General features: G+C 36.1%; 53 protein-coding genes and 1 tRNA gene (1 of these 54 running past the window's edge). 47 read left to right on the top strand and 7 right to left on the bottom strand.

Annotated features, from left to right (window positions below; genetic code table 11):
- The first annotated feature begins 263 nt into the window (after nucleotides 1-263).
- The 15 genes from nadC (at nucleotide 264) to WMO14_RS08750 (ending at nucleotide 18,729) form a co-directional block, all read left to right on the top strand.
- Nucleotides 264-1,121, top strand: a complete 858-nt coding sequence (nadC, locus tag WMO14_RS08680; protein WP_022502888.1) for a carboxylating nicotinate-nucleotide diphosphorylase — start codon at nucleotides 264-266, stop codon at nucleotides 1,119-1,121.
- Nucleotides 1,122-1,140: 19 nt separating this feature from the next.
- Nucleotides 1,141-1,689 carry a transcription repressor NadR gene (locus tag WMO14_RS08685; protein ID WP_022502887.1) on the top strand — a complete coding sequence of 183 codons (549 nt, stop codon included), beginning with the start codon at nucleotides 1,141-1,143 and terminating at the stop codon, nucleotides 1,687-1,689.
- Nucleotides 1,690-1,772: 83 nt separating this feature from the next.
- Nucleotides 1,773-2,597 (top strand): Cof-type HAD-IIB family hydrolase, encoded by an 825-nt coding sequence (locus tag WMO14_RS08690; RefSeq protein WP_055175542.1) that lies wholly within the window; start codon nucleotides 1,773-1,775, stop codon nucleotides 2,595-2,597.
- Between the two features lie 330 nt (nucleotides 2,598-2,927).
- Nucleotides 2,928-4,583 carry a glutamate--tRNA ligase gene (gene gltX, locus WMO14_RS08695; protein ID WP_349153682.1) on the top strand — a complete coding sequence of 552 codons (1,656 nt, stop codon included), beginning with the start codon at nucleotides 2,928-2,930 and terminating at the stop codon, nucleotides 4,581-4,583.
- 120 nt (nucleotides 4,584-4,703) lie between these two features.
- Nucleotides 4,704-5,186: a preQ(1) synthase gene (queF, locus tag WMO14_RS08700; protein WP_022502884.1), complete on the top strand. Its 483-nt coding sequence runs from the start codon at nucleotides 4,704-4,706 to the stop codon at nucleotides 5,184-5,186.
- Nucleotides 5,187-5,491: 305 nt separating this feature from the next.
- Nucleotides 5,492-7,627 (top strand): methyl-accepting chemotaxis protein, encoded by a 2,136-nt coding sequence (locus WMO14_RS08705; protein ID WP_349153683.1) that lies wholly within the window; start codon nucleotides 5,492-5,494, stop codon nucleotides 7,625-7,627.
- Between the two features lie 209 nt (nucleotides 7,628-7,836).
- Nucleotides 7,837-8,526: a PAQR family membrane homeostasis protein TrhA gene (trhA, locus tag WMO14_RS08710; RefSeq protein ID WP_349153684.1), complete on the top strand. Its 690-nt coding sequence runs from the start codon at nucleotides 7,837-7,839 to the stop codon at nucleotides 8,524-8,526.
- Nucleotides 8,527-8,655: 129 nt separating this feature from the next.
- Entirely contained in the window at nucleotides 8,656-9,417 is a 762-nt protein-coding gene (locus WMO14_RS08715) for a formate/nitrite transporter family protein (RefSeq protein ID WP_022502881.1), read from the top strand.
- A gap of 49 nt (nucleotides 9,418-9,466) precedes the next feature.
- Nucleotides 9,467-11,203: an ABC transporter ATP-binding protein gene (locus WMO14_RS08720; RefSeq protein WP_349153685.1), complete on the top strand. Its 1,737-nt coding sequence runs from the start codon at nucleotides 9,467-9,469 to the stop codon at nucleotides 11,201-11,203.
- 102 nt (nucleotides 11,204-11,305) lie between these two features.
- On the top strand, nucleotides 11,306-11,809 hold the full coding sequence (locus tag WMO14_RS08725) for an NUDIX hydrolase (protein WP_349153686.1): 504 nt from the start codon (nucleotides 11,306-11,308) through the stop codon (nucleotides 11,807-11,809).
- A 149-nt stretch (nucleotides 11,810-11,958) separates the two neighbouring features.
- Complete coding sequence (locus tag WMO14_RS08730; RefSeq protein WP_318255700.1) at nucleotides 11,959-13,689, top strand: ABC transporter ATP-binding protein; 1,731 nt, start codon at nucleotides 11,959-11,961, stop codon at nucleotides 13,687-13,689.
- A gap of 1 nt (nucleotide 13,690) precedes the next feature.
- The gene (locus WMO14_RS08735) at nucleotides 13,691-15,508 is read left to right on the top strand and encodes an ABC transporter ATP-binding protein (protein ID WP_349153687.1); all 1,818 of its coding nucleotides are present in this window, start codon (nucleotides 13,691-13,693) and stop codon (nucleotides 15,506-15,508) included.
- An 80-nt stretch (nucleotides 15,509-15,588) separates the two neighbouring features.
- Nucleotides 15,589-17,139: a cardiolipin synthase gene (gene cls, locus WMO14_RS08740; RefSeq protein ID WP_055306438.1), complete on the top strand. Its 1,551-nt coding sequence runs from the start codon at nucleotides 15,589-15,591 to the stop codon at nucleotides 17,137-17,139.
- Between the two features lie 125 nt (nucleotides 17,140-17,264).
- Entirely contained in the window at nucleotides 17,265-18,134 is an 870-nt protein-coding gene (locus WMO14_RS08745) for an NUDIX hydrolase (protein ID WP_022502875.1), read from the top strand.
- Nucleotides 18,135-18,165: 31 nt separating this feature from the next.
- A complete protein-coding gene (locus tag WMO14_RS08750; RefSeq protein ID WP_022502874.1) occupies nucleotides 18,166-18,729 on the top strand; it encodes a nitroreductase family protein in 564 nt (187 codons plus the stop codon).
- Between the two features lie 323 nt (nucleotides 18,730-19,052).
- On the opposite strand, the gene WMO14_RS08755 is transcribed toward WMO14_RS08750, so the two are convergent.
- Complete coding sequence (locus tag WMO14_RS08755; protein ID WP_022502873.1) at nucleotides 19,053-20,381, bottom strand: MATE family efflux transporter; 1,329 nt, start codon at nucleotides 20,379-20,381, stop codon at nucleotides 19,053-19,055.
- A 143-nt stretch (nucleotides 20,382-20,524) separates the two neighbouring features.
- On the opposite strand from WMO14_RS08755, the gene thiE reads away from it, so the two are divergent.
- The 11 genes from thiE (at nucleotide 20,525) to WMO14_RS08810 (ending at nucleotide 32,012) form a co-directional block, all read left to right on the top strand.
- The gene (gene thiE, locus WMO14_RS08760) at nucleotides 20,525-21,784 is read left to right on the top strand and encodes a thiamine phosphate synthase (RefSeq protein WP_022502872.1); all 1,260 of its coding nucleotides are present in this window, start codon (nucleotides 20,525-20,527) and stop codon (nucleotides 21,782-21,784) included.
- 22 nt (nucleotides 21,785-21,806) lie between these two features.
- Nucleotides 21,807-22,874: a tRNA 2-thiouridine(34) synthase MnmA gene (gene mnmA / locus WMO14_RS08765; protein ID WP_090139487.1), complete on the top strand. Its 1,068-nt coding sequence runs from the start codon at nucleotides 21,807-21,809 to the stop codon at nucleotides 22,872-22,874.
- Complete coding sequence (locus WMO14_RS08770) at nucleotides 22,874-23,023, top strand: hypothetical protein (RefSeq protein ID WP_022502870.1); 150 nt, start codon at nucleotides 22,874-22,876, stop codon at nucleotides 23,021-23,023. Before mnmA ends, WMO14_RS08770 begins: the two co-directional genes overlap by 1 nt.
- Before the next feature lie 112 nt (nucleotides 23,024-23,135).
- Nucleotides 23,136-24,323 carry a cysteine desulfurase NifS gene (gene nifS / locus WMO14_RS08775; RefSeq protein WP_022502869.1) on the top strand — a complete coding sequence of 396 codons (1,188 nt, stop codon included), beginning with the start codon at nucleotides 23,136-23,138 and terminating at the stop codon, nucleotides 24,321-24,323.
- 358 nt (nucleotides 24,324-24,681) lie between these two features.
- Nucleotides 24,682-25,047 carry a CidA/LrgA family protein gene (locus WMO14_RS08780; protein WP_022502868.1) on the top strand — a complete coding sequence of 122 codons (366 nt, stop codon included), beginning with the start codon at nucleotides 24,682-24,684 and terminating at the stop codon, nucleotides 25,045-25,047.
- Entirely contained in the window at nucleotides 25,040-25,732 is a 693-nt protein-coding gene (locus tag WMO14_RS08785; RefSeq protein WP_022502867.1) for an LrgB family protein, read from the top strand. The genes WMO14_RS08780 and WMO14_RS08785 overlap by 8 nt, the downstream gene beginning before the upstream one ends.
- A 99-nt stretch (nucleotides 25,733-25,831) precedes the next feature.
- Nucleotides 25,832-26,404 carry a cytidylate kinase-like family protein gene (locus tag WMO14_RS08790; RefSeq protein WP_090139489.1) on the top strand — a complete coding sequence of 191 codons (573 nt, stop codon included), beginning with the start codon at nucleotides 25,832-25,834 and terminating at the stop codon, nucleotides 26,402-26,404.
- A 176-nt stretch (nucleotides 26,405-26,580) separates the two neighbouring features.
- Nucleotides 26,581-28,173: a potassium/proton antiporter gene (locus WMO14_RS08795; RefSeq protein ID WP_022502865.1), complete on the top strand. Its 1,593-nt coding sequence runs from the start codon at nucleotides 26,581-26,583 to the stop codon at nucleotides 28,171-28,173.
- A gap of 24 nt (nucleotides 28,174-28,197) precedes the next feature.
- Nucleotides 28,198-28,869: a YoaK family protein gene (locus WMO14_RS08800; RefSeq protein WP_022502864.1), complete on the top strand. Its 672-nt coding sequence runs from the start codon at nucleotides 28,198-28,200 to the stop codon at nucleotides 28,867-28,869.
- Between the two features lie 10 nt (nucleotides 28,870-28,879).
- Nucleotides 28,880-30,709: an ATP-dependent helicase gene (locus WMO14_RS08805; RefSeq protein WP_349153688.1), complete on the top strand. Its 1,830-nt coding sequence runs from the start codon at nucleotides 28,880-28,882 to the stop codon at nucleotides 30,707-30,709.
- Between the two features lie 115 nt (nucleotides 30,710-30,824).
- On the top strand, nucleotides 30,825-32,012 hold the full coding sequence (locus tag WMO14_RS08810; protein WP_349153689.1) for an AI-2E family transporter: 1,188 nt from the start codon (nucleotides 30,825-30,827) through the stop codon (nucleotides 32,010-32,012).
- Nucleotides 32,013-32,180: 168 nt separating this feature from the next.
- Here WMO14_RS08810 and WMO14_RS08815 read toward each other — a convergent pair whose 3' ends face one another.
- A complete protein-coding gene (locus WMO14_RS08815) occupies nucleotides 32,181-33,125 on the bottom strand; it encodes an L-lactate dehydrogenase (RefSeq protein WP_349153690.1) in 945 nt (314 codons plus the stop codon).
- 315 nt (nucleotides 33,126-33,440) lie between these two features.
- On the opposite strand from WMO14_RS08815, the gene WMO14_RS08820 reads away from it, so the two are divergent.
- The 18 genes from WMO14_RS08820 to WMO14_RS08905 all read left to right on the top strand — a co-directional run bounded on the left by WMO14_RS08820 (nucleotide 33,441) and on the right by WMO14_RS08905 (nucleotide 52,148).
- A complete protein-coding gene (locus WMO14_RS08820; protein WP_055175498.1) occupies nucleotides 33,441-34,694 on the top strand; it encodes a GH25 family lysozyme in 1,254 nt (417 codons plus the stop codon).
- Nucleotides 34,695-34,816: 122 nt separating this feature from the next.
- On the top strand, nucleotides 34,817-35,815 hold the full coding sequence (locus tag WMO14_RS08825; RefSeq protein WP_022502860.1) for an ABC transporter substrate-binding protein: 999 nt from the start codon (nucleotides 34,817-34,819) through the stop codon (nucleotides 35,813-35,815).
- A gap of 20 nt (nucleotides 35,816-35,835) precedes the next feature.
- Nucleotides 35,836-37,233, top strand: a complete 1,398-nt coding sequence (gene cobA, locus WMO14_RS08830; RefSeq protein ID WP_022502859.1) for a uroporphyrinogen-III C-methyltransferase — start codon at nucleotides 35,836-35,838, stop codon at nucleotides 37,231-37,233.
- Nucleotides 37,234-37,492: 259 nt separating this feature from the next.
- On the top strand, nucleotides 37,493-38,467 hold the full coding sequence (locus WMO14_RS08835; protein WP_242854142.1) for a sulfate ABC transporter substrate-binding protein: 975 nt from the start codon (nucleotides 37,493-37,495) through the stop codon (nucleotides 38,465-38,467).
- Nucleotides 38,448-39,368, top strand: a complete 921-nt coding sequence (gene cysT / locus WMO14_RS08840) for a sulfate ABC transporter permease subunit CysT (RefSeq protein WP_082421596.1) — start codon at nucleotides 38,448-38,450, stop codon at nucleotides 39,366-39,368. Before WMO14_RS08835 ends, cysT begins: the two co-directional genes overlap by 20 nt.
- Before the next feature lie 18 nt (nucleotides 39,369-39,386).
- Nucleotides 39,387-40,256, top strand: coding sequence for a sulfate ABC transporter permease (locus WMO14_RS08845; protein ID WP_116443654.1), 870 nt, complete (start codon nucleotides 39,387-39,389; stop codon nucleotides 40,254-40,256).
- On the top strand, nucleotides 40,256-41,317 hold the full coding sequence (locus WMO14_RS08850) for an ABC transporter ATP-binding protein (protein WP_022502855.1): 1,062 nt from the start codon (nucleotides 40,256-40,258) through the stop codon (nucleotides 41,315-41,317). Before WMO14_RS08845 ends, WMO14_RS08850 begins: the two co-directional genes overlap by 1 nt.
- Before the next feature lie 118 nt (nucleotides 41,318-41,435).
- Nucleotides 41,436-43,157 carry an adenylyl-sulfate reductase subunit alpha gene (locus tag WMO14_RS08855; RefSeq protein ID WP_090139495.1) on the top strand — a complete coding sequence of 574 codons (1,722 nt, stop codon included), beginning with the start codon at nucleotides 41,436-41,438 and terminating at the stop codon, nucleotides 43,155-43,157.
- Nucleotides 43,141-43,455 (top strand): 4Fe-4S dicluster domain-containing protein, encoded by a 315-nt coding sequence (locus tag WMO14_RS08860; RefSeq protein WP_022502852.1) that lies wholly within the window; start codon nucleotides 43,141-43,143, stop codon nucleotides 43,453-43,455. The genes WMO14_RS08855 and WMO14_RS08860 overlap by 17 nt, the downstream gene beginning before the upstream one ends.
- A gap of 17 nt (nucleotides 43,456-43,472) precedes the next feature.
- Nucleotides 43,473-44,372 carry a sulfate adenylyltransferase subunit CysD gene (cysD, locus tag WMO14_RS08865; RefSeq protein ID WP_090139497.1) on the top strand — a complete coding sequence of 300 codons (900 nt, stop codon included), beginning with the start codon at nucleotides 43,473-43,475 and terminating at the stop codon, nucleotides 44,370-44,372.
- A 1-nt stretch (nucleotide 44,373) separates the two neighbouring features.
- On the top strand, nucleotides 44,374-46,089 hold the full coding sequence (locus tag WMO14_RS08870; RefSeq protein ID WP_349153736.1) for a sulfate adenylyltransferase subunit 1: 1,716 nt from the start codon (nucleotides 44,374-44,376) through the stop codon (nucleotides 46,087-46,089).
- A 428-nt stretch (nucleotides 46,090-46,517) separates the two neighbouring features.
- Nucleotides 46,518-47,240 carry a LytR/AlgR family response regulator transcription factor gene (locus WMO14_RS08875; protein WP_349153691.1) on the top strand — a complete coding sequence of 241 codons (723 nt, stop codon included), beginning with the start codon at nucleotides 46,518-46,520 and terminating at the stop codon, nucleotides 47,238-47,240.
- 120 nt (nucleotides 47,241-47,360) lie between these two features.
- A complete protein-coding gene (locus WMO14_RS08880) occupies nucleotides 47,361-48,683 on the top strand; it encodes a sensor histidine kinase (RefSeq protein WP_055306449.1) in 1,323 nt (440 codons plus the stop codon).
- 192 nt (nucleotides 48,684-48,875) lie between these two features.
- Nucleotides 48,876-49,019, top strand: coding sequence for a cyclic lactone autoinducer peptide (locus WMO14_RS08885; protein ID WP_022502847.1), 144 nt, complete (start codon nucleotides 48,876-48,878; stop codon nucleotides 49,017-49,019).
- Nucleotides 49,020-49,056: 37 nt separating this feature from the next.
- Entirely contained in the window at nucleotides 49,057-49,662 is a 606-nt protein-coding gene (locus WMO14_RS08890) for an accessory gene regulator ArgB-like protein (protein WP_055175483.1), read from the top strand.
- A 198-nt stretch (nucleotides 49,663-49,860) separates the two neighbouring features.
- Nucleotides 49,861-50,880, top strand: a complete 1,020-nt coding sequence (locus WMO14_RS08895) for a hypothetical protein (RefSeq protein WP_349153692.1) — start codon at nucleotides 49,861-49,863, stop codon at nucleotides 50,878-50,880.
- Between the two features lie 146 nt (nucleotides 50,881-51,026).
- Complete coding sequence (locus WMO14_RS08900) at nucleotides 51,027-51,515, top strand: HD domain-containing protein (RefSeq protein WP_055175887.1); 489 nt, start codon at nucleotides 51,027-51,029, stop codon at nucleotides 51,513-51,515.
- 174 nt (nucleotides 51,516-51,689) lie between these two features.
- Entirely contained in the window at nucleotides 51,690-52,148 is a 459-nt protein-coding gene (locus WMO14_RS08905; RefSeq protein WP_022502843.1) for a ferritin-like domain-containing protein, read from the top strand.
- 120 nt (nucleotides 52,149-52,268) lie between these two features.
- On the opposite strand, the gene WMO14_RS08910 is transcribed toward WMO14_RS08905, so the two are convergent.
- The 3 genes from WMO14_RS08910 to WMO14_RS08920 form a co-directional block, all read right to left on the bottom strand.
- Nucleotides 52,269-52,394, bottom strand: a complete 126-nt coding sequence (locus tag WMO14_RS08910; RefSeq protein ID WP_022502842.1) for a hypothetical protein — start codon at nucleotides 52,392-52,394, stop codon at nucleotides 52,269-52,271.
- Between the two features lie 125 nt (nucleotides 52,395-52,519).
- Nucleotides 52,520-52,663 (bottom strand): hypothetical protein, encoded by a 144-nt coding sequence (locus WMO14_RS08915; RefSeq protein ID WP_318255708.1) that lies wholly within the window; start codon nucleotides 52,661-52,663, stop codon nucleotides 52,520-52,522.
- 125 nt (nucleotides 52,664-52,788) lie between these two features.
- Nucleotides 52,789-53,196, bottom strand: a complete 408-nt coding sequence (locus tag WMO14_RS08920; RefSeq protein WP_090139507.1) for a hypothetical protein — start codon at nucleotides 53,194-53,196, stop codon at nucleotides 52,789-52,791.
- Nucleotides 53,197-53,420: 224 nt separating this feature from the next.
- Between WMO14_RS08920 and WMO14_RS08925 the strand changes: the two genes are divergently transcribed.
- Nucleotides 53,421-53,505: transfer RNA gene (locus WMO14_RS08925), tRNA-Leu, on the top strand.
- Between the two features lie 500 nt (nucleotides 53,506-54,005).
- Nucleotides 54,006-55,442, top strand: a complete 1,437-nt coding sequence (locus WMO14_RS08930; protein WP_349153693.1) for an InlB B-repeat-containing protein — start codon at nucleotides 54,006-54,008, stop codon at nucleotides 55,440-55,442.
- Here WMO14_RS08930 and WMO14_RS08935 read toward each other — a convergent pair whose 3' ends face one another.
- Together WMO14_RS08935 and WMO14_RS08940 are read right to left on the bottom strand one after the other, a co-directional pair.
- The gene (locus WMO14_RS08935) at nucleotides 55,443-56,201 is read right to left on the bottom strand and encodes an ABC transporter ATP-binding protein (RefSeq protein ID WP_022502838.1); all 759 of its coding nucleotides are present in this window, start codon (nucleotides 56,199-56,201) and stop codon (nucleotides 55,443-55,445) included.
- The gene (locus WMO14_RS08940) at nucleotides 56,194-57,222 is read right to left on the bottom strand and encodes a FecCD family ABC transporter permease (RefSeq protein ID WP_349153694.1); all 1,029 of its coding nucleotides are present in this window, start codon (nucleotides 57,220-57,222) and stop codon (nucleotides 56,194-56,196) included. Before WMO14_RS08940 ends, WMO14_RS08935 begins: the two co-directional genes overlap by 8 nt.
- A 183-nt stretch (nucleotides 57,223-57,405) precedes the next feature.
- Here WMO14_RS08940 and WMO14_RS08945 point away from each other — a divergent pair, with 183 nt between their 5' ends.
- Nucleotides 57,406-57,671 carry the 5' portion of an O-acetylhomoserine aminocarboxypropyltransferase/cysteine synthase family protein gene (locus WMO14_RS08945; protein WP_349153695.1) on the top strand. It continues 967 nt past the right edge of the window, so 266 of the gene's 1,233 nt are visible here — the first part of the coding sequence; the start codon lies at nucleotides 57,406-57,408; its stop codon lies off the right edge, out of view.

Below are 57,671 nucleotides of genomic sequence, written 5' to 3' on the forward strand. Positions count from 1 at the left end.
AAATATGGTATAATATGACTACTTCGTAGTCACTTAGAAGTTTCTTCGAAACTTCGGATGCGTGGAAAAGCAACGCAAAAATATGGTATAATATGACTACTTCGTAGTCACTTAGAAGTTTCTTCGAAACTTCGGATGCGTGGAAAAGCAACGCAGAAAATATGGTATAATATGACTACTTCGTAGTCACTTAGAAGTTTCTTCGAAACTTCGGATGCGCTGAAAAGCTGCGCAGAATTTATGATATAATCAGGAGAATAAATATGTTTGATAATGTTACTTTAAAATTAAATGCAGATCCATTAATAATCAGTGCGTTAAAGGAAGATATAACAAGTGAAGATGTGTCGACTAACAGTGTTATGCCAGAACCTAAGAAGGGCGAGGTACAGCTTATATGCAAGCAGGATGGAATCATATGCGGACTTCCGATATTTGCAAGGGTATTCACACTTCTTGATGAGAATACAGTTGTTGATTTAAAAGTAAAAGATGGAGATAAAGTTACTAAGGGAGAGCTTCTTGCAGTTGTAACAGGTGACATAAAAGTGTTATTATGTGGGGAGAGAACAGCACTTAATTACTTACAGAGAATGAGTGGAATTGCTACATATACTAATGAAGTTGCCCAGTGTCTTGAAGGAACAGGTATTAAGCTTCTGGATACAAGAAAGACAACACCTAATAATAGATTGTTTGAGAAGTATGCGGTGAGAGTCGGTGGCGGTAATAACCACAGATACAATCTTACAGATGGTGTGCTTCTTAAGGATAATCATATAGGAGCGGCTGGCGGAGTAGCTAAGGCTGTTAGAATGGCAAAGGAATATGCACCATTTGTAAGAAAAATAGAAATTGAGGTTGAGAATCTTGATATGGTCCGTGAGGCTGTTGAAGCCGGAGCAGATATAATTATGCTTGATAATATGTCACACGATACTATGAAAGAAGCTCTTAATATAATTGACGGTAGGGCAGAGGTTGAAATATCTGGTAATATTACCAAAGAGAACCTTGAAAAGTTATCAGGACTTTCTGTTGATTATGTATCAAGCGGAGCACTTACACATTCAGCACCGATTATGGATATATCATTAAAAAATCTTCACCCAATTGAATAGATGAAAATGGAGAGATAGTATGAACGGAGAACAAAGACGTGAAAAAATAATAGATATTCTTAATAGTAGTAGTAAGCCTGTTTCGGGAGTTGCACTTGCCAGTATGCTTAATGTGAGCAGACAGGTAATTGTTCAGGATATAGCACTTATAAGAGCTTCTGATAATGAAATATCATCAACTAACAGGGGATATGTTATCCGTAAGAAGAATGAACATACAAGAATATTTAAGGTCGTTCATACAGAAGCAGATGTAGAAGCAGAGCTTAACAGTATTGTTGATATGGGTGGCTGGGTTAAAGATGTGTTCGTATATCACAAAGTATACGGAGTTATTAAGGCAGATCTTAATCTGCACTCAAGGCGTGATATTAAAGATTATATGGCAGAGATTGGAAATGGAAAGTCTAATCTGTTAATGAATGTCACATCAGGGTATCATTATCATACAGTGATAGCACCTGATGAGGACACGTTGGACATTATTCAGGAGAAGCTTGACAAGCTTGGTTTTCTTGCAAGATTACAGGAGTATGAACCTGTTGATTTCTGGAGCAGTAAAGCGTAAAATGTGAATTAGATACTTATTGATGAGTATTATAAGTAACGCAGACTGTATAATGATTAAGGTTATGTGGTTATGGAGGATATATGGTTAAACTTATTGCACTGGATTTGGACAGAACAACACTTACATCGGACGGACACTTATCGGAGGCTAACAAAAGAGCTTTAAGCGGGGCAATTAAAAGAGGTGTCCATGTATGTATTGCCAGCGGCAGGGCATTTGATACTCTTCCAGAGGAAGTGCTTAATGTACAGGGAATAGAGTATGCAATAACAAGCAATGGTGCAAGTGTATACAGGATTGCAGATAGAAAATGTATTAAGTCATATATACTAAAACCACAGTCTGTTGATAATGTTCTGTCGGTATGTAAGCAGTACCCTGTTACTTATGAGGCATTTATAAGAGGGTGTGCATATGCGGCAAAGGAGTATATTGACAATCCTGTAAAGTACGGTGCAACAGAAAATGCGATACAATATGTGCGTTCCACAAGAATATTAAAAGAGGATATTATACAATTCATTAATGAGCATAGAAGTGAACTTGATTGTATGGATGTTGTCCTTGATGATGACATTTTAAAGCGTAAGATTATTGATGAACTTTATGAGTCTGACAAGGATATATATATTACAAGCTCAGTAAAACAGCTTATAGAAATATCATATAAAGATGCTGGAAAGAGGTCAGGAGTACAATATCTTGCAGGACTTCTTGGCATAGACAGGAAAGATATTGCGGCATTTGGCGATGCGGATAATGATATTGATATGATACAATTCGCAGGCTACGGTGTTGTTATGGGTAATGCAACAGAACATTTAAAGAGCATTGCTGATTATGTGACTAAAAGCAATGATGAAGATGGTGTGGCATATGCTATAGAGAATATATTGTTGAATTAAAAAAGTTATGCTGATTTATGTGAATATTTAAATGCCTGTATTTTAATATATCTGTCGAACTATATATATTATATATGCTATATATGATATATAGCATACAAAGTGTACATAGGAATATATTGTTATATGTCAATGACTATATTAAAAGTGTTGGTGATATGAAATTGATATATATATCAAACATAAGTTGATAAATATCATAAAAATGTGTAATATATAATATTGGCTGTGGCCGTAATGATATGTGAATGTATAAGCGCATTATAGCATTGTATATAATTATATAATACATAGAAGTTATATGAGAATATGCGCAGAAATGAGGATGAAATGGATAATCAGAAATTAGCAGATTTATTATTTCCGGAAGTAGTTAATACTCCTGAATATTATGAAGAGAAATTCCCATATAGAAAGCTTCCTAATAAGGCAGAAGTTACACGTATGGCACCAAGTCCAACAGGATTTATTCATCTGGGCAATCTCTATAGTGCACTTGCTGATGAGAGAATTGCACACAGAAATGGTGGTGTATTTTATCTTAGAATAGAAGATACAGATGAGAAAAGAAAAGTTGATGGTGCAGTAGAAACAATTATTAATGTATTAAGATATTTTGATATTGAATTTGATGAGGGTGCTGGCTTTGATGATACAGACCCAAGAAATGCTTATGGACCATATTTCCAGAGACAGAGAGTTGAAATATATCATACATATGCTAAGAGTCTTGTAGAAAGAGGACTTGCTTACCCATGCTTTTGTACAGAGGAAGAGCTTGATAAGGTAAGGGCAAAGCAGGAAGAAGATAAGGTTCTTACAGGTTATTATGGAGAATATGCGACTTGTCGCAACCTCTCTTATGAAGAGGTAGAAGCTAATATTAAGGCTGGCAAGCCATATGTATTAAGACTTCGTTCACAGGGAAGCCCTGATAAGGAGATTACATTTGTTGATGCAATCAAGGGAGAGATTAAGCTTCCAGAGAATATACACGACATTGTGCTTTTAAAGAAAGATGGTATTCCAACATACCATTTTGCACATGCAATTGATGACCATCTTATGAGAACAACTACAGTTGTAAGAGGTGGTGAGTGGCTTGCATCAGCTCCTATACATTATGAGTTATTCCATTTATTAGGCTTTAAGATGCCGGCTTACGCACATACAGCACATCTTATGAAGTTTGATGAGGAGACAGGAGGCAAGAGAAAGTTATCTAAGAGAAAAGACCCAGAGCTTTCACTTGATTATTATAGGAAGGACGGATACCATCCATATACAATGAAGGTATATCTTCTTACGCTTCTTAATTCTAACTTTGAAGAGTGGCACGAGAAGTTCCCGGACAAGGATATCAATGAGTTCCCATTCTCAGTAGAGAAGATGAACCAGTCAGGTGCACTCTTTGATAAGGATAAGCTTCATAATATATGTAAGAATGAATTATCTAAGCTTTCAGAAGAAGAACTTTACGATTTCCTTTATGACTGGGCTAAGGAGAATGAACCAGAAAATGTAGAGAAATGGTTCGGCGATAGAGAAAAGATGTTACAAATTCTCCGCCTTTATATGGGTGTCGGTGCTAAGAGAAGAAGAAAAGATTTAATGTATGCAAAGCAGATATTTGAACTTATCTCTTATTTCTTTGACGGTGAGTCAGCAGAGGAAATGGACGAATTCAAGCTTGATGAAGATATGGTAAGTAAGATACTAAAGAGTTATCTTGCAAAGTATGACCATAATGATGATAATTCAGTATGGTTTAACAAGCTTAAGGAGATAGCAGATGAGCACGGCTTTGCTTCAGATATGAAGGCTTACAAGGCTAATCCAGAGAATTTCAAGGGAAATGTATCTGATATAGCTGAAGCTGTAAGGATTGCAGTTACAGGACGTGCCAATACACCTGACCTTTGGACAATAGTTCATATTATGGGTGAGGAGCAGATGACAGAAAGAATTAAAAAGCATATTAAGTAATCCTATATAAGCAGATTAATAAACTGGGGAATTGATATACAAAAAGAATATTATACAAGTAGATTAATATACCAAAGAATTAATATGTGGACAGAACAATATGCAGGAATGGAGATTAATATGTCTAGAGAAGATGAAGGACTTAAGCAGTTAGGCAATAAGACGAAGTATAGTATGGATTATGCACCAGGAGTGCTTGAAACATTTGAGAACAAACATCCGGACAATGATTATTTTGTAAAGTTTAATTGTCCTGAGTTTACAAGTCTTTGTCCTATAACAGGCCAGCCTGATTTTGCAACAATATATATATCATATATTCCTGATAAGCTTATGGTTGAATCAAAGTCACTTAAATTATATCTGTTCAGTTTCAGAAATCATGGTGATTTCCATGAGGACTGTGTGAATATAATTATGAAGGATTTAATCAGGCTTATGCAGCCAAGATATATAGAAGTGTGGGGCAAGTTCACTCCACGAGGAGGAATATCAATTGACCCATATTGCAATTATGGCAAGGAAGGAACTGCATTTGAGGATATGGCAAAGCAGAGACTTTTATGGCACGATATGAATCCTGAAAAGGTTGATAACAGATGATGTAAAGCTGGAAGTATATGCTTAATATAGCGCAATTTTATTTAATTAATAAGTCTGCGTAATATTGGCATATACTTCCAGCTTGTTTCTTAATTATGTGTTTATTTCAAGTTTCAAGTTGCTTCAAAATGTATAAATTTGGGATTATTAACCTGCGATTTTAAAGATAATTTAACAATATTTAACAAATTTTAGTAAAACTTAATAAATGGATTGATATTGTAAATACATAGTGATAATATATATTTAAATATTTAAGATACGATCAATTGAATATTTAATGTGTAGAAGAACGGAGGAATAATATGAGCAAGGAACACACAGAGAAAAATGCTGCAGTCGAGGGGTTCAAAAATAAACAACTGACCTATAAGATTTCAGTAGCAGTGGGTATATTATTAGTTGCCTGCCTTACGGTTATGATTGCAATTAGTGCAACAATTGCAGCTAAGTTTATGAATAGTAGTATAAGTGGTGAGTTTGATGGAATTGCACAGCAGAATGGTGTATCAGTACAGGAGGTACTTGACAGAGCCTCAGATGTTGCTAATATTCTTCAGAATTATATTACGGAACGTTATGATGATTATGCTAAGACCGGATATACTGGAGAGACAGTTAAGAGTGAAGTATATGATGTACAGTTACAGAAGATGAACAAAGAGATTGAGCAGTTTATGATCAGCGTAGCCAATACATCTGTAACATCAAGTGAAAGCATTGCAGGTGTTGGTGTATTCTTTGAGCCTAATGCTTTTGACCCTGCTATTAAAGATTATACAATCTATGTAAGTGAATCAGATGCACAGAGTGGAAAGGTACAAAGCTATGGTGAGTATTCAAGCTATGGTTCAAAGGACTATTACAAGAATGCAGCAGCTTCACAGCAGAGCAGCTTTACAAGTCCATATAAGGATCAGGGCATCAATATGGTAAGTGCCTCTTTTCCAATTGTATATCATGGTAAGACACAGGGTGTAATTCTTGTAGATATTAATGTTGATACATTCAGCGGACTCCGTTCAACAGACGATAAGTACAATACAATGTATGTAGATGTACTTATGGGTGATGGTACATTTGTATATGACAGCGAATCAGATGAATATGTTGGAAAGAAGTTAAGCGATGTTTTACCGGCTAAAGAATATGCCAAGATACAAAAGGGCATTGATACAGGAAGCAGTTTCAGTGTAACAACTAAGAAGGATGATGGTTCTAAGGTTGAAAGATATTATGCACCTATTAAAGCTGTTAATCAGACCTGGTGGGCAGCAAGTGCATTAAATAAGACAGATCTTGAGCGTAATACGATTATTCTTGTAGTGTTTATGATTGTTATTTCGATTATAACTTTAGTAATTATAATTGTTATCAGCAATAAGCTTATTAAGAAGTACATTAAGCCTATAGATGATGTAGTTGCAGTAGCGGACCAGCTTGCGATGGGAGATTTCTCAGTTAATATTAAGAAGAATTATAATGATGAAATTGGTCAGCTTGCTGAGAAGTTTGATAATATGGCGGGAAGATTAAGTGCAATAATTAAAGACCTAACACGAGGTTTAAAAGAGATGGCAGGTGGTAACTTTAATATATCACCTAATGTAGAACACATCGGTGACTTTAAGGACATTGAAGTTGCTTTAGTAAAAGTTATAACAGATCTTTCATCAACTCTTTCAGAGATTAATGGTGTTGCAGATATGGTAGCTTCCAATGCAAGCCAGCTTTCAGATGGTGCACAGGCAATTACTGAGGGTGCAACGGATCAGGCAAGTTCAGTACAGGAATTACAGAGTACAATTGCTAATGTAGCTGATCAGGTTGATATGAATGCACATAATGCTAATAAGGCTAATGAAATGGCTAAAGCTGTTGGTGACCAGATTATTGAAAGTAATAATCAGGTACAGCAGATAGTTCACGCTATGGAAGTTATCACAGAGAATTCTAAGCATATCAGCAGTATTATTAATACAATTGATGAGATTGCCTCAAGTACTAACCTTCTTGCACTTAACGCTTCGATTGAAGCTGCAAGAGCAGGTGAAGAAGGAAGAGGCTTCGCAGTTGTTGCAACACAGGTTGGTAATCTTGCAGCACAGAGTGCAGATGCAGCTAAGAGCTCTGGTGAACTTATAGTTCAGGCAATTAATGCAGTTGAAGAGGGCAAGGGAATGGTTGATGATGCAGCTGCTAAGCTTATGGAGTCAGTTGAGAAGACTAAAGAACTTGTTGAGAATATCGAGCAGATTTCAGTTGCTTCAGAACAGCAGGCTGAATCATTAAAGCAGGTATCAGAAGCAGCAAGCCAGATAGCAGCTGTAGTAGAAGAGAATACAGCTATGGCTGAGGAAAGTTCTGCAAGCAGTGAGGAACTTGCTTCACAGGCGGACAGATTAAAAGAATTAGTTAGTGCATTTAAGCTTATGAAGTAATATAAAAAGCTGCCACTTTTAGCGGATTGACCGTTAAAAGTGGCTTTTTTTATGTCCTTGCACAGTATTTTTTTGATTAATTATGTGATTAGATATTGATTTCTATGATAAATGGTTATATTATATATATAACGTAGTAATCAATACTATGTAATATGAAGATAATTACAGCACATATTAAGAAAGCGTGTGCAGAAAAGAGGATTATTATGGAAAAGATTAAGAAAAATGTATCTAACATAAAGATAAAAGACCCAGGAAGTGCAATAACACATTTTATAGCAATGCTTATGGCGTTATTTGCTGCAACACCGCTTATAATTAAGGCATTGTCAGCACCTGATACAATACATGTTATTTCACTTTCAATATTTATAGGAACAATGATTTTGCTGTATGCTGCAAGTACAACTTATCATACAGTTAATGCAACACCTGGAATTAATAAAATATTAAAGAAGTTAGACCATTGTATGATATCGGTTATGATAGCAGGTTCCTATACTCCTGTATGCTTAGTTGTCCTTCATAACAAGACAGGATATGCACTGTTAGCACTAGTATGGGGAATTGCAATAGTTGGTATTATCTTTAAATTATGCTGGGTAACCTGTCCTAAGTGGGTATCATCAGTTCTTTATATTGTTATGGGCTGGGCGTGTGTATTATCATTTACACAGATAATAAATGCACTTCCAACAGCGGCATTTGCGTGGTTGTTAGCAGGTGGAATAATATATACAATCGGTGGCGTCATATATGCACTTAAGCTTAAGGTTTTTAATGCCAACCATAAGTATTTTGGTTCTCACGAGATATTTCATCTGTTTGTTATGGCAGGAAGCATATGCCACTTTATTATGATGTTTAATTATGTGGCTGTAATGCCTTTAAAGTAGTAAGTTCTTTTAAAAATACACACAAATTATGGAAATAGAATTTTATATGTGTTATCCTCTATAATCGGGTCTGTAACTATTGTTGCAGACCCGATTACAGGTTGTCAGACCAACGAACGGAGGATTAATATGTTATTTTCAGATGTCGATGCAATTGCTAAGGCAGCATCGAATAAGGCAGAGTTATGCAACAACCATTTCGGAAAGTATTTTATGCGCTCTATTATGGCAGGCTTCTATATTGTTGTTGCAACAATTTTATCGAATGTGAGTGCGGCAGTACTGCTTCCAACTTATCCACAGTTTGGTAAGCTTTTAGGTGCATTTTTATTCTCAATTGCAATTGTACTCGTCGTATTTATGGGAGGAGAATTATTTACAGGTAATAATTTTGTTATGGCGATTGGCACATACAATAAGACGGTTTCAGTAAGAGATCTAATAAAAGTATGGGTTGTAAGCTATATAGGTAACTTTGCCGGTGCATTTATTCTTTCGGGTTTATTTGTATATAGTAAGGCTTCACACGCAATAATGGTTGATTATTATAACAGTTTTATATATTCTAAGATTTCAGCAGGTTCCATGGAACTTTTAGTAAGGGGGATTCTTTGTAATTTCCTTGTATGTATGGCAGTATTAGTTGGTACTAAGTTAAAGACAGAAAGCGGCAAGCTTATAATAATGTTCTGTATTATTATGGCGTTCGTAGTTGCTGGTTTTGAGCATTGTATTGCTAATATGAGTACATTTTCTATTGGATATATGTTACTTGGTGATATTGGCACAGCTTCTGTTATCAAGAGTATGATTATGGTGACAATCGGAAATATGCTTGGCGGAGCAGTGCTTCTTGGAGTGCCGGTACAGATTATGAAAGCAGAACACTAAAATTAAAGTTATTAATAATGAATAAAGCATGAAAGGATTAGTGAGTTGTATGAAAGAAAATCTTAAAAAGCTTGCAAAGTATTATAAGCCATATTTAGGCACATTTATTATAGATATGATTCTTGCGATGATGTCTGCGGCGGTGGCACTTGTCATACCGCTTGTTGTAAGATATATAACTTCCAAGGTTGCCTATATGCCGGCAGATGAAGCGTCTAAGGCAATATTTACAATAGTTGTGATATTATTCGTGCTTGTTCTTGTGCAGTGGGGGTGTAATTATTATATATCTAATTACGGACACGTTATGGGAGCTAAGATTGAATACGATATGAGGGCTGAGATTTTTAACCACTACCAGAAGCTTTCTTATTCATTCTATGATGACCAGAAGGTTGGACAGTTATTATCAAGAATAACTTCGGATTTATTCGATATAACAGAGCTTTTACACCACGGTCCTGAGAATATAACAATATCACTTATTAAGATTGTAGGTGCACTTGTTATATTAAGCACTATAGATGTAAGGCTTACGCTTACTGCATTTGTGCTTGTGCCTGTTATGCTTGTATTTGCATATTTCCTTAATAAGAAAATGAAGCGTGCATTTAAAAGAAACCGTATCCGTATAGGTGAGATTAATGCACAGATAGAAGATAATCTGTCAGGAATACGTGTTGTTAAATCATTTGCTAATGAGGATATAGAGTGCGGTAAGTTCAAAAAAGGCAATGATTTATTCTTAGAGTCAAAGAAAGACAGCTATCATTATATGGGAATGTACAATGCCGGACTTACAGCATTTACAACTATGATTAATGTAATTGTAATTGCAGTGGGCGGTATAGGAATAACAAGAGGCTGGGTTAATATTACAGACTTCGTAACATTTTTATTGTATATAAATATATTTACGGAGCCGGTAAAGGTACTTATTGATTTTACAGAACAGTTCCAGAACGGTTATTCCGGTTATGAAAGATTTCTTGAGATATTATCAGTTGAACCGGATATAAAGGAAAAGCCAGATGCAGTTGAACTTAAAGACGTTAAGGGTGAGATTACATTCGACAATGTATCTTTTAGATATAAGGACGGAATCGAGGAAGTATTATCAGGAATCAGCTTTAATGTTACACCAGGCAGATATGTGGCACTGGTAGGTCCGTCAGGAGCAGGAAAGACTACATTATGTTCGCTTATACCAAGATTTTATGAGGCGACAGAAGGAAGCATAAGAATTGATGGAAAAGACATTAAAGATGTTACTCTTAAGAGCTTAAGGGATAATATCGGGGTTGTCCAGCAGGACGTATATCTGTTTATGGGAAGCATTAAAGAGAATATACGATACGGAAAGCCAGATGCTACCGATGACGAAGTAGTTGCAGCGGCAAAGCTTGCCAATGCACATGAATTTATAGAAGCATTTGAAAATGGATACGACACGGATATAGGACAAAGAGGTGTCAAGTTGTCAGGTGGACAGAAGCAGAGATTATCAATAGCAAGGGTATTTCTTAAAAATCCACCTATACTTATATTTGATGAGGCAACATCAGCACTTGATAATGAAAGTGAGCAGATTGTACAGGAGTCGTTAGAGAAGCTGGCTAAGAATAGAACTACATTTGTTATAGCCCACAGACTTACTACAATAGAAAATGCTGAGGAAATATTTATGCTTACAGATGAGGGGATTAAGGAAAGAGGAACTCACAAGGAGCTTATGGAGTTAGATGGTGAATATGCTCATATGGTTAAAATTCACTCAGCTAACTAGAAAAAGTATTGAAAATGTGTTATACTAATCATAGTTATAACGAAAATGTTAATCGCTGTATATTATTGTATGGCTGATTACAATATATGGAGGATGACGTATATGGAAATGTGGGATATATATGATGCCAACAAAGAAAAGACAGGCAGATTAATGAAAAAGAATGACTGGCAGCTTAAAGATGGAGAATATCATCTTACAGTGTTAGGTGTCATAGAACGTCCGGATGGAAAGTTCCTTATTACACAGCGTGTTATGACTAAGGCGTGGGCTCCTGGCTGGTGGGAAGTATCAGGTGGAGCGGCTCAGGCAGGTGAGGAGTCAATTGAGGCAGTAAGACGTGAGGTTCGTGAAGAGACAGGAATTGACGTTACAGATGCCAGAGGTGGATATGTATTCACCTATAAAAGAGAGAATCCTGGCAAGGGCGACAATTATTTTGTAGATGTATACAAGTTCATTAAAGATGTTAAAGATGAGGACATACATATACAGACAGAGGAAGCCTTAGGGTATAAGTTCGTTACCAGAGAAGAGCTTAAACAGATAGCAGCAACAGGAGAATTCCTGCATTATGACAGTATTAAGCAGGTATTTGAAGATTAGATATTGGATTAAGTAAGAATTGCTGTTATTAAGTGAATATTTGTACTTGATTTATAAAATGTATTTATAATAGAAGAAGCACCAGCAGATTTATTCTGATGGTGCTTTTTAGCTATAAGAAGTAATAAAGCTTAAGAAAGGAATGTGGTATGCTTAAATATTTAAAAAAGTATTGGTTCTTTGCTCTGCTTGCACCTGTATTTATGATAGGTGAGGTTTCTATGGACTTGTTACAGCCGGAGCTTATGAGCAGAATAATTGATGACGGTGTATTGGGGCTTAACAATGGCGGGGTTGGCAATCTTAATACAGTAATTACCATCGGGCTTAAAATGATAGGATTTGTGGCACTTGGTGGTATCTGTGGCATTATGTCCGGTGTCTTTGCCAATCTTTGTGCACAGCAGTTTGGTAATGATGTAAGAAAAGCTGTCTTTAAGAGAATTATGGAATTCTCTTTTGAACAGACTGATAAATTCTCCACAGGTTCTTTAATTACAAGGGTTACGAATGATATAACACAGCTTCAGAATTTTGTAATGCAATGCCTGAGAGGTTTTGTGCGTACAAGTATGCTGTTTATCGGTGGTATAGCGTGTATGGTGTCACTTAATATGGAATTTGGAATAATAATTGCATGTGCACTTCCGTTTGTTGCAGTATGTGTTGTATATTTCATAGCCAAAGCCAATCCTAAGTTCACAGTGTTACAGAAGAAGCTTGATAAGGTTAACAATGTAATGCAGGAAAATGTGTCTGGTGCAAGAGTTGTAAAGGCATATGTCAAGGAAGATTACGAGACAGAAAGATTTGAGAAAGCTAATAATGAGCTTGTTTCAACACAGCTTGATGTGCTTTTACTGCTTTCTTATATGACACCTATTATGAATATTATATTAAATCTTTCAGTTGTTGCGGTTATAAAGGTTGGTGGAATACAGGTAAGTGCAGGAAGTGCAACGCCTGGTAATGTAATGGCGGCGATTACATATTGTTCACAGGTGCTTAATGCGGTTATGCGTATGACGATGATATTTCAGACAGCTTCAAGGGGAATTGCCTCAAAGAAGCGTGTTATGGAGATAATTAACTGTGATCCGGCAATAAAGAGCGGTACATATAATAAAGAAACTGCCGTTAAGGGAAAAGTTGAATTTAAGAATGTGTCATTTGCATATCCAGGTATGGATAATGAAAATGTTATTGAGAACTTTAACCTTGTTATTAATCCGGGTGAAACTATCGGAATACTGGGTGCAACAGGCTGCGGCAAGTCAAGTCTTGTAAATCTCATACCACGTTTTTATGATGTGACTAAGGGGGAAGTACTTATAGATGATGTCAATGTTAAAGATTATGATTTGCAGGTTTTAAGGGATAAAGTGTCAATAGCATTACAGAAGCCGGAGATATTCAGCACTACAATAGCAGAAAATATTGCGTGGGGTGATGACAGTGCAGACATTGAAAAGATAAGACAAGCCGCTGACATAGCACAGGCAACAGAATTTATTGACAACAGGACAGATGGTATGGATACACAGGTAAGTCAGGGTGGACACAGTCTTTCAGGAGGCCAGAAGCAGAGAGTTGCCATAAGCCGTGCAGTGCTTAAGAATTCAGAGATACTTATATTTGATGATGCTACAAGTGCACTTGATTTAAAGACAGAGGCTGATCTTTATTCAGAGCTGTCGGTAAAGAAATATGATGTAACCAGGATTATAATTGCCCAGAGAATTGCTTCTGTAAAGAATGCAGATAGAATTGTTGTAATGGATAATGGCAGATTAGCAGATGTTGGAAGCCATAGTGAGCTTATAAAGACAAGTGAGATATATAAAGATATTTATGAGTCACAGCTGAAAGGAAATGAATAGAATGGAGCAGAGCAGACAGGCACAGATGAATAATTATAAAGCCTTTGGCAGAAGACCTGGCAACCGCAATCTTACTGTTGAGAAGGCTAAGGACAAGAAGGGTACTTTAAAAAGACTGATAGCATATTTTGCGGCTGAGAAAGCTATGATTATAGGGCTTCTGGCGGCTGTTATCGTTGTAGTAATATGTTCGGTATATGCACCAAAGCTTCAGAGTAATGCAATTGATATTATAGCTTCTGGCAGATTTAAGGAATTAACTCCGATACTTATAACAATGGTGGTTGTATACATAATACATAGTATATGTACATTTTTACAGACCAAGATAAGTGCGGTATTAAGCCAGAATATCGTAAAGAAGATGAGAGAAGATTTATTCAGGCACATAGTTAATCTTCCTGTAAGATACCTTGACAGTAACAGCCACGGAGATATTATGAGCCGTATGACTAACGATATTGAGAATATATCAACAACAGTTTCGCAATCGTTAAGTTCGATGTTCTCAGGCGTATTAACGATTATTGGAACAGTTATAATGATGACTGTATTATGTCCACAGCTTGCACTGTTATCGTGCGTTACTGTAATTCTTACAGTGATTGCAACTAAGTTCTTATCTAAGGCCATGAAGAAGTTCTTTACGAAAAGACAGGTGCTTTTAGGTAATCTTAATGGAACGGTTGAGGAGATGGTTACAGGTTATAAGTCAGTTGTTGCATATAACAGGCAGGAAAATGTCATAAAAGACTTTAACAATGTGTCGGATGAACTTACAAGGGTTGGAATTATAGCAGAGATTCTTGGCGGTTCAATGGGACCAGTTATGAATGTAATCAATAATATAAGCTTTGTTATTATTGCGGCATTTGGCGGATATTTTGCCATTAACCATATTATATCTATCGGTGTTATATCAGCATTTATCGTATATGCGAAGCAGTTCGGAAGACCAATTGATGAGCTTGCACAGATATATGGACAGATACAGACCGCCATAGCGGGTGCAGAGAGAGTGTTTGCAGTTATGGACGAACCGCTTGAAGATAAGAGTGGTGATAAGAATATGGATAAGCTTGAGGGCGTTATTAAGTTTAAAGATGTCAATTTCTCATATACCAAGGACAAGCAGGTGTTATATGACTTTAATCTTCAAGTTAAGGCAGGACAGAAGGTGGCACTTGTAGGCTCAACAGGAAGTGGAAAGACAACAGTTGTCAATCTTTTAATGAGATTTTATGACGTTGACAGCGGAGAAATATTAATAGATGATGTTAATATCAAGGAAATAGATTGTGCCACACTCCGTAAGAATACAGCGATTGTATTGCAGGATACTGTGTTATTTGCTGATACAATAAAGAATAATCTTAAGTATTCTAACGAAGCGGCAACTGATGAGCAGATGTATGCCGCTGCGGTTATGAGCAACTGCGATACTATGATTAATAAAATGCCATTAAAATACGATACAGAGCTTATGGCAGAGGGTGAGAATATATCACAGGGACAAAGACAGCTTTTATCAATAGCAAGAGCATTTCTTGCACAGCCTAAGATCCTTATATTGGACGAGGCGACATCTAACGTGGATACAAGAACTGAAAAGCATATTCAGGATGCAATGCTTAAGCTTATGGAGAACAGGACAAGTCTTATAATAGCTCATAGATTGTCTACAATACAGGATGCTGACATAATCGTTGTTATGGATGAGGGACATATAGTTGAAGCAGGCAATCATAAAGAACTTCTTAACAAAATGGGAAGATATTATAAATTATATATGACACAGTTTGCAGGACAGACAATATAGGTGTATAATTATCTATTACATAAGATTTGTGATGATGCACAGATTGAATTATAGATAATATATGCAGGAATGGTGATGGTATGCGTACAGAGAAAAAATCAAGCATAAAAAATAGTGCAACAAGGTTGATACTGATAGGGCTTCTTGTTCTTATACAGACTGGCTGGATGATATTTTTAATGATGAAGCTGAATACATATTCAACTGCCATAACATTGCTTCTTACATTTATAGCAATGTTTATTGCCCTTAAAATATTTGGAACACACGTTAATGCGGCACAGAAAATGCCCTGGCTTATCGTAATAACTGCAGTTCCGTTTTTTGGAATATGTATATATCTGCTATTTGGACGTTCTATTGTAACTAAAGGTGTTAGACGTTCATTTAATAATATTGAAACGAATGTGCTTACCCTCTTAAAGCAGGATAAGGGCATAATAGATGATATAGCCAGCAAGGACAAGGGCGTAGCTAACCAGTGCAGATATATAAGCAATACAGCAAGATATCCTGTATACAGCAATACAGATGTAAAATATTATCCAACTACTGATGTAAGCTTTGAGGCACAGCTTGTTGAACTTGAAAAGGCAGAGCATTTTATATTTATGGAATATCACGCTATTGAAGATGCTGAAAGCTTTGCAAGGCTTAAGCATATCCTTGAAAATAAGGCACAGAGCGGTGTGGAGGTAAGAATATTCTATGACGATTTAGGAAGTATTTTTTTCCTTAATAAAGAGTTCATAAAACAGATGAGGCAGAAGGGCATACAGTGCCGTGTATTCAATCCACTTAAAGTTATTGTAAATATGTTTATGAATAACAGGGATCACAGGAAGATAACCGTTATTGACGGCAAGGTAGGCTTTACAGGTGGATATAATCTTGCAGATGAGTATTTTAATATAACACACCCATATGGTTACTGGAAGGACACAGGAATTAAGCTTCAGGGTGATGCGGTAAAGAGTCTCACAGCAAGCTTTCTTACTATGTGGAATGCCATAGAACATACTGATAATGATTATAATAAATATCTTGATGCGACAGATGGTACATATAAGGCAGTTATGAAAGACTGTTATGTACAGCCATATTCAGATAATCCATTAGGACAGGACAGAATTGGTGAGGACGTGTACCTTAATATTCTAAAAAATGCCAAGGACTATGTGTATATCACAACTCCGTATCTTATTATCACTGATGAGATGGAAAGAGAGTTAAGGCTTGCGGTTAAGAGAGGTGTTGATGTAAGAATTGTCACACCGGGAATACCAGATAAGAAGCTTGTATACAGAATTACAAGGTCTTATTATGAGCCACTGTGTTCGGCTGGCGTGAGAATATATGAGTATACACCAGGATTCTGTCACGCTAAGCAGTGGGTATGTGATGATGAAGTATCTGTTGTTGGCACAATCAATATGGACTACAGAAGCTTATATCTTCATTTTGAAAATGCAGTATTTATATATAATAAAGCGACGGCATTAAGTGTAAAGCAGGATATGTTAAATAACTTTGAGGCAGGACACGAAGTGACAGCTGATTATACTAAAGATGTTATTAAGCCATTAAGACTTGGGGTATGTATGTTAAGAATGATATCGCCTTTATTGTAAAATACTTGCAACAAATGTAAAATAATATATAATATTAGTGGCAAATTACATTTATCATTATAAGTGGTTAGATAATAAGTAAGAACAACATTTTGTGTCTATTGTTAGTACCTGGAGGAGGAACAGTGAGAGAAGAATTAGTAGCCGTAAAAGTAGACCACCCATTGGGAAGTACAGACGAGGATAACCCCTCGGTTGTGTATCCGATTAATGTCGGATACGTTATCAATGATAAGGATCTGGAATTCAAACCGGTAACAGATGACCAGAGAGTGTATCTTGTAGGTGTTGATGTTGCTGTTGATGAATATTCAGGTGTTCTTATTGCAGTTGCAAGAAGGAGAGATGATTCAGGAACAGTGTGGGTCGTTGCACCTGAGAACATATTATATACCAAACAGCAGATAGAAGAAATGATATATTTTAAGGAGCAGTATTATGACAGCTTCATTGAAATGGTCGATGAGGAGATGTGGGACGCTTATGATGCCAATGAGAATAAGTTAGGTTTTGAAGTTCGCAGAAGTATGGCAAAGTCACTTCCAGAAGGCGTGTACCACATAGTTGTTATGGTGTATACAGTTACAAAGACAGGAAAGGTGCTTACAACGCAGAGGTCGCGTAACAAGACGAATTCTTTAAAATGGGAAGTTACAGGAGGTTCTATTATCAGCGGTGAAACACCTAGGACAGGAGCGGTAAGGGAACTTCTGGAAGAAACGGGAATTAAGAAATCGCCAGAGGATTTAATTGAACTTTATAGGTATACTGATGATGCAAGACATTGTATATATTATGGTTATCTTAATGTATGTGATGATGAGGAACACGTTAAATTACAGCAGGGTGAAACTATGGACTATATGTATATGCCATATGAGGAATTCATTGATTTCATAATGTCAGAGAGGTTCATTCCGTCAGAACAGAGGCGTTTTAAGCTTCATAGTGAGCATATAGTAAAGCAGATTAAGCAGGCTTGTATGGTACAGTAATAAATTTAATATAATCAGAAGGGAGAGTCATATGTCATTTAAGGAACTTGTATTAAAGAACCGTTCATATAGACGTTTTTTTGAGGATAAGAAAATAGAAAAGAACGAGCTTGTAAATCTTGTTGATATAGCAAGAAATACAGCTTCAGGTGCTAACAACCAGCCTTTAAGATATAAGGTTGTGTGTGATGAGGAAAGCAATAAAAAAGTGTTTGACACATTAAAATGGGCAGGTGCGCTTCCAGACTGGGATGGTCCTGTTGAGGGTGAAAGACCAGCAGGCTACATAATAATATGCAGTGCTTCAAGCGTATCAGCACCAAGAGATGAGGGAATAGCGGCACAGACAATACTTCTTGCCGCCAATGAGGTTAATCTTGGAGGCTGTATGTTTGCAAGTGTTAATATTCCTAAGCTTAACGAAGAACTTTCAATTCCAGAGGGTATGACAGCAAGACTTGTTATTGCATTGGGATATCCTAAGGAACAGGTTGTTATTGATGAAGTATCTGAGGGAGCGAATCTTAAGTATTACAGAGATGACAATCAGGTTCATCACGTACCTAAGTTAAAGTTAGAAAATGTATTATTATAAATTATAAGAAGAATGCAGAGTTTAAGCCTTTGCTTGGATTAACAGGAAACAGGCTTACATTCTGTGAATAGTTATAAAGAAACAGGCGGGATATTAAATCCCGCCTGTTTCTTTGCTTAGTGAATAATTGTTACTATAACTGAGTAATCAGTATAATTTAATCTTTTGTTGCTAATTCCAAAAAGATATTATTATTCTATCACTGTAAATACTATAAATCAAGTTCAATTAATCTGTAGTTGCGGCAAGATGTCTGTATTATTGAGTTCAAATTTTAATCAAAATTTTATCATTTTTTATTCATAGTTTATATTCAGTGAAGCCTATTTTGCAATGGACCTGTAATTCCTTATAAGCAGCGGAAGTTCAGCAATAAGCATACCAATCCAGCCGGCAAGGTATGATAATGGGAGGGCTTCAATTCCCATGCCCATTACAAGTACGAGTGGGATAGCGGCTATAACACGTACGCCCATATTGATAAAGCTGCTTAAAAGTGTAATCTTTAAATCGCCAATTCCACGGAAATATCCCTGTATGCCGTTAGTAGCGGCTGGGAGTATATACATAAATGAGATAAGGCGCAGATACTTAACACCATGCAGAATAACTTCTTCATCTTTAACAAACAGAAGCATAAGTGGTCGTGCAAGTATAAAGCACACGGCAAAAAGAATAATTCCATATATGAATTCAAGCATCATACCACATTTAAAGCCTTCTTTCATACGTTTTTTTTCATTAGCACCTTTGTTCTGAGCCATAAGTGCAGTCATAGCGTGGCCGATATTCTGCTCAGGAGTATACGCAAAATCATCAATTCTGTTGACAACAGCAAATGCAGCGGCTACGGACACGCCCATAGTGTTGACGATTGCCTGAATGCCAATCTTTCCTAACTGGACAGTTGCCTGCTGCATAGCGGATACCCAGCCGTAGCTTATTGTCTTTTTAAGAAGTGAATTGTCAAATACAAGCCATTTTCTGCCTAGCCTTAATATCTCGACACGCTTTTGTATGTATATAATACAGAATACACAGCACATCATTTCGCTTATTACAGTTGATATTGCACAGCCGTTGCTTCCCATTTTAAGGACAATTACAAAGAATAAATCTCCGAAAATATTAAGCAGTGAGCTTGCAATAAGGAAGTATAAAGGAGTCTGGCTGTCGCCTAATGCCCTTAATGTGCTTGAAAAGAAATTATATAAAAATGTAAATATCAATCCTAAAAATATAATTCTCATATAAGAAACAGTTAAATCCATAATAGATGGGTCAACCTGTAACAATTTAAGAATAGGTCTTGAAAAGATAATGCAGCACAGGCTTAATATTGCAGAGAATACAGTGCCTGAAAGCATTGTTGTGCTTATCTGTCTTTGAAGCTTGTTGTAATCTTTAGCTCCGAATTGTGTACCCATAAGTATGCTCGCACCCATACACAGACCATTTAAGAATAAAATCATAAGAGTCATTACAGGGTTGCATATACCAACAGCCGCAAGGGCTTCTTTACCTACGAATTGTCCTACAATAATACTGTCGACAGCGTTATATGTAAGCTGGAATAAGTTACCGAGGACTAACGGTATTGTAAATCCAACAAGGAGAGGCATAATTTTACCTTTTGTTAAATCTTTAGTCATAATTAATCTCCTATCCTGCCCATAACAGGGCTTGTTAAGTTTATGATATTTTGCTAAAGATTTATTATAAGACAGTTGCTTTAAATTGAAAAGAATTATATTATACTAATGTAAAAAAAGTGTACGCAGAAATGGAGATTATTATGAAAGTTACCCGTGAAGATATGCAGCTTTACGCCGTTACAGATACGCAATGGCTTAATGGCAGGGATTTCTATGAAGAAATTGAGAAAGTCCTTGCGGCAGGAGCTACATTTTTGCAGTTAAGAGAAAAGGATTCGACACACGAGGAGATTGTAAAAAAAGCATTGGCAATTAAACCGATAGCAAGAAGATATGGTGTGCCATTTGTTATAGATGATGATATATACGCGGCGTTAGAGGCAGATGTTGACGGAGTTCATATAGGACAAAGTGATGCAAGCTACGAAACAGCAAGAGAGCTTCTAGGACCTGACAAGATAATAGGAATGACAGTAAAGACACCAGAGCAGGCGGCAAATGCGGCAAGACTTGGTGCTGATTATGTTGGAATGGGAGCTGTATTTCATACAAGCACGAAGAAAGATGCCAAAGATTTAAGCAGGGATAATCTTCTTAAGCTTACAGCTATGCTTGATATGCCGATAGTTGCAATTGGAGGCATTAATTATGACAACTGTGATTATTTAAAGGATACAGGCGTGGACGGAATTGCTGTTGTATCGGCGATATTTGCAAGTGATGACTGCTCGGAGGCGACAAGAAAGCTTTATAAGAAGACAAGAAAGCTGTTTAATTATAATAAGAACATAATATTTGATATGGATGGAACACTTGTTGACTCTATGCCGTTCTGGAAGAATAGTGCAAGGGAATATGCCATTTTAAGAGGTGCTAAGCTTCCAAAGAATTTTGATGAGATAACAGGAGTTATGGACCTTTCGGAATATGCGGCTTATCTGCAAAATGTTCTTGGGATTGATACATCGCTAGAACAGATAACAGAGGCAGCAGTTGATATTATGAATAAGCATTATGCAAGTGATATTCCTGCAAAGAAGGGAATGATAAAGCTTATAAGAAGAGAATATGAGGCTGGAAGCAAGCTTGTAATATTCAGTGCTTCCGATACTTCCAGTGTGGAAATTCTTCTTAAAAGGTTAGAAATATATGAATGTTTTGAGGGAATATACACAGTATATGATGTCGGCATAGGAAAGAGTGATAAGGAAAGCTATAAAAAGGTTGCCAGGTCAGCAGGAATGGATATATCTGATACGTGGGTGTATGAGGATATTCTAAGAGGCGTTCGGGCGGCACATAATGCTGGATTGAAAGTGTGTGCTGTATATGATAAAGACTCGGCAGATGACTGGGATGAGATATGCAGTATTGCAGATAAATGTATAATAACCGGATAATATGGATTGAAATGGAGAATATATGAAGAAGAAAGTTGTTGTAGGTATGTCAGGAGGTGTTGACTCATCTGTTGCCGCATATCTTTTAAAAGAGCAGGGTTATGACGTTATTGGCGTTACAATGCAGATATGGCAGGACGATGCAGTAGAGACAACAGAGAATGGCTGTTGTGGAATATCTGCTGTAGATGATGCAAGACGCGTGGCTGGACAGCTTGATATACCTTATTATGTAATGAATTTTAAGAATGAATTTAAGAAAAGTGTAATTGATTATTTTGTTGATGAATACAAGAGGGGAAGAACTCCTAATCCTTGTATCGCCTGCAACAGATATGTCAAATGGGAATCGCTTCTTAAAAGAAGCCTTGATATAGGTGCTGATTATATAGCAACTGGACATTATGCAAGAATAAGCCAGCTTGATAATGGCAGATATGCAATTAAGAACTCAGTAACAGCAAAGAAAGACCAGACATATGCACTTTATAATCTTACACAGAGCCAGCTTGCACACACTCTTATGCCAGTTGGAGATTATACTAAAGATGAGATAAGAAAGATTGCGGCAGATAATTATCTTATGGTTGCAAATAAGCCGGACAGTATGGAGATATGTTTTGTTCCTGATAATGATTATGCAGGATATATAGAAAGAACTACTGATTATAAGTCAGTTCCGGGCAATTTCGTTGATGTTGATGGTAATGTAATCGGAAAGCATAATGGAATTATCCACTATACTGTTGGACAGAGAAAAGGGCTTGGACTTGCTATGGGACATCCTGTATTTGTAGTTGCAGTAAGACCTGATACCAATGAAGTTGTTATTGGTGAGAATAAAGATGTATTTACTGATACATTGTATGCTGGGAATCTTAATTTTATGGCAATTGAAGCCCTTAAAGAGCCAATGAGAGCAAGAGGAAAGATACGCTACAGCCATGAGGGTGCAGACTGTACAATAAGAATGATTGATGATAACACGCTTGAGTGTAAGTTTGATAAGCCACAAAGGGCAGTTACACCAGGACAGGCACTTGTATTATATGATGGTGAATATGTTCTTGGTGGAGGAACTATCATATAATGAGCACAAAAGAAAAGGAAGCGGCTGCGAAGCAGACATTTACTTTTCTTGTGCCATTAACGAACGAACAGTCGTGCGAAGCAGGACGAGAGAGTGCGATAGCACGGGTTCGTGAGTATAGGGTAGATATAATAACGTTAAAGAAATAAAGAAAAGGAAGCGGCTGTAAAATTTTCTTGACAATTACTATGTCTGCTTTATAATATTTCATATTGGATAGATAGGTTGATATTCAGAAACAAAATGCGGAGGATAATAATAATGAGTAAGTTTATTTATATGGATAATGCGGCTACAACAGCAGTAAGACAGGAAGTTGTTGATGCTATGGTGCCTTATTTTACAGAATCATACGCTAATCCATCAAGTGTATATAGTTTTGCACAGAAGACTAAGAATGATATGGAAGAAGCAAGAGAAACTATAGCTTCTATTCTCGGTGCGGCTAAGCCTAATGAAATATATTTTACAGGTGGCGGAAGCGAGTCTGATAACTGGGCATTAAAGGCAGCAGCAGAGGCATTTAAGTCAAAGGGTAATCACATTATTACAACTAAGATTGAACATCATGCAATTCTTCATACTTGCGAATGGCTTGAAAAGCACGGATATGAAGTGACATATCTTGATGTTGATGAATACGGAAAGGTTGACCCTATAGAATTCGAAGCGGCAATTAAAGATACAACAATACTTGCAAGCATAATGTTTGCTAATAATGAAATCGGTACAGTTGAGCCAATCAAGGAACTAGGTGCAATTGCACATTCTAAGGGAGTGATATTCCACACAGATGCTGTACAGGCATTTGCACATATTCCTATTAATGTACAGGAAATGAATATTGATATGTTAAGCGCAAGCGGACATAAGTTCCACGGTCCTAAGGGAATTGGTTTCTTATATGTAAGCAACAAGGTTAAGATTGGTTCATTTATTCACGGTGGTTCACAGGAGAGAAGCAGAAGAGCAGGAACTCACAATGTACCAGGTATTATCGGAATGGCTAAGGCGGCAAGCATTGCCAATACTAATATGTCAGAGAATATTAAGAATATCTCAGCAATAAGAGATCACATTATTGACAGAGTGTTAGCAGAAATTCCATACTCAAGAGTTAATGGTGACAGAACAGACAGACTTCCTGGAAATGTTCATTTCTGTTTCAGATTTATTGAGGGTGAATCAATGCTTATTATGCTTGATCAGAAGGGAATATGTGGTTCATCAGGTTCAGCCTGCACATCAGGTTCACTTGACCCATCACATGTTCTTCTTGCAATCGGACTTCCTCACGAGATAGCACACGGTTCATTAAGACTTTCACTTGGTGAAGATGCAACAATCGAAGATGCTGATTATGTTGTAGATGAATTAAAGGGTATCGTAGAAAGATTAAGAAGCATGTCTCCTTTATACGAAGATTTCGTAAAAGAGCAGGGAAAATAATAATATAATGTGTACGGTTTAATGTATACTTGTTGCAGCTGCAGTTGTCAGGATAATCTGATAGCTGCGGCTTTTTTATGTAATAGGAAATTCCAATAGAATTCCCTATTACATAAAAGGCACTATATGCCGATTATGCACACTCGCACGAAGATGTATTTTATCGCAAGCGACCGTGCTCGGTGCAGGAATGTGTTTTTACATATTCTTTTTTATATGTGTTATTGTATTTTTTGTGTATTTCTGGCGGATACACTTGATATATATAACGAGGCAGAGATATAATAGTTGGCGAATTTGTGCACTGGACCGTTCAAATATATATGAAATAAGAGCACAAAAGAAAAGAGGTTTATTTATGAAGTATCTTAAACAGTTTTTGATTATTCTTGTAATCTCGTTAGTGGGTGAATTGATGAATAAGTTCATACCACTTCCAGTACCGGCAAGTATCTATGGTATGGTTATCTTATTTGCTGGTCTTCTTACAGGATTGATTAAGCTTGACGCAGTTAAGGAAGCAGGACGATTTCTTATAGAAATTATGCCTGTAATGTTTATTCCTGCAGGAGTAGGTCTTATATCATCATGGCTTAATTTAAAGCCGATATTAGTTCCGATATGCATAATAACAGTTGCAACAATATTTACTGTTATGGGTGTAAGCGGACACGTTACACAGTTTATTGTAAGACGTACTAAGAGAGGGGATAATAATGAATAGTTTTTTTCTTGATTCAGCATTTGCGGGAGTAGCAATAAGTCTTATCGCATATATGGCAGGAACATTTCTTAAAAAGAAGTTAAAGCTGGGATTGTTTAATCCACTGCTTATATCTATAATTGTAACTATGGTTGTATTAATAATTGGTAAAGTTGATTATGAAAGCTATAATGCCGGTGCGAAGTATCTTAGCTGGCTTTTGACACCAGCCACGGTGTGTCTTGCCATTCCTCTTTATGAGCAGTTCGAGCTTTTAAAAAGTAATTGTGCGGCAATTATATTAGGAATAGCATCGGGAGTTGTCACAAGCCTTGTTACAGTGCTTGTATTATCGGTGGTTTTTGGACTTACCCACGAGCAATATGTAACATTGCTTCCAAAGTCAATTACAACTGCAATTGGTATGGGTGTATCAGAAGAACTTGGCGGATATGTAACGATTACAGTTGCAGTTATTGTTGTAACCGGAGTAATTGGCAATATATTAGCAGAATTTATATGTAAAGTATTCAGAATTACAGACCCGATAGCTAAAGGTGTTGCGATAGGAACATCTGCACACGCTGTAGGAACAGCTAAAGCTATTGAAATGGGAGAGATAGAAGGTGCTATGAGCAGTCTTTCAATTGCTGTTGCAGGTATACTTACAGTAGTTGGTGCAAGTGTATTTGCGAACTTCTTATAAAAGAATAAGAAGTTGTGACACACAGGTTTCAAAATATTGAAGATTATTTCTGTGTGTGAAAAAATTTTATATATATAATAATGAGAATGGAGGATAAATATGATTATTACAATTGCAAGACAGTGTGGATGTATGGGTGATGAGATAGGTCAGAGACTTGCTGATGAGTATGGACTTACATTTTATAATAAGGAACATATTGTTAAGCTTGCTAAGGAAAAAGGGATATATGATAAATTCCCTTATTTCTTCTCCGAGATACCGGTAAATGCTTTAATGCATTCTATAAGCAGTGACGAGAACAATGTACTGCTTAGCGAGGCAAGAAAAGCCCTTTATCCAATAATAGGTGACGGTGATTGTGTGATAATAGGCAGGGGAGCTAATTACGCATTTTCTGACAGACCAGACAAGGTAAGCGTATTCTTAAGCGGAGATAAGGCTGAGAGAATTAAGCATATAGCAGATGTCCATAATATTTCTGAAAGAAAGGCGAAGGTTGTTGTTAATGAAACTGACAGCAGGAGAGCAGAGTTTCATAAATATTGTTCTGATCAGGAATGGGGAAATGCGGCATATTACGATATGTGTATAGATGAAACAAGAATTGGTGCTGACGGAGTTGTCGGAATTATAAAAGAATATATAAACAATTGTATGTTTGACAAATAATTGCCAGACTGATATTATAGGAACATATTATCTTTGACACAATAGATAAAAATATACTAAATAAACAGATTAGTTCGGAAAGTGTGAATGAAGAAGTAAGATAACAGAGTGATAAGTCCTTCATATCTAAAGAAGTGTATACAGCTTATGAGGGCAGGCGTTAAAAGGGAGATTGTATGACATTAGAAATAATATTAGTAGCATTGGTGCTTATTATGTGTATTGCGGCAGACAAGTTTTCGGGAAGGTTCGGCATGCCTGCACTTATACTTTTTATAGGTATAGGTATGTTATTTGGATGCGATGGAATAGCTGGAATTGAATTTGACAATTTTACTATGACAGAATATATATGTAATATTGCACTTGGGTTTATTATGTTTTATGGTGGTTTTAATACTAAATGGAAGACTGCCAGACCTGTTGCTGTTAAAGCTGTTCTATTGTCTACCTGTGGCGTAATTCTTACAGCGGCATTTACAATGCTGTTCTGTTATTTTGTATTGAGATTTCCAATAGCGGAAAGCTTTCTTGTTGGAGCAGTTCTGTCAGCAACAGATGCGGCGAGTGTATTTGCAATATTAAGACGTAAGAAGCTTAATTTAAAAGATGGTGTTGCTTCGCTTTTAGAGATAGAGAGTGGTAGTAATGACCCTATTGCTTATATGCTTACTGTTATAGGAATATATATTCTTAATGGTGATAATCTTATAAAAGTTCCATACGTTATATTTGCACAGATTGTATATGGTGTGCTTATTGGCATAGGTCTTGCGGTGGCTGCCATATATGTTCTTACCAGGACGGATATAATTGTAAATGGACTTGATACTATATTTATTCTTGCTGTTGTGCTTTTAGGCTTAGGACTTTCACAGTTAGTCGGCGGCAATGAATTCTTATGTATATATCTTTTTGGCATTCTGCTTGGTAACAGCAGGATACGCAATAAAGGTAATATTGTTCCATTTTTTGATGGTGTAACAACACTGGCACAGATAGTTATATTCTTTATGCTTGGATTGTTATCCTACCCTCACAGATTTTTAACAATTATACCAATATCTATAGCAATTGCGGTATTTCTTACATTTATAGCGAGACCGGCCGTAGTATTTGCGATACTTAAGCCGTTCAAATGCTCGGTACGTCAGTGCCTTTTAGTGTCGTGGGCAGGTCTTAGGGGAGCATCTTCAATAGTGTTCTCTATAGTGATTATGGCGGGCGGAAGCGTTATGTCAAAGGATTTGTTTAATATAGTGTTTATGATATCACTTCTGTCAGTTGCAATTCAGGGAACGCTTCTTCCAGCAGTCTCAAGACGGTTGGATATGATTGATGAAACATCAGATGTACGTAAGACATTCAATGATTATCAAGAAGAATCATCAATTACGCTTATGCGTATGTTCATACCTAAAGGTCATAATTGGGAGAATAAGCTTATAAGTGAAGTACATATGCCGACAGGTGCAATTGCACTTATGATAAAAAGAGGCAGGGAAACAATTATTACAAGAGGCAATACTAAGATATGCGGCGGGGATAATCTGATACTCAGTATTCCCGCATATGAGAATGGCGATAATGATTCGCTTGAGGAGATTAACATAACTTCGGATAATAACTGGTGCAATAGAACAATACGCCAGTTGGATCTTCCAGAAAATCTTATAATTGCCCTTGTAAAAAGAGGAGAAGAGAATATAATACCTATTGGCGATACACTTATACAGAATGGTGATGTTGTAGTGATATATCGCAGATAATACAGGAAAGAGGTTGGTATTATTATGATAACCAAGAAACAAATCCAGATGTCAGAAACATTTCTGAATAGTGCAGTTCTTGCGGTGTCAGGTGGATTTCAGGATGCTTATACATATTTCACAAGAGATAAAGTATTCTCTAATGCACAGACAGGAAATGTTGTCCTTATGAGTCAGAATTTTATGACAGGAAATATAGTCGGTGGAATTAAGTATCTGTTTCCTTTCTTAGCATTCGGACTTGGAGTGTTTGTGACAGAACAGATTAATGCCAGATACAAGATGGCAAAGAAAATCCATTGGAGACAGTTAGTTCTTCTAATAGAAATTATAATACTTACAATTGTAGGTTTTATACCAGAGACTTTTAATATGGTGGCAACAATTATGGTGTCATTTTCGTGTGCTATGCAGGTTCAGGCATTCAGAAAAGTCAACGGCTTTGCATATGCAAGCACAATGTGCATAGGTAATTTAAGAAGTGGTACAGATGCACTTTCTGTATTCGTAAGAGAAAGAAAAAAAGAGCAGTTATTTAAAGCAATTCATTATTTTGGAATTATATTTTTCTTTGCACTTGGTGCAGGAATAGGCGGTAATTTATCAGAAACATTTGGAATACATACAATATGGGTATCATCAGTTATACTTATGGTAAGTATGGTGCTTATGTGGTATGAAAAGTTCAGAATTTAGGAGAATTTGATTGAAATATAGTAAAGAACAGCAGAAAGCCATTAACACAATTGATGGACAGGTGTGTATCATATCTGTTGCAGGTTCAGGAAAGACATCGGTTATAGTGGCAAGGGCTAATAATATAATTAAATCAGGTGTCAGACCATATAGAATACTGGTACTTACATTTTCCAAGGCTGCGGCAGTGCAGATGGCAGACAGGTATAAAATGCAGTATGGCAGTGATGGCATAAGATTTTCAACTATACATTCCCTGTGTTATTCGGTACTTGCAAGAGCATATAATCTGAAGGCTGAAGATATATTATCGGAAGCCGGAAGATTAAAGTTCTTTACTGAATTTCACAGACAGCTTTTATATAAGAGAGTATCAGGGGTTCCTGATGATTTTGATGAGTATTATAGAAAATGTAACGAATACATAAATAGTATGGCGGTCGGTACGGCTGACATTCAGGACAGTAAAAGCAGTTCTAAGGCATATCTTGAGATAACTTTTTCCCAGTATAAGGAATTTAAAAAGAATAATAAGAAGCTTGATTTTGACGATATGATATTATATTGTCACAAATGCTTAAGCTCTAATAAGCAGGAGCTGGAATACTGGCAGGGAATATTTGACTATATAATGGTTGATGAGTTTCAGGATACAGGCACATTGCAGGCAGAGATTATATATATGGTTGCTGATTTAAGGAAAAATGTGTGTGTAGTTGGAGATGATGACCAGTCAATATATGGTTTCAGAGGAGCTGACAGCTCAATATTTAAGGAATTCTCAAGAAAATATCCTGGGTCTGTACAGATAATTCTGGGTACTAATTACAGAAGTCTTCCATATATAATAGAAGGTGCTGACAAAGTAATAAGAAATAATGAAAACAGAATTGCCAAAAATATGTCAGCATACAGGCAGGGTGAGGGAAAAGTGCACATAAGACAGACCGCATCTTATGGCAGGCAGGCAGATATGGCAGTGTCACTTATTAATGACTATGTAAAGACAGGCGGACATTTAAGCGATATTGCAATACTTTACAGGGTGAAGAAAGAGGCCTCGGTGCTTGTCAATACATTAGAAACGATAGGTATGCCATTTTTTACAAGGGATAATGTGGATGATATTCATCTTGGCATATGTTTTTACGATATGCTTGCATATTACAGGCTTTCAAGAGGTGTGCCGGAACAGACGGATCTTAGACGGATAATTAACAGACCCAAAAGATATATAAGAAGCAACCTTGTGCACAATTGCGAATTTGACAGGAATAAAATATACGAAGTCTGTACAAAGAATGCCAGCAGACAGGATTGCTTAAGAATTAACGACACAATCAATGATATGTTTCTTGATTTCAGAAGTCTTTCGAGGATAGATAATCCGACACAGTTTATCAATTATATATACGATGATATGGGGTATGAAAATGACCTTTTTGAGTATGCAGAGTATACAGGACTTGACAGCGGGGATATCATTAACCAGTCAGAAGCTATGAAAAAGGAAGCACTGAAGTTTGATAATATGTCTGAATGGTACAGATATATAACTGACAGGGAATACAGGGTGAGAACGGATAAGAATGAAGGCGTGTATCTTAGCACATTTCACGGTGCTAAGGGACTTCAATGGAAGAAGGTTATAATAATATCAGCGAATGAACAGGTGACACCATATGCTTATATGGGGAAGGTTGATGATTATGAGGAAGAACGCAGGCTATTTTATGTTGCTATGACAAGGGCAGAAGACGAGCTTGATATTATCTATATAGATGGCGGGTCAAGACACCAGAAGAGGTCAAGATATGTGCAGGAGCTTATAACAGTATAAATTTTAAAGTGTAAATTAAGTGTAAATTATCCTGTAAAATATTGCATTATTGTATATTTTAAGCCATAATATATTACATTATCAGAAGTTCATATAATAATTGGGAGAAGTATTAATGGAAAAAAGAGAGAAGAATAAAAATATAATTGTATTGGGTATAGTTATGGCAATAAGTCTTTCTGTAGCACTTAATATAGGGAATATATTTGGTGGTATAGGAACATTTTTTAAGATTCTGAATCCAATAATTCTAGGTTGTATGCTTGCGGTTATATTTAATGTGCCAATGGAAGCATTGTCAAGACAGTTAGAGAAGCTGTCAAAGAAAGTAAAGTTCTTAAGAAAAGAAAAGGCACGCAACGGGATAAGCCTAGTTGTGACAATAGTTATAGTTGTGCTTGTATTAGCTGTTATAATGTGGTCTATTATTCCGGATTTGATAGAGTCGATTACTGGATTTATAAAGAATTTTGATAATAATGTAAATGTAGTGACTGATATTCTGGATAAATATGATGAACATCTTACGTTTATTAATGATTATGTTGAAAAGATTGACTGGAACAGCATACTTAAAAAGTCTGGAGAGGTTGCCGGAGCATTTTTCCAGAGCATATTTACGGGTATTCCACAGATAGGTTCATCTTTGTTTAATCTTAGTATATCTGTGATAATTGCAGTGTATGTGCTTATGGATAAAAGACGCCTGCTTTCACAGACAGAAAGGCTTTTAGAAGCTGTATTTGGAAAGAAGGTATCTTCTAAGGTTACAGGTGTTACTAACCTTTTTGCACAGACTTATGCAAGTTTCCTTACAGGACAGTGCGTTGAGGCTTGTATACTTGCCGTGCTTATGTTTATTACACTTAGCATATGCAGAATGCCATATGCCGGACTTATAAGCATAATGGCGGCAGTGTTCCAGTTCGTTCCATACATAGGAACATTTTTAGCGTGTGTTGTTGGTGCATTTCTTGTGCTATTCACCAATCCGGTACTTACTATATGGTTTGTAATCGTATTTCAGATTGTTCAGTTTATCGAGGGACAGTTCATATATCCAAGGGTTGTGGGAAGCTCTGTAGGACTTCCGGCACTCTTTACATTAATGGCGGTGTTCTTAGGCGGCAAGTTCTTCGGCCTTCTCGGGATGATATTCTTTATTCCGCTCACATCGGTTATATACCAGCTCCTTAGAGATATGGTAAACAACCGCTTATCGTCAGATAAGGCTGGCAACAACACAACACCAGAAACAGGGAATGCGGATACTTTGAAGGCAGATAGTGGTAGTGCAGAGTAGTTGTAACTCTGATTTTAAATCTTCATAAATAACGTTATAATTGATAAAAATGCGGTGGATTGTTCTGCTGTATGATTAATAACGGGGTAATAATTAACCTGCTGTAATATATGTATTATAATATACATTTATTACAGCAGGTTTTTAATAAAATCTGTTTATAATCTTTTAGATATAATCTTTTGCAATATCTTTAAGAATATTGGCAGAGTCTTTTAATTTTGTAAGCTCCTCATCATTCAATTCAATAGGAATTACCTTCTGTACGCCGGTTTCATCGACGACAGCAGGAATACTAAGGACAACATCATTAAGTCCGTATTCGCCTGTCATAAGGCTTGATACTGGAAGAATGGATTTCTCATTACGAACGATTGCCTCGCATATTCTTTTGACAGCCATTGCAATTCCGTAGTATGTGGCATGTTTTCTTTCAATAATTTCATAAGCACTGTTTCTGACATTTTCAAATATCTTCTTCATAGACTGCTCGTGGTTGAAGTGACCACGAAGCTCGCAGAAGTCATTAACCTTAAGACCGCCTATTCTTGCATTGCTCCAGGCAGCAAGCTCGCTGTCGCCGTGTTCACCAATAATAAAAGCGTGAACGCTTCGGCTGTCAACGTCAAGATGTTCACCAAGCAGATATTTGAAACGGCCTGTATCAAGTACAGTTCCGGAACCAATTACCCTGTTAGATGGATAACCAGATTCTTTAAGTGCAATAAGTGTAAGAATATCTACAGGGTTAGATACAATAAGAAGAATTCCACCAAAATCACGTTTCTTGATTTCGCCAACAATTGATTTCATAATAGCCGCATTTTTCTTGATAAGGTCAAGTCTTGTTTCATCAGGCTTCTGGTTAGCGCCAGCAGTTATAACAATAATTGCGGCATCAGTAATATCATTATAATTACCAGCATATATCTGCATAGGTCTTGCAAATGATATGCCGTGGCTTATATCCATAGCTTCACCTTCGGCTCTTTTTGTATCTGCATCAATAAGAACCATTTCTGAGAACAGACCACTCTGCATAAGTGCAAATGCAGATGATGAACCAACAAAACCACAGCCAATTACAGCAACTTTTCTACTATTTACTTTCATAATTATACCTCATTTCTTATACAGCCGGATAATATAATGTCCAGTTAAGCTGGAATTATTGAACGGTATTCGTCTGTATATATTGTTATTTCTTTAACAAACATTATAGCACCACTTATAGTGTATGCAAGATTTATATTCAAAACATTTTTTTGTGCAAAATAATCATAAAATTATTATTAAAATTAACATATTCAGAAGATATGTTATTGACTAATTAGTGTAATATTAGTATTGTAATGAAATTGGTGGTAATTATATTTTGATATTCTGAGTTAATGTAAAATAAAGATTTAACATAAATGGGGGATTGCTATGAAGAATATAAAGAAGTTTGTAAAACGTAAAGGACATCACATAGCAGCAGTACTGGTAGTTGTATTGATATTAGTAACAGCCGGGGTATGTGTAAGCATACCTGTTATCAAGGTTACTAATAAAAGAAAGGCGAGCAAAGATGTTTTAGTGAGTAATACAATACAGGTAGCTGACAGCACTTATGGGATTCCTGGTAACAGTGCGGATGCAGATAATTCATATGTTGAATTAGCAGATGGTGACCCACAGTCGGATAATATGTCACAGGAATTAAGTGAGAATGGGATAGAGCTTAATATAACAACATTTTCTAATGATAATATGGCATATTCCAATGGCATTGATGTATCCAAATGGCAGGGAAAGATTGACTGGAATAAAGTCGCAGAAAGCGGAATTGATTACGCGATGATAAGAGTTGGATACCGTACAGATATATATGGAACTATATGCGAAGATGAATATGCGTCATACAATCTTGAGGGAGCACAGAAAGCGGGCATAGATATAGGTGTGTATTTCTTTTCGACAGCGGTTGACGAGGACGAAGCAATAGAGGAAGCATGCTGGGTCATAGATTATATATCAGCCTATGACATAACATACCCTGTTGTATACAATTGTGAAGATTATAATAATCCTTCAAGCAGAATGTATAATCTTAGTAATGAAGAAAGAACTAACAATGCACTTGCATTTATGGATACTGTGGACAGAGAAGGCTACGATGCCATGTTATATGCTGGCAAGGGTCAGATTGTTAATAATAAGGAATGGAATATACAGGATATAGAAGCCAGATATCCGATATGGGTGGCATCTTATAAAGATGGAACATATCCAGCAGTAGAACATCCTTCATACACAGGTGCGTGTGCTATGTGGCAGTATACTAATAATGCCAGAATAGATGGAATATCAGGATATGTTGACGTAAATGTTGCTTATTTTAATTACAATTCAAGCTTTAATTATAATTATGGCACACAGGCATCAGTGTCGGGACAGACACAGCAGAGCCTTAATACAGCTGAATTGGGAATTATCTTTAACAGTGTTAATGAGGAGGTAACTGCTAAAGAGCCGGTTAATCTAAGAAGTATCCCAGAAGTATCAGGTGATATTGTAGATGTGCTTGATAATGGAGATATAGCATTGCGAACAGGAATAGGTGATACCGGCTGGTCAAGGCTTATATATAATGGAAATGTTGTATATGCGGTTACGAGTTATCTTACAACAGATTATTAAATATCTATAATACCAGTGTAGAATTGTATGTGTGCAGTACGGAACAATCCGTAGGTATCATAAGCTGGAGGCTTTTCACCCAAGCATTATATATACAATATTTAAGAACGGAGATTTAATTAATGACAAAAAGAAAAATAACTAACAAAATACAAAGGTTAATATCACTTGCACTTGTTGTAGTTATGGTGTTTGCTTTTGTAGGCTGTGGAACTGCAACAGAAGATGTTAATGTAGATAATTCTGGTTATAATGCCGGTGCAGGTGCTTCAGCTGACAATCCATATACGTTTATAGATGATTATGGAAGAACAGTTACAGTAACTTCTTATAAAAGAACAGCAACACTTATAGGAAGTTTTGCAGATGTATGGATGTCTGCTGGTGGAAGTGTAGTGGCAACAGCTAATGATACATGGACTAATTTTGATTTAGGGCTTTCAAGTGATGTTGTCAATATTGGAAGTATACTAAATCCTAATGTGGAACTTCTTATAGCTTCAAGACCAGATTTTGTTATTGCAAGCTGTAATACAGATTCTAATATAGCACTTATGCAGACACTTGAAAATGCAGGAATAACAGTAGCATATTTTGATGTATCTAATTTTGAGCAGTATCTTAATATGCTTGACAAATGTACTATGATAACAGGCAGGAGAGATCTGTATAAGACTAATGGAACAGATGTTAAAGAGCAGATAGATACTATAAAATCAAGAGTTGATGGCAGCAATCCAAAGATATTATTTATAAGAACTTCGTCAAGCAGTGTCAAGGCAAAGCAGAGCGAAGGCTCAGTAGGCGGTGAGATATTAAAGGATTTGGGCTGTGTTAATATAGCAGACTCAGATACATCACTGCTTGATGATTTAAGCCTTGAGGCAATTGTAGTAGCCGACCCTGATTACATATTTGTTACAACACAGGGCAACGATACAGATGCGGCTATCCGTAATATAGATAAGCTTCTTACATCTAATCCGGCGTGGTCGTCATTAACTGCTGTAAAGCAGGGACGTTACTATGTTCTTGATAAGAAGCTTTATAACTTAAAACCTAATGCGAAGTGGGGTGAAGCCTACAAGCAGTTAGCGGATATATTGTACATTGATAGGTAAAATATTCAGGAGGAATTACTATGGGTTATTTTCCGTTTTTTATTGACATTAAAGGAAAGAAAGGTCTTGTTATCGGAGGAGGCAGAATAGCAGAGCATAAAATAAGCAAGCTTCTTGCATATGAGCCGGAACTTACAGTTGTTGCAAGAAAGGTAAGCGATAGCATAAAGAGCATTGAAGGCATTAATATTATTGAAAGAGAATTTGTTAATTCAGATCTGGACGGATGTTCATTCTGTATAGCTGCTACAGATGATGCAAAATTTAACGCATATGTTGCAGGCGTATGCCGCAAATACCACATTTTTATAAATGCGGTAGACGATAAGGATAATTGTGATTTTCTGTTTCCGTCTGTATACAAAGCAGGAGATTTATCTATAGGAATATCTACCCAGGGAGCAAGTCCTTATGTTGCGGCAGATATTAAGAATAGAATAGCACAGGAGCTTCCTGCGGATATTGAAGATATACTTATGTATCTTGGTTCAATTAGGGATAGTATTAAAGAGAATGTAGATGATGCCTCTATGAGAGCTGATATATTCAAGGAAGCTGCAAGAAAATGTATGGTGCTTGGCAGAGAGCTTGACAAGGACGAATTACAGGATGTTATTAATAAAGTAAGTGAGAGGATTACTGGTAAAGATAATACAAATGCTGAAACAAAGGCAGATGGGAAATATTCTTACAGCAAGGGCAAGGTTGTAATTGCTGGTGCAGGCTGTGGAACTTATGATCTTATAACTGTAAGGGCGTTAAATGCCATAAAGAAGGCACAGGTGCTTGTATATGATGACCTGATTGATAACCGCCTTATGGAATTCTGTGTTGAAAGCTGTGAAAAGATATATGTTGGCAAGAGAAATGGAAGACACAGTATGGCACAGGAAGAAATTAACGAACTCCTTTTAAAGAAAGCCAATGAAGGAAAGCTTGTTGTCAGATTAAAGGGTGGTGACCCATATGTATTCGGACGTGGTGGAGAAGAAATGCTCTATCTTAAGTCAAATGGCATAGAAACAGAAGAAATACCAGGAGTAACATCAGCAATAGCAGTTCCTGCAATGGCAGGCATACCAGTTACACATAGGGATGTAAGCAGAAGCTTTAGTGTTGTCACAGGACATACCAAAGATATGGACTCACTTTATGAAGAAATAAGAAATTCGGCTTCTATGAATGGAACTTGTGTATACCTTATGGGACTTACACATCTTGCACAGATAACTGAGGCACTCGTAAGCGGAGGTAAGCCTAAGAACACTCCAGCGGCAGTTATTACAGGTGGATTTGATGATACATACAGAATAGTCAAAGGTACACTTGCTGATATTGAATTAAAGGTAAGAGAAGCAGGCATAACATCACCGGCAGTCATAGTGACAGGAGAGGCTGTAAACATCAATTTAAAATAATTTTAAAATAAACACATAAACATATTGACTTTATAGGAAATAAGGTTTATTATATCAATAATTTCCAAGGGTTGCCAGACAGCAGCAAAGGTGTCTGGCAATATTTTTTAAGTAATAAACATACTAACACACTATGTATGTATGAATGGTGGGTATATAATAAATTTAAAGCCCATAAGAAAGGAGCAGACCTATGAAATATCTTGAACATAACGGACATTCTGATAAAAAAAGGTATAAATTATGTATGCTTCTTATTATGTGTATTACGATGACATATATAGCGGCAGGCTGTGGCAGTAAGAGAGATGGACTTACAATAACTAATGTTTCTTATGACCCTACAAGAGAGTTCTATGAGGAATATAACAAAGTCTTTGCCGATTACTATATGGCTGAATACGGAAAGCAGATAAAGGTTATACAATCTCACGGAGGTTCAGGAAGTCAGGCACGCTCAGTAGTTGAAGGCTGTAATGCAGATGTTGTTACACTTGCACTTGAACACGATATATCCCTTATAGAGAATACAGGTCTTATTGATGCAGGCTGGAAGGACGAATATGATAAAGACTCATCTCCGTATACTTCAACGATTGTATTTCTTGTAAGAAAGGGCAATCCGCTTAATATATCAGACTGGGATGATTTAATTAAAGATGGTGTTGAGGTTATAACACCAGATCCTAAGAGTAGTGGTGGAGCGTGCTGGAATTTCCTTGCGGCATTAAGCTATGCAAGAGATAAGAATAACAGTGAAGATAAGCAGAAGGAATTCTTAGGAAAGCTGTATGCTAATGTATCAGTGCTGGATTCCGGAGCAAGGGGCTCAACAACAACATTTGTTGAGAATAAAAAAGGCGATGTGCTTATTGCATGGGAGAATGAGGCACTTACATCATTAGCTTCATATCCTGATGAATATGAGATTGTCACACCATCTGTAAGTATTCTCGCACAGCCAAGTGTGGCAGTTGTAGATGATAATGTTAAAGTCAACAAGACAGAGGAGCTTGCAAGCGAATATTTATCATTCCTGTATTCAAAGCAGGCACAAAGAATAGCCGCAGATTATGGATACAGACCAACAGATGAAGAGGTATTGAATGAATATAGTGGTAAATTCAATCTTACAATAAAGCTTGATACAATAGCTGATTACGGCGGCTGGACTCAGGCATACAAGATATATTTTGATGATGGAGGCTGGTTTGATGAAATCTATAACAACTGATAGAACAATTGATAATAATAAACAGCCAGACTATGATACAGCGTTTGATGAAATAAAGAATAGCAGAAAATTCGGTAAAGATAAAAAAGTACGTGTTATACCGGGATTTCATTTAACACTTGGAATTACAGTTACTATGTTATCACTTATAGTATTAATTCCACTTGCTTCGGTTATGGTATATTCACTTAAGCTTCCACCAGCCGAATTTATAAGGCTGGTTACTAAGCAGAATGTCGTCAATGCTTTTGTTACAAGCATTGGATGTTCATTCATAGCGGCAGTAATCAACTGCGTGTTTGGAACAATAATTGCATGGACGTTTGTTAAATACGATTTTGCTGGAAAAAGAGTGCTTGACGGACTTATAGAACTTCCATTTGCACTTCCAACAGCGGTAGCTGGTATTACATTATCGAAAATGTATTCTGAAACCGGAATACTTGGCAAACCGCTTGCTTCAATAGGTATAAAGGTATCTTACACACATCTTGGACTTATTACAGCACTTGTGTTTGTAGGAATTCCATTTGTTGTAAGAGCGGTAATGCCTGTTCTTGAAAAGATGGATTCTCAATATGAGGAAGCGGCATATATGTTAGGTGCAAGCCCATCAAAGACATTTTTTAAAGTAATCCTTCCAGAAATCAGCCCGGCACTTCTTACAGGCTTCGGACTTGCATTTGCAAGGGGAATAGGAGAATATGGAAGCGTTATATACATATCAGGCAACAGTGCCAAGGAACATACACAGGTTGTATCCTATGTAATAATGCAGAAGCTTAATTATATTGATTATGCTTCGGCGACAGCGATTGCACTTGTTATGCTTATAATATCTTTTCTGATACTTCTTATCATTAATATAATACAGATGAGGCAGGCAAAGCGTACAATGTAGAGAAAATGGAGGTTAAATATGAGCGAGAATGATAAGCCTGAAAAAAGAAAAAGAAGAACAAGAAGCATATGTATTCTTATCACTGTTTTGTTTATAACAGTTATGCTGATTATGCCTCTATTATCAATAATAGCAAGTTCATTAAAAGAGGGCTTTAGTTTTTACATTAAATCAATAACAACTCCATATGTATTGAGTGCGTTGAAGGTAACAATTATTGCTACTGTTGCTGCAGTTGTTATTAATACATTATTTGGAATTATAGCGGCATGGTTACTTACAAGATTTGATTTTAAAGGCAAGCAGGTGCTTGCAACACTTATTGATATACCATTTTCTATATCACCGGTTATTGTAGGTCTTGCGTTTCTTATGACATTTGGACGACTTGGTTTTTTCTATCCTGTTATAAGATGGTTTAATGAGTTTACAGGAAGCAATATAAGAATAGCCTTTGCGATACCGGGAGTTGTGCTTGCTACAATATTTGTTACATTTCCATATGTATCAAGAGAGATAATACCAGTGCTTAACTCACTCGGAAAGGACGAGGAGGAAGCGGCGGCTTTAATGGGTGCTAATGGTTTTACAATATTTTTTAAGATAACTCTTCCTAATATAAAATGGTCGTTGATATACGGAATAATTCTATGTACATCAAGAGCATTAGGAGAGTTCGGTGCGGTTAATGCATTATCAAAGACAAGAGGAGAGACATTCACGCTTCCACTTGAGATAGATGCACTGTATATGTCGGGTACAGATACATCAATAACATCGGCATTTGCAGTATCATCAATATTAGTAATTATAGCGATTATAGTTCTTGTATTAAGGAATATATTTGAACACAGACAAAGTGATTATAAGAAAGGAGGGCAAAAGTAATGTACGTTGAGATGAAGAATATTTTTAAGCAGTATGGAAACTTTCGTGCATCTGATAATGTGAATTTCGGAATAGAAAAGGGAAAGCTTGTTGCATTGCTTGGTCCTTCGGGAAGCGGTAAGACAACAATATTAAGAATGATTGCAGGTCTTGAAACACCAAGCTTTGGAGATATATATATTGATGGAAAGAGAGTTAATGATGTACCAGCTAATCAAAGAGAGATTGGTTTCGTATTTCAGAACTATGCTCTTTTTCGACATATGACAGTTTATGATAATATAGCATTTGGACTTAAGCTTAAGAAAGTTCCAAAAGATGAGATTAAGAAAAGAGTTACAGAGCTTCTTGATATAACAGGGCTTGCAGGTCTTGAGAAAAGGTATCCTAACCAGTTATCAGGTGGACAAAGACAGAGAGTAGCTTTTGCAAGAGCGTTAGCACCTAATCCATCAGTGCTTCTGTTAGATGAACCATTTGCGGCGATTGATGCAAAGGTAAGGACAGAACTTAGAACGTGGCTTCGCAGTATGGTTACCAGGCTTGGAATAACAAGTATATTCGTCACACACGATCAGGACGAAGCTGTTGAAGTGGCTGACGAGATTATAATTACTAACCACGGAAAGATAGAGCAGATGGGAAGTCCGATAGAGATATACAAATCTCCAGCAACACCATTTGTTGTTGAATTCATTGGAAAAGCTTCAGAGGTTAATGATTATTCAAAATTAAAAGGTTTTGATGAGATACAGGGAGCTAAAAGAGCAATAATAAGACCTGAATTTGTGAAGCTTTCTAAGTATGGAAAGCTCCAGCAGTACAACAGTGCTGCTGAGGAAGGTTATGTTGAGGATATTCTTTTCAGAGGCAATCATCTTGATGTAACTGTTAATATTGGAGGAACAATGATAACAGGAGAGTGGTCACTTGAGAAAGAGCCGCTACAGGTTGGGGAAAAGGTTCACGTTCTTATATATAGAATATACGCAGTTGATGATGAAAAGACATATCTTTGCGAGAACAAGGGTATGAGGGATGATGACGTATTCTATATTTAACCAGATTAAAGTTATGTTTCTGCCAGGTTAAATGCTTTGTGTGTATACGCACAGCTTCAGATTAGTATATATCTGATAAAGACCTGTGGACAAGTTTTACAATGAGAAAGGAAAGTTTATGCAGATTAATGGTTTAAACAGATTAACAACAGATGTGCTTATTATAGGTGGTGGAACAGCAGGCTGTTATGCGGCACTTACAATAAGGGAAAAGTCAGATGCTTCAATTATAATTGCAGAAAAGGCGAATATAAAGAGAAGCGGCTGTCTTGCGGCTGGTGTTAATGCGATAAATGCTTACATAGTTGAAGGCAGAAAGCCAGAGGATTATGTTGAATATGCAAAGAAAGATGCTGACGATATTGTGAGGGAAGATTTACTTCTTACAATGTCAGAAAGACTTAACGAAGTAACAGCCAAGATGGAAAAGCTTGGACTTGTAATTCTTAAAGATGAGAATGGCAGATATGTTGCAAGAGGCAACCGTAATATTAAGATTAACGGTGAGAATATTAAGCCAATACTTGCAGATGCAGTAAATAGTCTTGAAAATGTAATTGTAATTAACAGACTTAATATAACTGATTACATAGTAAAGGATAATACAATTCTTGGTGCTGTTGGTTTTAATATTGATACTGGTGAAGCTTATGAGATAAGAGCTAAGAAGGTATTATGTGCGACTGGTGGAGCGGCTGGATTGTACAAGCCTAACAATCCAGGATTTTCAAGACATAAAATGTGGTATCCTCCATTTAATACAGGTGCTGGTTTTGCTATGGGTATTAATGCAGGTGCAGAGATGACAACGTTTGAAATGCGTTTTATAGCTTTAAGATGTAAAGATACAATAGCTCCTACAGGAACAATAGCACAGGGAGTTGGTGCAAAGCAGGTGAATTCTTTAGGTGAGGTATACGAGAACCGGTATGGACTTACAACTTCACAGAGAGTATACGGAACTGTAAGGGAGAACATTGAGGGCAGAGGTCCTTGTTACTTAAGAACAGAAGGAATAAGCAGTGAGCAGGATGAGTCATTAAAGAAAGCATACCTTAATATGGCACCAAGCCAGACACTTAAATGGATAGAGTCTGGAAAGAACCCAAGTGAGCAGAATGTTGAGATAGAAGGAACAGAGCCTTATATTGTAGGCGGACATACGGCGAGTGGTTACTGGGTTGATACTAATAGAAGGACAACAATCAATGGTCTTTATGCGGCAGGAGATGTTGCAGGAGGCTGTCCTCAGAAGTATGTGACAGGTGCTATGGCAGAAGGTGAAATTGCGGCAGAAGATATTGTTAAGGAATTGAATAGATCGGACATCACAGAGAATGCATTTTCACAGAGTACAGCTGATGAATATGCAGACAAGCTTACTGATGAAAGAATAAAAGAATATAACGAATATCTTAGGCGTGAGGATAAAGATACCATTTTCTCGACAGAAGAACTTGAGGAAGCTATGCAGAAGGTTATGGATACATATGCTGGTGGTATAGGAAGTCATTACCAGTTCAATGAAAAGCAGCTTAAGCTTGCCAAAGAAAAGATTGAACAGATAGAAACTCTTTCAGAAAAAGCTAACGCTAAAGATTATCATGAGCTTATGTTTGTATATGAATTAAAGGAAAGACTTACAGTCTGTCAGGTGCTTATAGAACATTTGAAAGCAAGAAAAGAAACAAGATGGCACAGCTTTGCGGAGAACCTTGATTACCCAGAGAAGTCAGATGAATGGCTTAAGTATGTTAATACAAGAAAGGTAGACGGAAGGATAGAAGTGAAATATAGAAATCTTGTGGGAAGAGGTGAGACATATGAGCATAGTAATTAATAAGGAGAAATGTGCTGGCTGCGGACAATGCAGTATCGTCTGTCCGGGAAGTCTTATTAAGATGGGAGAAGATAAGAAAGCATATATGAAGTATCCTAAGGACTGCTGGGGATGTTCATCTTGTATCAAGGAATGTAAGTTTGAAGCTATCGCACTTTATCTTGGAGCAGATATGGGAGGTATGGGAAGTAAGATGAGCGTTATTTCCAAAGGCGACTTCCTTAACTGGAATATAGATAAGACAGACGGAAGCAGGGAAACGATAGTAATTAATAAGAAGGAATCTAATAAATACTAGAAAGGACGGATAAAAGAATGGCAGAGTTATCACATCTTGATCAGCTTGAAGCTGAGGCAATATATATAATAAGAGAGGTGGCGGCTGAGTGTGAAAAGCCGGTTATGCTTTACTCAATAGGAAAGGATAGTTCAGTAATGCTTCATCTTGCAATGAAAGCATTCTATCCGGAGAAGCCACCATTTCCATTTCTTCATGTTAACACAACATGGAAGTTCAAGGAAATGATTAAGTTCAGAGATGAAACAGCTAAGAAGCTTGGCATTGAAATGTTAGAATATATCAATGAAGATGGTGTTAAGAAAGGAATTAATCCTTTTGACTATGGTTCAGTGTATACAGATATTATGAAGACACAGGCATTAAAGCAGGCACTTAATAAATATGGTTTCACAGCAGCTTTTGGTGGTGGACGTAGAGATGAAGAAAAGTCGAGAGCCAAAGAAAGAATATTCTCTTTCCGTAATGAAAACCACGCATGGGATCCTAAGAACCAGAGACCAGAAATGTGGAAGTTATACAATTCACGTATTAACAAGGGTGAAAGCATAAGAGTATTCCCAATCTCTAACTGGACAGAGACTGATATATGGCAGTACATAAAGAGAGAAAATATAGATATCGTACCTCTTTACTTTGCGGATAAAAGACCAGTTGTTGAAAGAGACGGAATGTTAATTATGGTTGATGATGATCGTTTCAAGTTAAGAGAAGGCGAAAAGATTGAATACAAGAATGTAAGATTCAGAACACTTGGCTGCTATCCTCTTACTGGTGGTGTTGAGTCTAATGCAACAACACTTGATGAAATTATTGATGAAACTCTTAGTGCAGTATCTTCTGAGAGAACAACAAGAGTAATTGATAATGAAGCAGCAGGTAGTATGGAAAGAAGAAAGAGAGAGGGGTATTTCTAAGATGATAGGATTATTAAAATTTATTACATGCGGAAGCGTGGATGATGGAAAGTCTACATTAATAGGACATATATTATATGATTCAAAGCTTTTATATGCCGATCAGGAAAAGGCTTTAGAGCTTGACAGTAAAGTAGGAAGCCGAGGTGGTGCTATTGATTACTCGCTTCTTCTTGACGGACTTATGGCAGAACGTGAACAGGGTATCACAATCGATGTTGCTTACAGATATTTTACAACAGATAAGAGAAGCTTTATCGTAGCTGATACACCAGGTCACGAAGAATATACAAGAAATATGGCGGTTGGTGCTTCATTTGCTGACCTTGCAATAATTCTTATTGATGCTAAGCAGGGTGTTCTTGTGCAGACTAAAAGACACGCAAGAATATGTGCCCTTATGGGAATTAAATATTTCGTATTTGCAGTAAATAAGATGGATTTAGTTGGTTACTCAGAAGAAAGATTTAACGAGATAACTAAGCAGATTGATGAATTATCTAAAGAACTTGGACTTGCAAGTGTAAAGATTATCCCTGTATCAGCAACAGAGGGTGACAATATTACAGTTAAATCTGATAATACACCTTGGTATCCAGGCGAAGCACTTCTTACTTACCTTGAAAATGTGGATGTAAGCGAAAAGAAGAAGGAAGAAGGTTTTTATATGCCAGTTCAGAGAGTATGCCGTCCAGACCATACTTTCAGAGGATTTCAGGGGCAGATTGAATCAGGTGTTGTATCAGTTGGAGATGATATAATCACACTTCCTAGTGGGGAGTCAGCTAAGGTTAAGAGTATTCTTATTGGAGATAAGGACAGTCAGTTAGCACAGGAAGGACAGCCAGCTACAATCCAGCTTGACAAAGAAGTTGACGTATCAAGAGGTTGTGTACTTTCAAGCGGAACAACACTTCCGGTAAGCAAGTCACTTACAGCAACTATACTCTGGATGGACGATGCAGAACTTACAGTTGGTAAGGATTACATTGTTAAGATTGGCACTAAGCAGGTTCTTGGTGTATTAAAGAACATTCAGTACAAGATAGACGTCAATACAGGAAATTTCCTTCCAGCTAATGGACTTAGCAAGAATGAGATAGCAGTGTGCGATATTGGACTTCAGGAAGCAGTTATTATTGATGAATTTGCAAAACATAAGACGCTTGGCGAACTTATTCTTATAGATAGAATAAGCAATATGACATCTGCCTGCGGTGTTGTCACAGATTCGAGTGCATATGATAACAAAGAAGTAAAATGTGCATTTGTAAATGGAAGCCTTAAAGGAAATGCAGATATATTTGAAGAATATTATTATAACCTTGAAAGTGCCACAGTTACAAAGGTAAGCCCATCAGGCAAGACATACAAGGTCGGAGATGTAATTAACGTAAGCGGTGAGACATACAGCTATCCAGATAACTTTGATGTAATCGTTCTTCGTGATAAAGTAGCAGTTACAGTAAGAGATAAGAAGATAGAAGCAATCACAAAGCTAGAAGAATATACATACACAGGAACACCAGTAATCAACAGCCGTGGCTTTGAAATCAGGCTCAATGGTGAGGATGACTACAACAACCTTATAAATGACTTAAATGCCATCGAAACGGCTAACAAACCACTCAATGATGAATTTTTCAACAAGTGGACAAAATTCGATACTTACAGAAAAATCATCTTCAAGGATGAAGTATGGGAATATGTAATATAATGAGCCGTGCCTGACTTAACAGCAAAGTGATGCTTGTGCTTGCACAAAGCAGCACTTTGAAGCTAAGTCGGATAGGGCGAAGCCCGACAGTTCCAGAAGCCAGAGGCTTCTGGAACTTGCACGGTGTAAGCATCTTCTCCCACCCACCAGCCTATGAACAGTGCGTTAGCACGCCTTCATAGGCACAAATATTAAATACAAACATATATACTAACAATATCCTCTCGTCCAGAGAGAAAAAACTACCATATATGCCCCGGTAAGTCATTATCAGACTATCATTGCAATTATTACAATATTCTTCACCCCACATTATTGCGAACCAACCTAAGATTATGTATAATATTATCTATTATGATATGCATGCAGAAAGTAATTTTGCTACTCACATCATTATATTATTAATGTACGAAAGCAGGCGGATAATTATGGAGTTTGTTATATGTGATGATGATAGATTGTACGCATCCCAGTTTATTGAACAGCTTAAAGTGTTGGAAAGCCAATACGATGAGCTGTTCAATTGCGTTTATTATGACCATTATGAGAACTTTATGGAGAGCCTTAGAAATAAGGAATGTGATAAAGCCGATATATATTTTTTAGACATAGAATTTGGCGAAGTGTATGGTATGGACGTGGCAAAGATTATAACAAGAATGAACAGGAATGCCGGTATTGTGTACATTACGAATTATGAAGAATATGCAATCAAGGCATTTGTGTGCAGACCATTAGGATTTATAAGAAAAAAGCACGATGCAGAGGATATAAAAGTTACAATGGATAAGATAATATCATATATGAATGATAAAAATGTGTTGTATACCTTTAAGAATAACAGGAATACGCTTGTGTTAAATCTTTCGACAGTATTATACATAGAAATGTCCAATCATGATATGAACATATATATGACAGATGACTGCCGGGTTGTAAGGGATAAGATTTCAAGAGTAGAGAAGGAATTGGCGACTAAAGGCTTCGTTAAGATTAACAGGTCAAGTCTTGTTAATATGGAGCATATTGTAAATATTAAAGATGATGAGGTAATAATTGATAATGGTACAAAGCTGTATATAACTGGCAATAAGCAGGAAATGATTATACGTGACTGGCAGGCGTATATTATGGGATATAGTGAGCAGTAAGAGTAAGTGATAGAAAAAGCTGAAAGAATATGCAGATATAGTAAGCGTTACGGGTACATACAGTTTAGCGAATGCTGGATAGAATATACATAGTAAATGATAAAAAAGATTGGAGAAAATATGGATAAAGTTTCGTTTATAGTTGAAACACTTGCAAATATTAATCAGAGCATTTTGCTTATATATTTTTTATGCGGTACATTGAACGTTAATAAAAAGATTAATTCCAAGATTGCAGTAATATCAGGTGTTTCGATAATATTTGCATATCTGGAAATCCAGTATATGGTTGTTCCGTTTGAGGGACTTGGTGTTGGCATATTGTGGGCAATGCTTGTTATATATGCGTGCCTTTTTATGGATGGCAATATATTTCAGAAAATGTATGCTTCAATGTTTATTATAGCAACGATAATATTTGTTACGGTACTTTTGGGCAGTATAATGGGAGCATTGTATAATGTGCATTTTATAGAATTCACAGGAACAGCTTCTATGGAAAAGTGCCTGCTGGTTATTCTTATACAGATAACAATATGGATTGTTGCGGTAATACTTGTAAGAATATTAAGAAGATACAGCTATGGAGTGAATATTAAGGACACGGTAATAATTATGGCGGCTATGATAATGTCAGTTATTATCACCAATGAAGTGCAGATGATGTCAACAGACAGTGATGCTGAGAAAATGATAGTGCGCTCAATTATAATAATGATATGTGTAACAATAATGTTTATCCTGTGTGTGGCATTGTATGAGATTATACAACGCAGTACATACGCTCTTATGGAGCAGACAATAATGGAACAGGCATATAAAAGCAGATTAGAAAATGTCGAGGATATAGAAACGAATGTCGAGCGTATATCAAGAATAAAACACGAACTTAATAAGACACTGATTGCTGCTAATCTTATGCTTAAGGATGGACGTACTGAGGAGGCAAGAGAATTCTTAAGCCAGTTTGATGGAGATCTGGATAAAATAATTGTTGAGAAAATGTATACTAATAATATAATTATCAACGAGTTCCTTACAAAGAAATCTAAAGATTGCAGACAGAAAAACATAGATTTTGTGGCTGTTGTCAACGGAGAGTTAAAGCTCATTAAAAATGTAGATATATTCTGTGTGCTTTCTAATCTGCTTGATAATGCAATTGAGGCTCAGACATTTGTTGATAATAAGAGAGTTGAGGTATTTATAGATGAGAATGAGGATGTATGTTCCTTAAAAATATATAACAGCATATCAGATGATATGGTAAAAGCCTTCAAAGAAGATACTTTATTTAATACACACAAAAAGGATAAATTAATGCATGGATATGGTCTTAAAAATGTAAATGATGTTGTAAAGAAATATAATGGCAGAATTAATTATTCAATAATAGGTACTTGTGTTCTTTGCTGTAGTGTAATTCTTTACAGGGAAAAATAAATTCACGACATATAAGATATAATTCACGACACGCTTATTGAAATGATGGAAATAAATGTTAATATTAAATCAGCTTTTGTGCTAACTCGAATAAGGGATGAGAGTTGAGGATAGAATGAGAGCTGATTTATCAGCATCAGATATATTAATACTTGTAACGTCAGACGTCAGGTAGGAAAGGAGTTGGAAGATATGAAGAAGAGCAATGTATTATTAAATTGTGTTGCTAAGGCGGCACAGCATTCTGCTAAGAAGGCTGTAAACAGTGCTTCAATATGGAGCTGCTATCAGCCAAAAGAACCACAGACAGCAGCTAAGTTAAAGAAGAACAGATAATACCAATGTATTACTGAGAGGTAAGGGGATAGGGATAATGCTAGGAAGAATAGCAGATAGTATTGCAGTTCTTTTTTTGAAGAAGAACATAATTAATGAAGATGAGCTCCCTGTATACCAATATGGTATGCAGGTGCTTATCTGCAATATAGCAGGAATGTTGACAGTCCTTATTGTTGGCATATTAATATCAAGACTGGTTGAAAGCATAATATTTATTACAATCTATGCTACATTAAGAATATATACAGGAGGGTATCATGCAAGAACTCCATTAGTATGTAATATAGTATTTCTTGGGACATATTTAGTTACAGTTATGCTTGAAGCTTTAAAAGTCAATAATTCGGTTGTATGGATAATGTATTTATTATCCTGCCTTATAATATTAAGATTTTCACCAATAGAGAATGTTAATAAAGAATTAGATGAGAAAGACAAAGAAATATATCGTAATAAAAGTTTGATAATTAGTACATTATTATTGATGATATTATTAGCGGGTGACATTACAGATAGATATAGTAATGGTGCAGTTAATAATATTATGATGAATATGTATAGTGATATAAGCCTTTATATGAAGCTTGTTATAATAAGCATAGCAGTGCTTATGTTATATGCACTTTTTAAAGACAAATAATTAATATAATAATATCTATTATAATTCCCATAGGTTATATGCTTAAAAGAGTACAAACCTATGGGATTTTTGCGTGTATAATAGATATGTGAAATTTAAGCAGAAAATGTAAGCGGAAAAGTGGTATAATATTGACAATAAATGGCTGATGATACAGAATAAATTGTCTTATTAATAATCAGGGAGAAGCATATTAATATGAATATTGAAAGCAATTTTAATAATAATATAGATAAGACTGATAGATGGATAGCACATTATCACCTTCCCGGTCTGTTTGAATTCTATGAGTTTTATAAAGTATTCCTGTCATTGTTTTATGAGCACAGGGAGTATTTTTATGACTGGTGTGATATAGGTTCTATATATGGTGCACCAGCGGATTGCATATGGGGCGGCGGGCGTGCCGGCTTTGGAGACGGTGAGGCAGAAAAAGTATTTTCACTTATGGCACAATATGGAATATCGGCAAGACTTACATTCAGCAATTCGCTTATCAGGAAGGAACATCTGGCAGATGTGAAATGTAATAAGTTGTGTGAATTATTAAAGGCGGCTTCGAAATTGCATAGTGATTATAAGGTTACATCTGAATATGCGTCTAAAGATTATTCTATAGATAATTCAATAAGAGATACTGCATTTAAAAATGGAATTATAGTTCACTCAGATATTCTGCTTGACTATTTAAAAAATAAATATCCAGAGTTTTGTTTCGTTTCATCTACAACCAAGGTACTAACAGATTATAATGATTTGCTGAACGAGGTAAACAGAGATGATTTTAGTTATGTTGTGCCAGATTTCAGGTTGAACAAATGCTTTGATAAGCTGGGGACGATGACACAGGAACAGAAAGATAAGATTGAATTTTTATGTAACGAGTGCTGCTGGATTGGCTGTTATGACCGTAAAGCCTGTTATGAGACTGTAAGCCGTATGAATCTGGGCGAAAATTGCAACGGGCATATATGTGTGTCGCCTGAGGCAGGCGATGGATATAGATTTTCCAAGGCAATGCACAACCCGGCATTTATAAGTGTAGATGATATCAGGAATATATATATGCCTATGGGATTTACCAATTTTAAAATAGAGGGCAGAAGCCTTGGAAGTGCACTGGTGCTGGAATTTCTTCTTTATTATATGACTAAGCCGGAATACCAGATAAATGTAAGAGAAGAGATATATCTTGATAATATGCTTGATATATTTTAATACGAATATTGCGAGTATAATTTTAATAATATTTAGGATATTAAAAATATTGAAAATAAATAATAATATACAATATTTATCAAAAAAAGGAGAATAATACTATGAAAAACTCAGCTGTTCAAAGTGCTGTTACACAGAATATTAATATGTTAAATAAGTTACATATGGCTATGATTGAATTATATAAGGGGGATTCCAGGAGAATACAGCATTTCTGTAAAGTTCACAGTTATGCCAGGTTGATTGCCCAGATGGAAAATGTAGATTACAAGACTTTGTTTATTATTGAAACAGCGGCACTGACACACGACATAGGGATTCATACATGTGAAGAAAAATATGGAGAGTGTGGCGGCAGATTGCAGGAAAAGGAAGGACCTGCACTTGCTAAAGAGCTTCTTGAAAGACTTGGATTTGAAACAGACATTTCAGAAAGAGTGCAGTATCTGATTGCACATCATCATACATATAGTAATATTGACGGGATTGATTACCAGATACTTGTTGAGGCTGATTTTCTTGTAAATATGTATGAAGATGGTGTATCAAAAGATGCAGTGTTAAAGGCTTACAATAATATTTTTAAGACAAAATATGGGAAATATATATGTAAGGATATGTTCTTAATTGATTGAAAAAATGTTGATAAAAATATAAGTATGTAAGGTATATGATTATGAGAATCAACACATAATACATATGTATAAGAGATTGCAATGTAAATTAACAATCCTAATTCATAGTGGTGGCAGAATTGATTTCTGATATGCACATCGCAAAATAACCAGATTAAGAAAAGAGGCATATGTATGTTGTTGACTGAAAAAGAAATGTCGGTATTAAAGGATCTTCAGACACAGGAAAAGAATTGTATTGATAAATACGAGAAGTATGCAGGACTTGCAAAGGACGATGAGTTAAAACAGCTTTTTGAAGAGCTTAAGAAAAAGGAGCAGGAACATTATAAGACGATAGGTCAGATTTTAAATGGTGAAGTGCCATCCTGCGATTGTAATGATACAGCAGGAAAGGACTATCAGCCAAAGGGCAGTTATTCAAAGAGTGAAGAGTCAGAGGATAAAAAGAATGACTGTTTTCTTGCAACAGACAGCATAGGAACAGAAAAGCTTGTATCAGGTGAATATAATTCCAATGTATTTGCGTGTACTTTAACATCTATAAGAAAAGTGCTTGCAGATATAGAGATAGAAGAACAAAATCACGCTGAAATGCTTTATAAGTATAAAATGGCGAATGGTATGCAGTAGATAGTTTGATAACTACATTAAAAACAAAGAAAATAAGTAAATACTCAGAAAAAAATAATCAAAATATAAAACGCTATGTTATCATTGTGTGATTTCATAGCGTTTTATTAAATACCACGGTTATTTAACAGCTGAATTATTTTTCTCGTCAGCTTCTTTAGTAGCCTGATGGTCTATTCGGCATCCGAATATAATACCGCCAACAATTAATAAAACAACAATTCCTACAGTTATATTTCCAACCATATAATACTCCTTTTCTGATTTAATTAAGTTAATATTTCAATTCGTTAAATTTAATGTTTAGCCAAATTATATTGTACTGTCAGCTAACTGTATATTTAGCTGACTGCACAGTTAGTCTGTTCAGATTAGTCAAATAAAGAGATTTTATATTTAACTGCTCTGAATATTTTATAGATTATGGTTACTACAATGCCTAAAGTTATGCCTAAAGTAGAACCAACAGCTATAAGACCGCCTATAGCTATGCCTATATATGTTAAAATGTTCATAATATCTCCGTTTCTTATAAAATGTATTAAATTGTTGCAATATACATTGAGGCTGGTTTATTACAAATATACACATTTTATACATAATTATTTATTGCATATTATATGAATTCATTTTGAGATAATTATTTTGAACCGTCCTTTTTATGGATATAATCAACAATAATCGTTGAATAAGATGGATTGATATCCAAAGAATAATTAAATGAATATATATGATAGAAATTGTCAATATTAAAGTTATTATGTAAAATAACAGCGGCAATTGAGCGTATTAATAGACGTGTTCCCATTCTTGGCAACACATTTTCTGAAGTAATAGCTGTCTGATTACCAAGCATCTCTGATGTACATGGTCTGTAATCATTTATAGAAGATTTTGGCGTAGTAATAAGCTGGAAATCGTGGAAATCAGCTTCTGTTTCATACGATATCTCAGTGAGAGCAGTCTGCACATTGTAGAAACACAGTCCGCCAAAGAACATTGCTATTATAAATATGCAGCTTAATAAGCGTAAACATCGTTTCTTCATAACAATACCGCCAATCCTTTCTATAGTCTGTTAATATGAAGATAATAGCATATTAAGAAAATTTTGTTAATAGTCAATTAGCAGGATAATAGATTAATTGCTGTTAGTTTATATCAAAAAATATGTCATACAATACGGTATATAAAATATAGTAAAAAAATGCTGGACAAATGGCATACAATAATGTAATATTAATCAAGTCGGGTGACCGATATAACAAATAAGCAGTCGTGGCGGAATTGGCATACGCGCTAGACTAAGGATCTAGTCCATATTGCTTGGGTGCGGGTTCAAGTCCCGCCGACTGCACTTGATTAAGGAACTCAGCGAGAGTTCCTTTTTTGTTGCATAATAGTATATGTTCCATATTGGATAAAGCTATGAATAAAACATTTAAAGTAGTATTCTTTTAATATATTAATTATAAAAATACTTGCATATTATAAATTTATATGATATTCTTTATATAAAGTATACTTAATGAATTAATTCTATACACCAATACAATATATGTCCCAGTTAATCCCAATATTTAATAATAATAATCCCGAAATATTAATTATATAATAAATATTATAACAATGTGAAAATTGAGAAGAAACACCATTATCCTAATAATATAAGAAATAACATAGTTATAATGTAAGAATAATAAAAAATAGCGTAACAGCCATAATTAATTACAGTAATGATATTTGCTGTTACAATAAATGTTTAACTATAGTTTAGTGAATGATGCGGAAAGGAAATAGAATTTGCAAAAAAGAACGAAAAGATATAATTATAGGATTTTTTTACTTAATACATATATGAATAATAATAAATTACGCTTAACAATATTAAAATGTAAGCCGTTAAAGACTGCATTTATAAGAATTACAGCAATAATGCTGTTTATTATATGCGGCGTAACAGAGTGTATGGCGGACGTTAATACATCAGCATTTTTACATAAAAAAGATGTTATTGATTTGAATAATAATAGTATTGAATTTACATACTGGGACGGCTGCGATCACAAGATTAAGACAAAGAATTATACAATATCATCAGACTGGCGCAATGCTATGCTTATATGGAGTGAGGATTTAACAGGGACAATAGGCACTAATACGACAATATATGGACCATATACATGGCTTCCGGCGGGAGATTACAGAGTAAGCTTTAAGCTTACTGCATATGGGTGGAATACTTTGAAATATTGGGATATAGGAGTTAATTTTGGACAGCAGAATACGGGATACCGCAACAAGTATGACAGGTCAAATTGTCAGATTAATGCTGACACAACAGTGAGCGACATAGTGTGTGGAGGTAATGATACAGGAGGTAATTTAGATTATACTATTCATACTAATGGTGACAGTGCAGATTATGAGTTAAGGACATATTTTAACAGGGATGTTGATTTTGGGATTGGTGCACCTGAACACGAACTTGGTAAGATAGGACAATTTATAAGAGAGATTACGATATGTTCTCTGGATAGTAATACCATATATTATGATGCAGATGGTGGATTGCTTGATAAGGAGGAAGCAGGGACACTTACTGATACGAACTGGGGAGCTGACAGAGGAGATGTATCAATTCCGGCTAAGGAAGGATATATATTTGAGGGGTGGTATGGTTATAGTAAAGCATCTAATATAACTTCTAACAGGGACGAGCTTACATTTGATACAGATAGTGAATATGTTATGCTGTGGGATAGCAAGGGCAAGGCTTGCAGTAATGTATTAAAAGAAGCCAGCTACAGTGATTATACGGTATATGCCAGGTGGAAGCCGAAGGATAAAGTTATAAAATATATATCTAATACATCGTCAGTGGTAAGCAATATGCCACAGGATATTAATACGGTGTACGGTTCGGAGGTTTCATTATCGGGGCAGAGTCCGTCAAGAAAGCTGTTTAAGTTTGATGGGTGGAATACTGAGGCTGATGGGAGTGGTGATATGTATTATCCTCTGGAAGCTGTAACTGAACTTACAAAGCTTTCAGAGGACACAGTTAATCTATATGCACAGTGGCAGCAGCAAAGATTTATGTATATTAAAGCTTCATCAACGACCTATTGTGATACTCTTATTAAGAGGACACCTGATGATGAACTCTGGTATACAGGCATAGGCAGTAATACAATCCGCAGTCTGCCAGATAGTATGAATAGCTGGCAGGTGCAGAAATGGTACATTGATAAGAATGGCAGTATATATAAGGATAATTATATAAATGTATAATTACATAAAAATATAATAGTCACCCTCATCATCAGAGAATTTTTTATAGGTTGTGTGGAATACATCTTCAATAATATGTGTTTTAAGGCAGTTGGCGGGTGTGTCACTTATTGCAATCTTACGGTCGTTCATTATAACAAGATTATCAGATATTCTTATTGCATCAGATAAATCGTGTAGTACAAGAATGATTGTTTTGCCTGATTTTTTAAGTTTATTGACCATAGAGAAGAAAGTCCTCTTGCCCTCAAGGTCAAGATAAGTGACAGGTTCGTCCATAATTATAATCCGGCTGTCCTGTGCGAGTATCATAGAGAAGAATACACGCTGCCTTATTCCGCCAGAAAGTGTGTCGGTATTATCTTCAGAATAAGGCATTACATTAGTGAATTCCATTGAATTATTGACTATTTCATTATCTTTATCTGTTTTACGTCTTGTAAAGCCAAGATAAGGAAATCTGCCGTGTTCTACTAATGTTCTTACAGGAAGTACAGGGATAACGGTTCTTATTTGCGGAAGAAATGCTATTCTTTTGGCTCTTTCTTTTAATGGCAGTGACAGGATATTTTCATTATCTACTGTAATAGTGCCTGCTGTAACTTTAGAACAGCCATTAAGGCACTGAAGAAGGGTTGTTTTGCCGCATCCATTAGGACCGATTATCGTTGTTATCTGTCCTTTTGGAAATGTTATATTAATATCATTTAATATATTGGTTCTGGATACGGCTACATTAACGTGTTCATATTTAAGCATTTATTCGTCTGCCTCCTTTTTTCTTTAATAAAAGGTACATAAAGAATGGACCTCCGATAAAAGCCATAATTATTCCAGCAGGAAGTTCATATGGAGCAGCTATAAGACGACCAATGATATCACATATAAGTACAAATGAAGCACCAAGCAAAGCACTTGTTGGCAGGAGGTATCTTGCATCACTTCCGAATAAAGTCCTGCATATATGAGGAACAATAAGACCTATGAAGCTTAATAGGCCAGCAAAGCTTACAACAAGACCTGCCATTATGCTTGATAATACAAGAAGAAAGAATCTTGTAAGTGGAACATTCAATCCTAAAGAGCGGGCATAGTCATCACCTAATGAAAGTATATTAAGCGGCTTGGCCAGAATGAAGGATACAAGTACAGCAGCTATAATTCCAATTGCTGGCAGTGCTATTTTGTTAAATGTAAGTCCGGATAAAGTACCCATAAGAAAAGAAGTGATATTAAGGGTTATATCTGTATTTATTAATTTGATAGTGTTAATACCTGCATTAAGAAAGGAAGATACAGTTATTCCGGCAAGTATAATGGTTGTTCGTGAGCTGTCAGCCATATATGCAAGTGCATATATGGCAAGTGTTGTTAAAAGTGCACCTACAAATGAAGCTATAGATGTGGCATATCCTGAATGAGGGAATAACATCATAGCAAGCATTACAAAGAAGCCTGCACCGGAATTGACACCTATTGTATTAGGACTTGCAAGTGCATTATTCATAACGCCCTGAAGGATAACACCAGCAACAGAAAGTCCCATACCGGCAATAATGGCACCAAGCATACGAGGAAGACGTATGTTCACTATTAATATGTAAGTCACAGAAGTCTTGTCGGGGGTAAAGAAGCATTTTAGTATATCTGCTGGATTGATATATACGCTTCCTAGCATAACGCTTAGAAAAGAAGCTGTTATTAAAAGTCCAAAGAGCAATATATATATGTATATATGTCTTGAACGGCTGTTTGATTTTGAGTTGGTTTTATTGGTCATAGTTGTTATTTTCCTTATAATAAATATATGTGAATAGAGTATCATAAACCGCTAATTTATTCAATTCATATTTACATACCGAATTTATATGAAATAACTATTGACAAATATTAACATAAGGGTTAAAATTCAATTCATATTAAACAAGTAGGTTTGTAGTTTATACGAAATGGAGATAATGATATGAGATTTAATACAGCTTTACTTCATGGCGATTTCAGAGGAGATAAGAATACTGGTGCGACACAGACACCTATATATCAGTCAAGTGCATTTGAGCATGCGAGTGCTGAGACACTCGAGAAGATATTTAATAATATGGCACCTGGATTTTCATACAGTAGAATTAGCAATCCAACAATAGAAGCATTTGAGAAAAGAATGACAGTTCTTGAGGGCGGTGTTGCGAGTGTTGCCTGTTCATCAGGTATGGCAGCAATAACGAATGC

The sequence above is a fragment of the Lachnospira rogosae (ex Hitch et al. 2025) genome (genome assembly GCF_040096455.1).
Taxonomy (GTDB): Bacteria; Bacillota; Clostridia; order Lachnospirales; family Lachnospiraceae; genus Lachnospira; species Lachnospira rogosae.

Coding starts and splice junctions, on each gene's coding strand:
- nadC (WP_022502888.1), top strand. CDS start 264: ATGTTTGATAATGTTACTTTAAAATTAAATGCAGATCCATTAATAATC.
- WMO14_RS08685 (WP_022502887.1), top strand. CDS start 1,141: ATGAACGGAGAACAAAGACGTGAAAAAATAATAGATATTCTTAATAGT.
- WMO14_RS08690 (WP_055175542.1), top strand. CDS start 1,773: ATGGTTAAACTTATTGCACTGGATTTGGACAGAACAACACTTACATCG.
- gltX (WP_349153682.1), top strand. CDS start 2,928: ATGGATAATCAGAAATTAGCAGATTTATTATTTCCGGAAGTAGTTAAT.
- queF (WP_022502884.1), top strand. CDS start 4,704: ATGTCTAGAGAAGATGAAGGACTTAAGCAGTTAGGCAATAAGACGAAG.
- WMO14_RS08705 (WP_349153683.1), top strand. CDS start 5,492: ATGAGCAAGGAACACACAGAGAAAAATGCTGCAGTCGAGGGGTTCAAA.
- trhA (WP_349153684.1), top strand. CDS start 7,837: ATGGAAAAGATTAAGAAAAATGTATCTAACATAAAGATAAAAGACCCA.
- WMO14_RS08715 (WP_022502881.1), top strand. CDS start 8,656: ATGTTATTTTCAGATGTCGATGCAATTGCTAAGGCAGCATCGAATAAG.
- WMO14_RS08720 (WP_349153685.1), top strand. CDS start 9,467: ATGAAAGAAAATCTTAAAAAGCTTGCAAAGTATTATAAGCCATATTTA.
- WMO14_RS08725 (WP_349153686.1), top strand. CDS start 11,306: ATGGAAATGTGGGATATATATGATGCCAACAAAGAAAAGACAGGCAGA.
- WMO14_RS08730 (WP_318255700.1), top strand. CDS start 11,959: ATGCTTAAATATTTAAAAAAGTATTGGTTCTTTGCTCTGCTTGCACCT.
- WMO14_RS08735 (WP_349153687.1), top strand. CDS start 13,691: ATGGAGCAGAGCAGACAGGCACAGATGAATAATTATAAAGCCTTTGGC.
- cls (WP_055306438.1), top strand. CDS start 15,589: ATGCGTACAGAGAAAAAATCAAGCATAAAAAATAGTGCAACAAGGTTG.
- WMO14_RS08750 (WP_022502874.1), top strand. CDS start 18,166: ATGTCATTTAAGGAACTTGTATTAAAGAACCGTTCATATAGACGTTTT.
- WMO14_RS08755 (WP_022502873.1), bottom strand. CDS start 20,381: ATGACTAAAGATTTAACAAAAGGTAAAATTATGCCTCTCCTTGTTGGA.
- thiE (WP_022502872.1), top strand. CDS start 20,525: ATGAAAGTTACCCGTGAAGATATGCAGCTTTACGCCGTTACAGATACG.
- mnmA (WP_090139487.1), top strand. CDS start 21,807: ATGAAGAAGAAAGTTGTTGTAGGTATGTCAGGAGGTGTTGACTCATCT.
- WMO14_RS08770 (WP_022502870.1), top strand. CDS start 22,874: ATGAGCACAAAAGAAAAGGAAGCGGCTGCGAAGCAGACATTTACTTTT.
- nifS (WP_022502869.1), top strand. CDS start 23,136: ATGAGTAAGTTTATTTATATGGATAATGCGGCTACAACAGCAGTAAGA.
- WMO14_RS08780 (WP_022502868.1), top strand. CDS start 24,682: ATGAAGTATCTTAAACAGTTTTTGATTATTCTTGTAATCTCGTTAGTG.
- WMO14_RS08785 (WP_022502867.1), top strand. CDS start 25,040: ATGAATAGTTTTTTTCTTGATTCAGCATTTGCGGGAGTAGCAATAAGT.
- WMO14_RS08790 (WP_090139489.1), top strand. CDS start 25,832: ATGATTATTACAATTGCAAGACAGTGTGGATGTATGGGTGATGAGATA.
- WMO14_RS08795 (WP_022502865.1), top strand. CDS start 26,581: ATGACATTAGAAATAATATTAGTAGCATTGGTGCTTATTATGTGTATT.
- WMO14_RS08800 (WP_022502864.1), top strand. CDS start 28,198: ATGATAACCAAGAAACAAATCCAGATGTCAGAAACATTTCTGAATAGT.
- WMO14_RS08810 (WP_349153689.1), top strand. CDS start 30,825: ATGGAAAAAAGAGAGAAGAATAAAAATATAATTGTATTGGGTATAGTT.
- WMO14_RS08815 (WP_349153690.1), bottom strand. CDS start 33,125: ATGAAAGTAAATAGTAGAAAAGTTGCTGTAATTGGCTGTGGTTTTGTT.
- WMO14_RS08820 (WP_055175498.1), top strand. CDS start 33,441: ATGAAGAATATAAAGAAGTTTGTAAAACGTAAAGGACATCACATAGCA.
- WMO14_RS08825 (WP_022502860.1), top strand. CDS start 34,817: ATGACAAAAAGAAAAATAACTAACAAAATACAAAGGTTAATATCACTT.
- cobA (WP_022502859.1), top strand. CDS start 35,836: ATGGGTTATTTTCCGTTTTTTATTGACATTAAAGGAAAGAAAGGTCTT.
- WMO14_RS08835 (WP_242854142.1), top strand. CDS start 37,493: ATGTGTATTACGATGACATATATAGCGGCAGGCTGTGGCAGTAAGAGA.
- cysT (WP_082421596.1), top strand. CDS start 38,448: ATGAAATCTATAACAACTGATAGAACAATTGATAATAATAAACAGCCA.
- WMO14_RS08845 (WP_116443654.1), top strand. CDS start 39,387: ATGAGCGAGAATGATAAGCCTGAAAAAAGAAAAAGAAGAACAAGAAGC.
- WMO14_RS08850 (WP_022502855.1), top strand. CDS start 40,256: ATGTACGTTGAGATGAAGAATATTTTTAAGCAGTATGGAAACTTTCGT.
- WMO14_RS08855 (WP_090139495.1), top strand. CDS start 41,436: ATGCAGATTAATGGTTTAAACAGATTAACAACAGATGTGCTTATTATA.
- WMO14_RS08860 (WP_022502852.1), top strand. CDS start 43,141: ATGAGCATAGTAATTAATAAGGAGAAATGTGCTGGCTGCGGACAATGC.
- cysD (WP_090139497.1), top strand. CDS start 43,473: ATGGCAGAGTTATCACATCTTGATCAGCTTGAAGCTGAGGCAATATAT.
- WMO14_RS08870 (WP_349153736.1), top strand. CDS start 44,374: ATGATAGGATTATTAAAATTTATTACATGCGGAAGCGTGGATGATGGA.
- WMO14_RS08875 (WP_349153691.1), top strand. CDS start 46,518: ATGGAGTTTGTTATATGTGATGATGATAGATTGTACGCATCCCAGTTT.
- WMO14_RS08880 (WP_055306449.1), top strand. CDS start 47,361: ATGGATAAAGTTTCGTTTATAGTTGAAACACTTGCAAATATTAATCAG.
- WMO14_RS08885 (WP_022502847.1), top strand. CDS start 48,876: ATGAAGAAGAGCAATGTATTATTAAATTGTGTTGCTAAGGCGGCACAG.
- WMO14_RS08890 (WP_055175483.1), top strand. CDS start 49,057: ATGCTAGGAAGAATAGCAGATAGTATTGCAGTTCTTTTTTTGAAGAAG.
- WMO14_RS08895 (WP_349153692.1), top strand. CDS start 49,861: ATGAATATTGAAAGCAATTTTAATAATAATATAGATAAGACTGATAGA.
- WMO14_RS08900 (WP_055175887.1), top strand. CDS start 51,027: ATGTTAAATAAGTTACATATGGCTATGATTGAATTATATAAGGGGGAT.
- WMO14_RS08905 (WP_022502843.1), top strand. CDS start 51,690: ATGTTGTTGACTGAAAAAGAAATGTCGGTATTAAAGGATCTTCAGACA.
- WMO14_RS08910 (WP_022502842.1), bottom strand. CDS start 52,394: ATGGTTGGAAATATAACTGTAGGAATTGTTGTTTTATTAATTGTTGGC.
- WMO14_RS08915 (WP_318255708.1), bottom strand. CDS start 52,663: ATGAACATTTTAACATATATAGGCATAGCTATAGGCGGTCTTATAGCT.
- WMO14_RS08920 (WP_090139507.1), bottom strand. CDS start 53,196: ATGAAGAAACGATGTTTACGCTTATTAAGCTGCATATTTATAATAGCA.
- WMO14_RS08930 (WP_349153693.1), top strand. CDS start 54,006: ATGAATAATAATAAATTACGCTTAACAATATTAAAATGTAAGCCGTTA.
- WMO14_RS08935 (WP_022502838.1), bottom strand. CDS start 56,201: ATGCTTAAATATGAACACGTTAATGTAGCCGTATCCAGAACCAATATA.
- WMO14_RS08940 (WP_349153694.1), bottom strand. CDS start 57,222: ATGACCAATAAAACCAACTCAAAATCAAACAGCCGTTCAAGACATATA.